This is a genomic window from Muricoccus roseus (genome assembly GCF_900141905.1).
GTDB lineage: Bacteria > Pseudomonadota > Alphaproteobacteria > Acetobacterales > Acetobacteraceae > Roseomonas > Roseomonas rosea.
This window is the reverse complement of record NZ_FQZF01000003.1, coordinates 225,946-280,870: the sequence shown is the minus strand read 5'-3', so window position 1 is coordinate 280,870 and position 54,925 is coordinate 225,946. Positions and strand designations below refer to the sequence as shown.

At 72.1% G+C, this 54,925-nt stretch carries 53 protein-coding genes and 2 riboswitches (2 of these 55 running past the window's edge); of the genes, 35 read left to right on the top strand and 18 right to left on the bottom strand.

Features of this window, described 5'->3' with window-relative positions; genetic code table 11:
• The 3 genes from BUB97_RS03680 to BUB97_RS03670 form a co-directional block, all read left to right on the top strand.
• On the top strand, positions 1-99 hold the final stretch of the coding sequence (locus BUB97_RS03680; RefSeq protein WP_175562547.1) for an amidohydrolase family protein. It extends 696 nt beyond the left edge of the window; only the last 99 of its 795 coding nucleotides appear in the window; its start codon lies beyond the left edge, outside the window; the stop codon is at positions 97-99.
• A complete protein-coding gene (locus BUB97_RS03675) occupies positions 96-1,067 on the top strand; it encodes a LysR family transcriptional regulator (protein ID WP_073131545.1) in 972 nt (323 codons plus the stop codon). The genes BUB97_RS03680 and BUB97_RS03675 overlap by 4 nt, the downstream gene beginning before the upstream one ends.
• Before the next feature lie 117 nt (positions 1,068-1,184).
• A complete protein-coding gene (locus tag BUB97_RS03670) occupies positions 1,185-1,706 on the top strand; it encodes a hypothetical protein (protein ID WP_073131542.1) in 522 nt (173 codons plus the stop codon).
• 19 nt (positions 1,707-1,725) lie between these two features.
• On the opposite strand, the gene BUB97_RS03665 is transcribed toward BUB97_RS03670, so the two are convergent.
• A complete protein-coding gene (locus BUB97_RS03665) occupies positions 1,726-2,445 on the bottom strand; it encodes a haloacid dehalogenase type II (protein WP_073131540.1) in 720 nt (239 codons plus the stop codon).
• Positions 2,446-2,464: 19 nt separating this feature from the next.
• The gene (gene htpX / locus BUB97_RS03660) at positions 2,465-3,427 is read right to left on the bottom strand and encodes a zinc metalloprotease HtpX (protein WP_086061864.1); all 963 of its coding nucleotides are present in this window, start codon (positions 3,425-3,427) and stop codon (positions 2,465-2,467) included.
• Positions 3,428-3,470: 43 nt separating this feature from the next.
• Between htpX and BUB97_RS03655 the strand changes: the two genes are divergently transcribed.
• Positions 3,471-3,629: a DUF1674 domain-containing protein gene (locus tag BUB97_RS03655; RefSeq protein WP_073131538.1), complete on the top strand. Its 159-nt coding sequence runs from the start codon at positions 3,471-3,473 to the stop codon at positions 3,627-3,629.
• A gap of 61 nt (positions 3,630-3,690) precedes the next feature.
• A complete protein-coding gene (locus tag BUB97_RS03650; protein WP_073131535.1) occupies positions 3,691-4,395 on the top strand; it encodes a GDSL-type esterase/lipase family protein in 705 nt (234 codons plus the stop codon).
• A 7-nt stretch (positions 4,396-4,402) separates the two neighbouring features.
• On the opposite strand, the gene BUB97_RS03645 is transcribed toward BUB97_RS03650, so the two are convergent.
• From BUB97_RS03645 to BUB97_RS03625, 5 genes are all read right to left on the bottom strand, one after another.
• Entirely contained in the window at positions 4,403-5,512 is a 1,110-nt protein-coding gene (locus BUB97_RS03645; protein ID WP_073131533.1) for a glycosyltransferase family 4 protein, read from the bottom strand.
• Between the two features lie 446 nt (positions 5,513-5,958).
• Positions 5,959-7,206 carry an RsmB/NOP family class I SAM-dependent RNA methyltransferase gene (locus BUB97_RS03640; RefSeq protein ID WP_073131531.1) on the bottom strand — a complete coding sequence of 416 codons (1,248 nt, stop codon included), beginning with the start codon at positions 7,204-7,206 and terminating at the stop codon, positions 5,959-5,961.
• Positions 7,207-7,562: 356 nt separating this feature from the next.
• Positions 7,563-8,375, bottom strand: coding sequence for a pyrroline-5-carboxylate reductase (gene proC / locus BUB97_RS03635; RefSeq protein WP_073131529.1), 813 nt, complete (start codon positions 8,373-8,375; stop codon positions 7,563-7,565).
• Positions 8,376-8,430: 55 nt separating this feature from the next.
• Positions 8,431-8,934: a type III secretion system chaperone family protein gene (locus tag BUB97_RS03630; protein WP_073131527.1), complete on the bottom strand. Its 504-nt coding sequence runs from the start codon at positions 8,932-8,934 to the stop codon at positions 8,431-8,433.
• Positions 8,935-9,072: 138 nt separating this feature from the next.
• Positions 9,073-9,486: an accessory factor UbiK family protein gene (locus BUB97_RS03625; protein WP_086061863.1), complete on the bottom strand. Its 414-nt coding sequence runs from the start codon at positions 9,484-9,486 to the stop codon at positions 9,073-9,075.
• A 424-nt stretch (positions 9,487-9,910) separates the two neighbouring features.
• On the opposite strand from BUB97_RS03625, the gene rfaD reads away from it, so the two are divergent.
• The 7 genes from rfaD (at position 9,911) to BUB97_RS03590 (ending at position 16,792) form a co-directional block, all read left to right on the top strand.
• A complete protein-coding gene (gene rfaD, locus BUB97_RS03620) occupies positions 9,911-10,888 on the top strand; it encodes an ADP-glyceromanno-heptose 6-epimerase (protein WP_073131525.1) in 978 nt (325 codons plus the stop codon).
• Positions 10,885-11,694 (top strand): prolipoprotein diacylglyceryl transferase, encoded by an 810-nt coding sequence (lgt, locus tag BUB97_RS03615; RefSeq protein ID WP_073131523.1) that lies wholly within the window; start codon positions 10,885-10,887, stop codon positions 11,692-11,694. Before rfaD ends, lgt begins: the two co-directional genes overlap by 4 nt.
• Before the next feature lie 56 nt (positions 11,695-11,750).
• Positions 11,751-12,731, top strand: a complete 981-nt coding sequence (locus BUB97_RS03610) for a class I SAM-dependent methyltransferase (RefSeq protein ID WP_073131641.1) — start codon at positions 11,751-11,753, stop codon at positions 12,729-12,731.
• Positions 12,728-13,510: a peptidoglycan editing factor PgeF gene (gene pgeF / locus BUB97_RS03605; protein WP_073131521.1), complete on the top strand. Its 783-nt coding sequence runs from the start codon at positions 12,728-12,730 to the stop codon at positions 13,508-13,510. Before BUB97_RS03610 ends, pgeF begins: the two co-directional genes overlap by 4 nt.
• 142 nt (positions 13,511-13,652) lie before the next feature.
• Entirely contained in the window at positions 13,653-14,579 is a 927-nt protein-coding gene (locus BUB97_RS03600; RefSeq protein ID WP_073131519.1) for a hypothetical protein, read from the top strand.
• A 173-nt stretch (positions 14,580-14,752) separates the two neighbouring features.
• Positions 14,753-15,685, top strand: coding sequence for a ribose-phosphate pyrophosphokinase (locus BUB97_RS03595; protein ID WP_073131516.1), 933 nt, complete (start codon positions 14,753-14,755; stop codon positions 15,683-15,685).
• Between the two features lie 159 nt (positions 15,686-15,844).
• Positions 15,845-16,792, top strand: a complete 948-nt coding sequence (locus BUB97_RS03590; protein ID WP_073131513.1) for a hypothetical protein — start codon at positions 15,845-15,847, stop codon at positions 16,790-16,792.
• 25 nt (positions 16,793-16,817) lie between these two features.
• Here the strand turns inward: BUB97_RS03590 and rnhA are convergent, their stop codons facing one another.
• The 3 genes from rnhA to ispH form a co-directional block, all read right to left on the bottom strand.
• Positions 16,818-17,285, bottom strand: coding sequence for a ribonuclease HI (gene rnhA / locus BUB97_RS03585; protein ID WP_073131510.1), 468 nt, complete (start codon positions 17,283-17,285; stop codon positions 16,818-16,820).
• Positions 17,275-18,249 carry a homoserine kinase gene (locus BUB97_RS03580; RefSeq protein WP_073131506.1) on the bottom strand — a complete coding sequence of 325 codons (975 nt, stop codon included), beginning with the start codon at positions 18,247-18,249 and terminating at the stop codon, positions 17,275-17,277. The genes rnhA and BUB97_RS03580 overlap by 11 nt, the downstream gene beginning before the upstream one ends.
• 69 nt (positions 18,250-18,318) lie before the next feature.
• Entirely contained in the window at positions 18,319-19,320 is a 1,002-nt protein-coding gene (ispH, locus tag BUB97_RS03575; RefSeq protein ID WP_073131504.1) for a 4-hydroxy-3-methylbut-2-enyl diphosphate reductase, read from the bottom strand.
• A gap of 144 nt (positions 19,321-19,464) precedes the next feature.
• On the opposite strand from ispH, the gene BUB97_RS03570 reads away from it, so the two are divergent.
• Positions 19,465-20,028, top strand: a complete 564-nt coding sequence (locus tag BUB97_RS03570) for a hypothetical protein (protein ID WP_139281292.1) — start codon at positions 19,465-19,467, stop codon at positions 20,026-20,028.
• Between the two features lie 16 nt (positions 20,029-20,044).
• Here the strand turns inward: BUB97_RS03570 and BUB97_RS03565 are convergent, their stop codons facing one another.
• Positions 20,045-21,133: a M20/M25/M40 family metallo-hydrolase gene (locus tag BUB97_RS03565; RefSeq protein ID WP_217659556.1), complete on the bottom strand. Its 1,089-nt coding sequence runs from the start codon at positions 21,131-21,133 to the stop codon at positions 20,045-20,047.
• A 216-nt stretch (positions 21,134-21,349) separates the two neighbouring features.
• Positions 21,350-21,453: riboswitch (glycine riboswitch) on the top strand.
• Positions 21,454-21,456: 3 nt separating this feature from the next.
• Positions 21,457-21,547, top strand: a riboswitch (glycine riboswitch).
• 45 nt (positions 21,548-21,592) lie between these two features.
• On the opposite strand from BUB97_RS03565, the gene gcvT reads away from it, so the two are divergent.
• From gcvT to BUB97_RS03520, 9 genes are all read left to right on the top strand, one after another.
• Positions 21,593-22,714, top strand: a complete 1,122-nt coding sequence (gene gcvT, locus BUB97_RS03560; protein ID WP_073131500.1) for a glycine cleavage system aminomethyltransferase GcvT — start codon at positions 21,593-21,595, stop codon at positions 22,712-22,714.
• Positions 22,711-23,088: a glycine cleavage system protein GcvH gene (gcvH, locus tag BUB97_RS03555; protein WP_073131497.1), complete on the top strand. Its 378-nt coding sequence runs from the start codon at positions 22,711-22,713 to the stop codon at positions 23,086-23,088. Before gcvT ends, gcvH begins: the two co-directional genes overlap by 4 nt.
• A complete protein-coding gene (gene gcvP / locus BUB97_RS03550; RefSeq protein WP_073131495.1) occupies positions 23,085-25,988 on the top strand; it encodes an aminomethyl-transferring glycine dehydrogenase in 2,904 nt (967 codons plus the stop codon). Before gcvH ends, gcvP begins: the two co-directional genes overlap by 4 nt.
• A 67-nt stretch (positions 25,989-26,055) precedes the next feature.
• On the top strand, positions 26,056-26,664 hold the full coding sequence (locus BUB97_RS03545) for an NUDIX hydrolase (protein ID WP_073131492.1): 609 nt from the start codon (positions 26,056-26,058) through the stop codon (positions 26,662-26,664).
• Complete coding sequence (locus BUB97_RS03540; protein ID WP_073131490.1) at positions 26,661-27,110, top strand: GNAT family N-acetyltransferase; 450 nt, start codon at positions 26,661-26,663, stop codon at positions 27,108-27,110. Before BUB97_RS03545 ends, BUB97_RS03540 begins: the two co-directional genes overlap by 4 nt.
• A gap of 119 nt (positions 27,111-27,229) precedes the next feature.
• Entirely contained in the window at positions 27,230-28,087 is an 858-nt protein-coding gene (locus BUB97_RS03535; RefSeq protein WP_245818176.1) for an alpha/beta hydrolase family protein, read from the top strand.
• A gap of 332 nt (positions 28,088-28,419) precedes the next feature.
• On the top strand, positions 28,420-29,178 hold the full coding sequence (locus tag BUB97_RS03530; RefSeq protein WP_073131487.1) for an SDR family NAD(P)-dependent oxidoreductase: 759 nt from the start codon (positions 28,420-28,422) through the stop codon (positions 29,176-29,178).
• 9 nt (positions 29,179-29,187) lie between these two features.
• Entirely contained in the window at positions 29,188-29,838 is a 651-nt protein-coding gene (locus BUB97_RS03525; RefSeq protein WP_073131485.1) for a ribonuclease HII, read from the top strand.
• A 113-nt stretch (positions 29,839-29,951) separates the two neighbouring features.
• Positions 29,952-31,040, top strand: a complete 1,089-nt coding sequence (locus tag BUB97_RS03520; protein ID WP_073131483.1) for a site-specific DNA-methyltransferase — start codon at positions 29,952-29,954, stop codon at positions 31,038-31,040.
• 11 nt (positions 31,041-31,051) lie between these two features.
• Here BUB97_RS03520 and BUB97_RS03515 read toward each other — a convergent pair whose 3' ends face one another.
• Positions 31,052-31,954, bottom strand: a complete 903-nt coding sequence (locus BUB97_RS03515; RefSeq protein ID WP_073131480.1) for a LysR family transcriptional regulator — start codon at positions 31,952-31,954, stop codon at positions 31,052-31,054.
• 124 nt (positions 31,955-32,078) lie between these two features.
• On the opposite strand from BUB97_RS03515, the gene BUB97_RS03510 reads away from it, so the two are divergent.
• Both BUB97_RS03510 and BUB97_RS03505 read left to right on the top strand, forming a co-directional pair.
• Positions 32,079-33,056 carry a Bug family tripartite tricarboxylate transporter substrate binding protein gene (locus tag BUB97_RS03510; RefSeq protein WP_073131478.1) on the top strand — a complete coding sequence of 326 codons (978 nt, stop codon included), beginning with the start codon at positions 32,079-32,081 and terminating at the stop codon, positions 33,054-33,056.
• A 114-nt stretch (positions 33,057-33,170) separates the two neighbouring features.
• Positions 33,171-34,235 carry an Ldh family oxidoreductase gene (locus BUB97_RS03505; RefSeq protein WP_073131477.1) on the top strand — a complete coding sequence of 355 codons (1,065 nt, stop codon included), beginning with the start codon at positions 33,171-33,173 and terminating at the stop codon, positions 34,233-34,235.
• Between the two features lie 21 nt (positions 34,236-34,256).
• Here BUB97_RS03505 and BUB97_RS03500 read toward each other — a convergent pair whose 3' ends face one another.
• The 3 genes from BUB97_RS03500 to BUB97_RS03490 form a co-directional block, all read right to left on the bottom strand.
• A complete protein-coding gene (locus tag BUB97_RS03500) occupies positions 34,257-36,437 on the bottom strand; it encodes a sensor domain-containing phosphodiesterase (protein WP_073131475.1) in 2,181 nt (726 codons plus the stop codon).
• A 261-nt stretch (positions 36,438-36,698) separates the two neighbouring features.
• Positions 36,699-37,220: a biotin transporter BioY gene (locus BUB97_RS03495; protein WP_073131473.1), complete on the bottom strand. Its 522-nt coding sequence runs from the start codon at positions 37,218-37,220 to the stop codon at positions 36,699-36,701.
• Entirely contained in the window at positions 37,217-38,374 is a 1,158-nt protein-coding gene (locus tag BUB97_RS03490) for an A/G-specific adenine glycosylase (protein WP_245818174.1), read from the bottom strand. The genes BUB97_RS03495 and BUB97_RS03490 overlap by 4 nt, the downstream gene beginning before the upstream one ends.
• 52 nt (positions 38,375-38,426) lie before the next feature.
• On the opposite strand from BUB97_RS03490, the gene BUB97_RS03485 reads away from it, so the two are divergent.
• The 3 genes from BUB97_RS03485 to BUB97_RS03475 are packed head-to-tail and all read left to right on the top strand — an operon-like array spanning position 38,427 to position 43,884.
• Positions 38,427-39,047 (top strand): DUF721 domain-containing protein, encoded by a 621-nt coding sequence (locus BUB97_RS03485; RefSeq protein ID WP_245818172.1) that lies wholly within the window; start codon positions 38,427-38,429, stop codon positions 39,045-39,047.
• The gene (locus tag BUB97_RS03480) at positions 39,044-39,661 is read left to right on the top strand and encodes a DsbA family protein (protein WP_073131468.1); all 618 of its coding nucleotides are present in this window, start codon (positions 39,044-39,046) and stop codon (positions 39,659-39,661) included. The genes BUB97_RS03485 and BUB97_RS03480 overlap by 4 nt, the downstream gene beginning before the upstream one ends.
• Positions 39,661-43,884 carry a chromosome segregation SMC family protein gene (locus BUB97_RS03475; protein ID WP_245818170.1) on the top strand — a complete coding sequence of 1,408 codons (4,224 nt, stop codon included), beginning with the start codon at positions 39,661-39,663 and terminating at the stop codon, positions 43,882-43,884. Before BUB97_RS03480 ends, BUB97_RS03475 begins: the two co-directional genes overlap by 1 nt.
• A 292-nt stretch (positions 43,885-44,176) precedes the next feature.
• On the opposite strand, the gene BUB97_RS03470 is transcribed toward BUB97_RS03475, so the two are convergent.
• Positions 44,177-45,172 carry a KpsF/GutQ family sugar-phosphate isomerase gene (locus tag BUB97_RS03470; protein WP_073131466.1) on the bottom strand — a complete coding sequence of 332 codons (996 nt, stop codon included), beginning with the start codon at positions 45,170-45,172 and terminating at the stop codon, positions 44,177-44,179.
• Positions 45,173-45,419: 247 nt separating this feature from the next.
• On the opposite strand from BUB97_RS03470, the gene upp reads away from it, so the two are divergent.
• Positions 45,420-46,064 (top strand): uracil phosphoribosyltransferase, encoded by a 645-nt coding sequence (gene upp, locus BUB97_RS03465; RefSeq protein ID WP_073131463.1) that lies wholly within the window; start codon positions 45,420-45,422, stop codon positions 46,062-46,064.
• A gap of 110 nt (positions 46,065-46,174) precedes the next feature.
• The gene (locus tag BUB97_RS03460) at positions 46,175-47,233 is read left to right on the top strand and encodes a YeiH family protein (protein WP_073131460.1); all 1,059 of its coding nucleotides are present in this window, start codon (positions 46,175-46,177) and stop codon (positions 47,231-47,233) included.
• On the opposite strand, the gene BUB97_RS03455 is transcribed toward BUB97_RS03460, so the two are convergent.
• Positions 47,196-48,122, bottom strand: a complete 927-nt coding sequence (locus tag BUB97_RS03455) for a LysR family transcriptional regulator (RefSeq protein ID WP_073131631.1) — start codon at positions 48,120-48,122, stop codon at positions 47,196-47,198. The two genes, BUB97_RS03460 and BUB97_RS03455, sit on opposite strands and share 38 nt — an antisense overlap.
• A gap of 13 nt (positions 48,123-48,135) precedes the next feature.
• On the bottom strand, positions 48,136-48,750 hold the full coding sequence (locus BUB97_RS03450) for a flavin reductase family protein (protein WP_073131458.1): 615 nt from the start codon (positions 48,748-48,750) through the stop codon (positions 48,136-48,138).
• A gap of 174 nt (positions 48,751-48,924) precedes the next feature.
• Here BUB97_RS03450 and BUB97_RS03445 point away from each other — a divergent pair, with 174 nt between their 5' ends.
• The 6 genes in view from BUB97_RS03445 to BUB97_RS03420 are tightly spaced (at most 59 nt apart) and all read left to right on the top strand, a layout consistent with a single transcriptional unit that may run on beyond the window.
• A complete protein-coding gene (locus tag BUB97_RS03445; protein ID WP_073131456.1) occupies positions 48,925-49,977 on the top strand; it encodes a 2,5-dihydroxypyridine 5,6-dioxygenase NicX family protein in 1,053 nt (350 codons plus the stop codon).
• 59 nt (positions 49,978-50,036) lie between these two features.
• A complete protein-coding gene (locus tag BUB97_RS03440; protein WP_073131454.1) occupies positions 50,037-51,248 on the top strand; it encodes an ABC transporter substrate-binding protein in 1,212 nt (403 codons plus the stop codon).
• Between the two features lie 20 nt (positions 51,249-51,268).
• Positions 51,269-53,110 carry an ABC transporter permease gene (locus BUB97_RS03435; RefSeq protein ID WP_073131452.1) on the top strand — a complete coding sequence of 614 codons (1,842 nt, stop codon included), beginning with the start codon at positions 51,269-51,271 and terminating at the stop codon, positions 53,108-53,110.
• On the top strand, positions 53,107-53,865 hold the full coding sequence (locus BUB97_RS03430; protein ID WP_073131450.1) for an ABC transporter ATP-binding protein: 759 nt from the start codon (positions 53,107-53,109) through the stop codon (positions 53,863-53,865). Before BUB97_RS03435 ends, BUB97_RS03430 begins: the two co-directional genes overlap by 4 nt.
• Before the next feature lies 1 nt (position 53,866).
• On the top strand, positions 53,867-54,568 hold the full coding sequence (locus BUB97_RS03425; protein WP_073131448.1) for an ABC transporter ATP-binding protein: 702 nt from the start codon (positions 53,867-53,869) through the stop codon (positions 54,566-54,568).
• Positions 54,568-54,925, top strand: the 5' portion of a protein-coding gene (locus tag BUB97_RS03420; RefSeq protein WP_073131446.1) for a (2Fe-2S)-binding protein. Its footprint extends 119 nt past the window's final position; only the first 358 of its 477 coding nucleotides appear in the window; the start codon lies at positions 54,568-54,570; the stop codon falls past the right edge of the window. Before BUB97_RS03425 ends, BUB97_RS03420 begins: the two co-directional genes overlap by 1 nt.

Here is a 54,925-nt window from a genome sequence, read left to right as displayed (position 1 = left end):
GCCGCGCTGCGCGAGGCGGCCCTCGCGCCGCTGACCGCCCCCCAGCGTGCCGCCGCGTTGTGGGCGAATCCCGCCCGGCTCTACGGGTTCGCGGCGTGAAGGACCTCTCCGGCTTCGACCTGAACCTGCTGCGCGTCTTCGACGCCGTGGCGCGGGAGCGGCATGTCACGCGCGCCGCCGCCCGGCTGAACCTCTCCCAGCCCGCGGTCTCCAACGCGCTGAACCGGCTGCGCGCGGCGCTGGGGGACGAGCTTTTCCTTCGTGCCCCGCAAGGCGTGGAGCCCACCAGCCTCGCTCTCGCCCTGATGCACCCGGTGGAGGAGATGCTGGACCGGCTGCAGGAAACCCTGGCCGCCACCGCGCCCTTCGACCCCGCGACGAGCGACCGCGTCTTCACCCTGGCCTTCTCCGAATATGCCGAGGCCATCCTGGCGCCGCCCCTTTTTGCGCGGCTGGCGGAGGAGGCGCCGAACATCCTCGTCGCGATCCGCCATGCGGACCGGACCAATGCGGGCGCGCTGCTGGAGAACAACGAGGCGCAGCTCGCCATCGCCATGCTGGGCGAGCCGACCGCGCTCTACACCCGCCTGCGGCTCCTGCCCGAAGCCTTCATGGTCCTCGCCCGCCCCGGTCATCCGCTGCTGGAGGGGGAGATGACCGCGGAACGCTACACGGGCTTCCCGCATCTGCTGCATTCGCCCAATGGCTCGCGGGACGGTGCGATCGACCGGGTGCTGCGCGAACTAGGCCATTCGCGTCGCCTCGGGGCTGTGGTGGCGCATCTCTCCGCCGTGCCGGGGATCCTGCTGCACACGGACATGGTGATGACGCTGTCGGGGCGCCTCGCGCGGCAGCTCTCGGCCGCCCATGGGCTGGTGCTGCTCCCGCTGCCCGAGGCGGTGGCGGCCGCGACGAAGCACACGCGCCTGTCGATGATCTTCCACCGCCGCTTCGAGGCGGACCAGGGCCATGCCTGGCTGCGCCGCCTGCTGCTGGCCCTGGCGCGGGAGGTGGTGGCGGACTGCCCGGCGGATGGAAAAAGGGCGAGCCGGGAGGCGGCGGACTAGCGCGCCGCTTCCTGTGCGTGCCGCCCCTCGCAACGGCGTGGCGTGGGGGGCGTTGGGACGGTTCTGCTCCTGAACGTGGCGTGAATGCCCGCCACGGACCGATCACGGAGGAATCCGATGCCCGCGCCCTTCCGCCTGCTGGCCGCCGTGCCGGCGATGAGCCTCGTCCTCCTCTCCGGCGTCCAGGCCCAGACCACCCAGCCGGAGACGGCCCGCCGCAACCAGGCGGTCTCGCCCACGGCGCCCAGCGTCGCCAACCCCAACCCGGACACGCCCGCGCCGCGCGCGCCGGACATGCAGACCTATCTCGGCATGCTCCAGAAGGCCGAGCAGGACCTGCGGCAGGAGATCTCGCGGGTGGAGGGCTCCAACCAGACCACGCAGCGCGGCGCGACCTCGCCGGATACCATCCACCTGATGCAGACCGCGCGGAATTCCTGGCAGATCGCCGAGCGCGCGCCGCAGGGCTTCGCCGGCAGCCAGGCCCATACGGCGGCCATGCAGGACATGCGTCACCGCTTCGCCGACATCGCCCATAACCGGCCCGCGCATACCCCGGCCGAGGCGCTGGATTCCGCGCGCGGCGTGCTGCAGTCCCTGCAGTCGCTTCGCCAGGCAGCGGCCTCCCAGCCCTCCTGAAGCCGGGTGGGCCCGGCGGCTAAAGCCCGAGCCGCGCCGCCAGCTCCACGAAATCCGTCGCGACCAGATCCCATTCCTGGTCGGGCGACAGGTCGGTCCGCTGCTCCGGCCCATGCTCCGTCGGGCGCGGCACGAAGGCGGTGCGAAGCCCGCAGCGCCGCGCCGCCGCCAGGTCTCCGTTATGGGCCGCGACGAGGCAGACCTCCTCCGGCCGCATGGCCAGGATCTCGGCGGTGCGGAGATACGCCTCCGGCGCGGGCTTGTAGGCCCGCGCCACCTCCGCCCCCAGGATCGCGTCCCAGGGCAGGCCGGCGCGCTTGGCCATGTCGGTCATCAGGATGATGTTGCCGTTCGACAGCGGGGCGATGATGTAGCGGGCCTTCAGCCGCGTGAGCCCCGCCACCGCATCCGGCCAGGGATCCAGCCGGTGCCAGGCCAGGTTCAGCGCGTCCAGCTCCGCCGGCGGCACCCGCGCGGGGTCGATGCCGGCATCCGGCAGCACCGCCTCCAGATTCTCCCGGTGCAGCACGTCCAGCCGCGTGAAGGGGCGGCGGCCGCTCCGCACTTCCTCCATGGCGGGCTGGTACCGGCGCCGCCAGGCATCGGCGAAGGCGGCCGGATCGGCGGCCGATCCGTGGCGCGCCAGGAAGGGCGCGGCCTCCCGCGCCACGCCGCTGCGCCAGTCCACCACCGTGCCGAAAACGTCGAAAACCAGGGCGCGCACGCCTTCCAGGGACATGGATCATTCCTCTTCGAAGCTAGGCCCAGGGGCCGGAGCGCCGCCCGACCGGACGTTCCCAGGGACGCCCGGGCGTGCCGCGGACGCTGCCGCCGCTCCAGGGCCCCCGGGGCGCGCCGGGCGCTGGTCCGTTCCGCGGGCCGCCCAGCGGCATGCCTCCGGCCATTTCCATCAGGGCGCGCACGCGGTTCGCCGTGCTCGGATGGGTCGAAAACAGGTTGTCCATCCGCGCGCCGGAGAGGGGGTTCACGATGAACAGATGCGCCGTGGCGGGATTCGCCTCGGCTGCCTGGTTCACGAAGCCATGCCGCGCCGCCTCCAGCCGCTGCAGCGCATTGGCCAGGCCGCGCGGATGGCCCGCGATCTCGGCGCCGAGCCGGTCCGCCTCGTATTCGCGGGAGCGGCTGATCGCCATCTGCACGAGCATGGCCGCCAGCGGCGCGACGATGATCGCGATCAGGATGCCGATGCCGCCCAGCGGGTTGTTCCGGTCCCGATGGCCGAACTGCGCCAGCATGCCAATGGCGCCGGCGACGCTGGCCGTCATGGTCATGATCAGGGTGTCGCGGTTGCGGATATGCGCCAGCTCATGCGCCACCACCCCCGCCACCTCCTCCTCCGGCATCATGGCCAGGAGGCCGGAGGTCACCGCGACCGCCGAATGCTCGGGCGAGCGGCCGGTCGCAAAGGCGTTCGGCTGGTCCTCGTGGATGAGGTAGAGCGCGGGCATGGGCAGCCCCGCCCGGGCGGCGAGATTCGCCACCAGCGAATGCAGCCGCGGGTTCTCCGCCGGCCCAATCGGTTCGGCATGGTGCATCCGCAGCACCATCCGGTCCGAATTCCACCAGGTGAAGACATTCATCCCCAGGCCGAAGAGGAAGGCGATCACCATCCCCTGCCGCCCGCCCAGCAGGAACCCCACCCCCGCGAAGAGGGCGACCAGACCCGCCATGAGGATGGCGGTGCGCGCATAACCGGACACGGACCCTGTTCCTCCTCTGCCGTTCCAACCCTATCTGGGGCGCATGACCGAGACCAACGAGACCAAGACCCCGCCCGCCCCGCCGGTTTCGCCGCCGCAGCCGGAAACGCCGCCCAGGCCCGCCGAGATCGGCGGCCCCAAGGGGCCGGAGCCGACCCGTTACGGCGACTGGGAGCGGAAGGGACGGGTCAGCGATTTCTGAGAGCCCGCCCGGGGGAACCGCTCGGGGTGACCGCTCGGCGCAGCGGGCGTTAGCCTGCCGCATGACCCGCCTCCCGCTCTTCGCCCTCCTCGCGGCCCAGGCCTTTCTGGCCCTGCCCGTGGCGGCCGCCCCGTGCGGCCCCCTGCCGCCGGGCACCCCCGCCATCACCCCCGCCCCGCAGGAGCGGGAGCGGGCCCAGCGCGTGACGGAGCGCAAGCTGGCCGAGCTGCGGGCCCATCCGGCGGAAACCCTCCTGGTCGGCGATTCCATCATCGCCGGCTGGCGCTCGGCCGCCGAGGATCTGGGCCGGCCGGTGACCAATTTCGGCGTCTCGGCCGACCGTACCGAGAACGTCCTCGCCCGGCTCGACCGGGCCGACTGGGCCGGCGCTCCGTTCCGGCGGGTGGTGGTGCTGATCGGCACCAACAACACCGCGCGGGACGATGCCTGCGCCATCCTGGCCGGCATCACCGCCATCGTCGGGCGCCTGCAGGAGAAGCTGCCGCAGGCGCGGATCCACGTCGTCTCCATCCTGCCGCGCGGGCCGCGCCTGGCCGCGCGGCGGCGCTTGATCGAGGCGGTGAACGCCGAACTGGCGCGGGAGCAGGGGCAGCTGCGGATCACCTTCGTGGACGCCTTCACCCCCTTCGCCCAGTCCTGCGGTGAGCAGGAGGAATGCCCCCTCCTTTCCGACCGTCTGCATCCAAGCCCGGCGGGTTATGCGGTGCTGGCGCGCACGCTGCGGGATGCGCTCGGCACGCCCTGAGGGCGGCTCAGAGCCCGAGAAGGTCCAGCGTCCGCTCCACCACCACCCGCTCGTCATAGAGGGCAAGGGCACGCGCCCGGCCCGCCTCGCCCATGCGAAGGCGCAGGGCGGGGTCCTCCGCCAGGCGGTTCAACGCGGCGGCCAGCGGCTCCACTGTGCCGGGGGGAACGAGAAGGCCGGTCTCGCTGGGCACCACCTGCTCCCTGGGCCCGCCGATATCCGTGGCGACGACGGGCAGCCCCGTCAGCATCGCCTCGATGACCGACATGGGCAGCCCTTCGAAATGGCTGGGCAGGCAGAAGATGTCGGAGGCCGCCAGCACCCGCTCCGTGTCATGGCGGTAGCCGAGGCGGCGCAGGCGGGGGCCCAGCGCGGCCGCGGCGCGGGCGAATTCCGGCTCCAGATCGGCACCATGGTCACTGGAGAGCCGTTCGCCCACCACCCAAAGGGTCGCGCCCGGGACGGCTTCCATCGCCCGCAACAGCTCCGGGTAGCCCTTGTGCCGGACGAGGCGGGAGATCGTGGTCACCACCACCTCCTCCGGCGCAGTGCCCAGCTCCGCGCGAAGGGCGGCGCGCGCCTCGGGGTCGGGATGGAAACGCTGGGGGTCACGGCCATTCCGCACGGCGAAGGGCGCGGGATGGATGCGCAGCCGCTTCGCGTCCTCCGCCTCCTCCTCGCTGACCGTGAGGAAGATGTCGGTCATCCGCCCGCCCAGCCATTCCAGCACGAGGGAGAGCGCGCGCCGCCAGGGGCGGCCGGGCTGGTTGAAGAGGAAGCCGTGCACCGTATAGGCCGTGCGCGGCACGCCCTCGACCCGGGCCGCCAGCCGGGCCAGCAAGCCGGAAATGGGAAAATGCCCATGCACCAGATCCGGCCTGCTCTCCCGGATCACGCCGCGCAGGGCCTGGAAGGCGCGCCAGTTCGCCCGGGGCGAGAGGCTGCGGGCCATGGGCAGGGGGATCACGGTGAAGCCCTCGGCGCGCGGCAGATCCAGCAGCGGGCCGTTAGCGGAAACCGCCACCACCTCATGCCCCCGCGCGCGAGCCCCGCGCATCAGCGGCAGGATGAAGTGGCGCAGCGCGAAATCGATATTGGCGACGAAAAGAACCCGCATGCGCCCGCCTCAGCCCCGCGCCGGAGGAGCGCAGGACGTGGCAAGGGAGAGGGAGCAGCTTGGTTCGGGCGGCATGGCGCGCCGGATTGACGCATTTCGCGCGGGCTGTGCAGCCCCCTCCCTGCAAGGAGGGAATGCCAAAATGCACCACCGGTGCGGCCTGGAGGGGTTGCCCTGTTGAGGGCTCCGCCCTCGCCCGCCAAGGGCCTGAGGCCCTTGGAACCCTGTCTGACTGCCGTGGATACCCCGGATCAAAGGGGTCTCTGGCTGAAGGTGCTGTCCCTGCCGTTGCAGTCGCCTCGGGGCATCGACCCGAGGCGCACCGTCAGCCCCGTGATCCCAAACTCCTAGAAAAGGATGATGGTGAGGGGGCCGGGGAGAGGAAGAATTCCTTCTTCCTCTCCCCGGGACAGACCCACAGCCCAGAACGAACGCGCGGCGCGCGATCAGTCCCGGGTGAAGCGTGCGATGAAGAACCCGTCCATCCCGCCCTTCTCTCCCCAGAGATCCGGCCGGGTGCGGAGAGCGCCTTCCGGGGTGAGGGCCATTTCGAGTCCGGGGACTTCTTCAGCCCGCACGGGCTCGGCGCGCAGGCCGAGGCTGGCGGCGCGGGCGAGATGCGCCTCGCCTTCCTCGGGCTGGAGCGAGCAGGTGGCGAAGACCAGCCGGCCGCCCGGGGCGAGCAGCCCGGCCGCGGCTTCCAGCAGCGCCGCCTGGGTGGCCGCGAGCTTGGCCACGTCCCGGACGCGGCGCAGATGCGGCACCTCGGGATGGCGGCGGATGGTGCCGGTCGCGGTGCAGGGTGCGTCCAGCAGAACCGAATCGAAGCCGCCTCGCCGCTCGGCCGCCCAGGGCATGACATCGGCCACCACCACCTCGGCCTCCATCTTCAGCCGGGCCAGGTTCTCGCGCAGGCGGTTCGCGCGGGCGGCCTCCTTTTCCACGGCGGTGACGGCAGCCCCCATGCCGACGAGCTGCGCCGTCTTGCCGCCCGGCGCGGCGCAGAGATCGGCCACGCGCTGGCCTGGCCGGGGTGCGAGCAGCCGCGCGGGCAGGCTGGCCGCCGCGTCCTGCGCCCAGAAGCCGCCGTCGGCGAAGCCGGGGATTTCGGTGATGCGGGTGCCGGCGGGCAGGCGCGCCGTGCCGTTCGGAAGAAGCTCCGCCCCTTCCGGGGCCGCCGCGCCGGGCGCCAGGGAGAGGTCGAGCGGCGCCGGCCGCGTATGCGCCTCCGCGATGGCTCGCACCTTCGGCCCATAGGCGGCGTGCCAGGCGGACCAGAGCCAGGGCGGGGTGTCCAGCCGGGCCGCATCCAGCCCTTCCAGCGCTGCGGGGCCCTCCGTCGCCACCTTGCGGAGCACGGCGTTCACCAGCCCGGCGAAGGGCTTGGGGGCCAGGGCCACCGCATTCCCCACCGCCGCATGGGGCGGGGTGCCGAGCAGCAGCAGCTCGGCCGCGCCGATGCGCAGCGCCTGCAAGGCGGGCGGGGAGGGCTCGCGGCGCAGATACGGCTCCAGCACCGCGTCGATGCTGCCCAGCCGCCGCAGCACGGCGGCGGCGATGCGATGGGCGGCGGCGCGGTCGCGCGGCTCGATGCGGGCGGGCAGGGCGTCCAGCGCCTCGTCCAGGGCGCGGTGGCGCTCCAGCACGGCGGAGACGAGGGCGAAGGCGGCGGACCGGGTGGGATTCAGCGGCATGGAGGGGCGACTTGGCGCATTTCACGCCGGATGTGCAGCCCCAAACGCATGGGGGCTGCCCGGCGTTCCCCTTTCGTCAACGGGTTTGGGGTCTGGGCTGTCGGTCTGTCCCGGGGAGAGGAAGAAGGAATTCTTCCTCTCCCCGGACCCGTCGAACGCAATACCTTCGACCCATCATCTCTTTCTTCGAGTTGGAACCATGGCGCTGACGGTGCGCCTGAGGTCTAGGACCTTAGGCGACTGCAAGGGCAGCAAGGAGCCCCTCACCAGAGACCCCTTCGATCATCGTATCCACGGCAGTCAGACGGGGTTCCAAGGGCCTCAGGCCCTTGGCGGGTGGAGCGCGGAGCCCTCCTCTACTTCGCCAGTTCCCGAGACCGCTTCGTGGCCGCGTCGACGGCGCGGGAGACCAGTTCCGGCCAGGCTGGCTCGGCCATCAGCACGGCCAGGGCCTGTTCCGTGGTGCCTTTGGGGGAGGTGACGTTCTTGCGCAGCACCGCCGCGTCCTCGGCGCTGCGGCCGAGCAGGGCGCCCGAGCCGGTGATGGTCGCGCGCGCCATGCGGCGGGCGAGGTCGGGCGGGACGCCTTGTTCGATGCCGGCCTTTTCCAGCAGTTCGGCCAGGAGGAAGACATAGGCCGGGCCGCCGCCCGAGATGGCCGTGACGGGGTCGATCAGGCTTTCGGCCTCCACCCAGTCCACTTCGCCGGTGGCGACGAGGAGGCGGTGGGCGAGGTCTTTCTGAGTGGAGGAGACGCGGCGGCCGGCGCAGGCCACGGTGAAGCCCTGGCCGATGGCAGCGGGGGTGTTGGGCATGGCGCGCACCACCGCGGCGCCCTCCAGCATGGCGTCCAGGCGGGAGATGGTCTTGCCGGCCATAATGGAGACGAAGAGCGCGCCGCCGCGGGCGAAGGGGCGGTAGTCCGGCAGGGCGTCGTCGGCCTGCTGGGGCTTGGTGGCGAGCACCACGGCCTCGGGCACGAAGCCGGAGGGGATGGAATGAACGTCCGGCACCACCTCCACCCGGTGGGCGAAGGCCTCGGTGGAGGGCTTGTGCGGCTCCACCACCACGGCGCGGGAGAGGCCGCGCTCCAACCAGCCGGCGAGCAGGGCGCCCCCCATCTTGCCGCAGCCGACCAGGAGGACGGGGGGCAAAACCTCAGCGGACATCAGGCGAATCCTCGAAACCAGAACGGCCCCTCAAGCGGAGGGGCCGCGGAAGGTTTCAGGCTTCGCCCACGCAGTCCAGCATGGCCGCCGCCAGGGCCTCGGCGGGTGGCTTGCCGCCCCAGAGGACGAACTGGAAGGCGGGGAAGAAGCGCTCGCATTCCGTGATGGCGATATCCACCATGTCCTCGAGGCTCTCGACGCTCGCGGCGCGGGCGCCACGGAGCAGGACGGCGTGGCGGAAGACGGGCACGCCTTCCTCGCCCTCCAGGCCGAAATGGCCGATCCAGAGCTTCTCATTGGCCAGGGCCAGAAGCTCGTGGAGCCGGGCGCGGGCCTGGGCGGGCACCTTCATGTCGAAGGCGCAGGTGAAGTGCATGGCGCTGATTTCGGTGGACCAGGCGAAATGCAGGCCGTAGTCGCACCACTTGCCGGGAGCCTCGGCGGCCATCTCTCCATCGGAGCGACGGTCGAAGGCCCATTCGTTGGCCGACACGATCTGCTCGACCACGTCGAGCGGATTGGCGGCCCTGTCCCGGTCGGCAGCGAGGGTGGCTGACATCGAGTCACCTCCTATCCCGAGACGGGCAGACCCCCCGAGTCTGGTAGCGAATCGGTCGGGTCAGCCCCAACAGGTTGATACTGCGATGGCGAACGCAGCGGCAAGACCGAAGGCTTCACGCCCCCGGCCGGGCCCGCGCTATTCCCCTTCGCTGGTGCCGTCCTGCCCGCCGCCGCCGCCGGCGCCGGTCTCGAAGGGCGTCGCCGCCGGCACGGGGGCGGCCGGCATGGCATCCAGCCGCGCCTCCAGCGCCGCGACGCGGGCGGAGAGGCCCTCGGCCTCCTCGCGGGCGCGGCGGGCCACCTCCAGCGCGGCGTCCAGCTCCTCGCGCTTCACCAGGTTCAGGCGGGCGGTCAGCGCCTCTACCTGGGCCTGCACCGCGGCCTCGATCTCGGCCCGGGCGCCGGCGAGGACGGAGAAGGCGCCGCCCGCGACACCCGCCAGATCATCGAAGAACTTGCCGCGGCCGCCGCCGAAGGGACCGCCGCCGAAGCCCTTGCCGAAGCCGCCGGCTCCGAAGGGCCCCGAAGATCCCTGACCACCCTCAGACATGCGTGCCTCCAGTCAAATCGCTCCACCAACATGGCCCCGGAGAGGCGCCCGGCGTAGCCCCCAGGTGTGGATTTCCTTGGGGAAGTGCTTTCCGTCGAGGGCCCTGCCCTCGACCCGCCAAGGGCCTGAGGCCCTTGGAACCCCGTTTGACTGCCGTGGATACGATGATCGAAGGGGCCTCTGGTTTGCAGGGTGCATATCCTGCCCTTGCAGTCGCCTGAGGTCGTGAACCTCAGGCGCACCGTCCGCCGAGTGATTCCAGACTTGAAGAAAAAGATGATGGTGGGGGTTGGGGGAGAGGAAGAATTCCTTCTCCCTCTCCCCGGGGACAGACCGACAACCGGGTGACCCTGCCCACCATTTCCCGGCACGCGGGATCGGGCCTATACCCCCGGCGCCCCGAAACCTCCGCGATAGGCCGCGCATGTTCCTCGTCACCGGCGGCGCCGGCTTCATCGGTTCGAATCTCGTCACCGCCCTGTCCGCCCGCGGCGCGGAGGTGACGATCAGCGACCGGCTGCGGGACGGGCCGAAGTGGCGGAACATCCGGGACGCCGTGATCGCCGGCATCGTGCCGCCGGAGGATCTGCCGCGCTGGCTAGAGGGGGCGCCGAAGCTGGAGGCGGTGTTCCATCTTGGCGCCGTCTCCGCCACCACCGTGACGGATGGCGACCTGGTGGCCGGGAGCAACCTGAATCTCACGCTCCGCCTGTGGGAGTGGTGCGCGCGGCACCGCGTGCCGCTGATCTACGCCTCCTCCGCCGCCACCTATGGCGGCGGCGCGGAGGGTTTCGACGACGATGCCGATCCGCGCGCGCTGGCGCGCCTCAGGCCGCTGAACCTCTATGGCTGGTCCAAGCATGCGACGGACCAGCGCATCGTGCAGATGCTGGCGTTGGGCCAGCCGGCGCCGCCGCAATGGGCGGGGCTGAAGTTCTTCAACGTCTATGGCCCGAACGAGGCCCATAAGGGGCGCATGGCGAGCGTGGTGTTGCACAAGTGGCGCCAGATTGCAGCGGGGGAGCCCGCGACGCTCTTCGCCTCCGACCGGCCGGAATTCCCCGATGGCGGCCAGCTGCGCGACTTCGTGCATGTGGATGACTGCGTGGCGGCGATGCTGTGGCTGGCCGCGCATCCGCGCGTGAGCGGGCTGTTCAACATCGGCACCGGCCGGGCGCGCAGCTTCGCGGATCTCGCCCGCGCCATCTATGCCGCGCGCCAGCAGCCGCCCGACATCCGCTACGTGCCGATGCCCGAGGACCTGCGCGGCAAGTACCAGTATTTCACCGAGGCGCGCATGGACCGGCTGCGGGAAGCCGGGTTCGATCACCCGCCCACCTCCCTGGAGGAGGGCGTGACGCGCTATGTCCGCCAGCTCGACGCCGCCGAGGTGCCCGCATGATCCCCGCCATCCTCTTCCCCGCCTTCGATCCGGTGGCCTTCGCCATCGGGCCCTTCGTCGTGCGCTGGTACGCGCTGGCCTATATCGCGGGCATCGTCATCGGCTGGCAGGTGGCGCGGCGGCTGGTCGGGCTGGTGCCGGTGGCGGGCACGCGGGAGCAGGTGGACGACTTCGTCACCTGGGCGACGCTCGGCGTCATCCTCGGTGGGCGGATCGGCTATGTGCTGTTCTATCGGCCCGACATCATCCTGAACGCCCCCTGGGAGATCGCCTATCTCTGGCATGGCGGCATGTCCTTCCATGGCGGCGCGGCGGGGGTGATCGTCGCGCTGGCCTGGTTCTGCCACCGCCAGCGCATCCCGTTCCTCCTGTTCTCGGACCGCATCACCAGCGTGGTGCCGATCGGCCTTGGGCTCGGCCGCATCGCGAACTTCATCAACGGGGAGCTGTGGGGGCGCACGACGGACGTGCCTTGGGGCATGATCTTCCCGCATGCGGGGCCGGAGCCGCGGCATCCCTCGCAGCTCTACCAGGCGGCGATGGAGGGGCTGATCCTTCTGGTGGTGCTGCAGGTCATCGTGCGCACGCCGCGCCTGCGGGCACGGCCCGGCTTCACCGCCGGCGCCTTCCTCACGGGCTATGGCATGGCGCGCATCATCGGCGAGTTCTTCCGCCAGCCCGACCCGCAGCTCGGCTTCCTCTTCGCCGGCGCGACGATGGGGCAGCTCCTGTCCATCCCCATGGTGCTGTTTGGCATCTGGCTGATGTGGCGCAGCAAGCCGGTGGCGGAGGCGCCCGCCGCGTGAGCGGCCCGGAGGTGAAGCCGGGGCGGTCAGGCCGGGTGGAGCGGCTGGACGCCTTCATGGCGCGCGCCAATGCTGTCTATTACGCCGCGCGCGACCCCTTCGGCGCGGCGGGCGACTTCACCACGGCGCCCGAGATCACCCAGGCCTTCGGCGAGTGCCTCGGCCTCTGGGCGGCCGTGACCTGGACGCTGATGGGGCGGCCGGACCCGGTGATCCTGGCGGAGGCTGGGCCGGGGCGCGGCACGATGATGGCCGATGCCCTGCGTGCCGTGGGCCAGATGATGCCGGACTTCGCCCGGGCCGCGCGGCTGCACCTGGTGGAAACCTCGCCGCTGTTGCGGGAGGCCCAGCGCGCCCGCCTGCCCGAGGCGGCTTGGCATGAGACGGTGGAGGCGCTGCCGGAGGGGCCGATGATCTTCCTGGCCAATGAATTTCTCGATGCCCTGCCGATCCGGCAATTCGTGCGCCGCGGCGGGGCCTGGATGGAGCGCCATGTGGCGGAGGGCGCCTTCCTCGAGCGGCCGGCCCCGGATGCGCCCCTGCCCGATGCGCCCCTGCCCGATAGGGGCGAGGAGGGCGAGATCCGGGAGGTGAACGAGCCTGCCCGCGCCATCGCCGCCGCCCTGGGCGCACGGCTGGCGGGGCAGGGGGGCGCGGCACTCTTCATCGATTACGGGCCCGAGCGGAGCGGGCCGGGCGACAGCCTGCAGGCCATCCGGAACCGCGCGCCGGCCGACCCGCTGGCCGATCCAGGCTCGGCGGACCTTACCGCGCATGTGGATTTCGCCGCGCTGGCCGCGGCGGCGCGCGCGGCCGGGGCAGGGGTGCATGGGCCCATCCCGCAGGGCGTGTTCCTCGCCCGGCTCGGCTTGCACAGCCGGGCGGCGGCGCTGGCCGCTTCGGACCCTGGCCGTGGCGCCCGGCATGTGGAGGCCGCCATGCGCCTGACCGCACCGGAGGCGATGGGGCGCCTGTTCAAGGCGCTGGTCCTGTGCCACCCCGGTCTCTCCACCCCGCCCGGCTTCGAACCCGCATGAGCGCTGATCTCCTCTCCGCCGAGTATCTGACGGCGCCGGGCCTGGCCGGGCTGCCGCATGGCTTCTTCACCCGGCGCGGCGGGGTCTCCACGGGGCGCTTCGCCAGCCTCAACTGCTCCCTCTCCAGCCCGGACGACCCGGAGGCGGTGCGGGAGAACCGGGCCCGCGCCATGCGCGCCATCGGCCGCGCGCCGGAGAGCCTGTCCGGCCTGTATCAGGTGCATGGGATCGACGTGGCGGTCGCCGAGGCACCGATCGGACATGAGGAGCGCCCCCGGGCGGATGGGGTGGCGACCAACCGGCCCGGTGTCACCCTTGGCATCATCACCGCCGATTGTGGGCCCGTGCTCTTCGCCGACGCGCGCGCCGGGGTGGTGGGGGCCTGCCATGCGGGCTGGCGCGGGGCGCTGGCGGGGGTGCTGGAGGCGACGATTGCCGCGATGGAGGGGCTGGGCGCCCGACGCGCGGATATCGCCGCGGCGCTGGGCCCCTGCATCCGCCAGCCGAGCTACGAGGTGGGCGCCGACCTCCGCGCCGAGCTGCTGGCGAGCGACCCGGAGGGGGAGCGGTTCCTTGCCCCTGGGCGCCGGCCGGAGCACTGGCAGTTCGACATGGCCGGGCTGATCCTCGCCCGGCTGCGGGCCGCCGGGGTGATGGCGGAGGCGCTGCCGAACGACACGCTGGCGGAGGAGGCGCTCTTCTTCTCCCACCGCCGCCGCACGCTGGAAGGCGGCGGGCCCATCGGGCACCAGCTCTCGGCCATCGGGCTTCCGGGCTGACCCTGCCCGGCGCCCCGGGGGCGGCGTCCCCCTGGCGCCGGGAGCGGCGTCCGTGGATAAGGGCGGCCCCATGCCCTACGTCCCCCTTTCCGTGGTGCCGATGGCTTTTCCCCTTGTCGCCTCCTGCGTGATCGGCTGAGCCATGCGCCCCTTCCTCGCCCTGCTCCTGCCGCTGGCGCTGCTGGCGGCCTGCGGGCCGCTGCCCCAGCCCTTCCGGGGCAATCCGGGCGCGGAGGCCCGCCGCCTGGCGGCGCCGCCGGCCTATCGCATCGCCGTGCCCCGCCCGGGGGCGGCGCTGCTGCCGGATGTCGCCTCCTCCGATTTCGCGGTGGCGGTGGCGGAGGCGCTGGAGGCGGCCGAGGTGCCCGCCGTGGCGGGGCCGCCCGCGCCGCTGGACTGGCGCCTGGATATCACCGCCGAGCAGGACGGGCGCGGGGTGACCCCCGCCTATGCGGTGGTGGATGCGGATGGGAAGGTGCTGGGCGAGGCGCGCGGTGCCGCCGTGCCCGTGCGGGAATGGAGCGAGGCGGGCAGCGCCATGCTGCGCCAGGTGGCCACCCGCGACGCGCCGGTCGTGGCCGGGCTGCTCACGCGTGGGGAAGCCGCGCGCCGCGCCTCGGAGACGGTGGCGTTCAACGGCTCCGGCGGTCCGCCGCGCGTGCGCTTCCGCGGGGTGACCGGCGCGCCGGGGGACGGGAACCAGGCCCTTTCGGCGCGCATGCGCGACTTCCTGGCCACCAAGGGCTTTGTCGTGCAGGAGGGCTCGGACGGGGCCGCCTTCGCCCTGACCGGCGAGGTGACGGTGACGCCGGTGGCGGACCGGAAGCAGCGCGTGGAGATCCAGTGGAGGGTCTCGCGCCGGGACGGGCACGACCTCGGCCTCGCGGCCCAGATCAACGAGGTGCCGGCGGGCACGCTGAACGGTCTCTGGGGCGACGTGGCCTATGTGGTGGCCGAGGAAGCGGCGGTCGCGGTGCGGGACATCATCGCCAATGCCGGTGGGCTCGGTGAGGAAATGGCCCGCCGCAACGCCGCGCCGCCGCCGCCGGAAGGTGCCCCGGCGCGGTAACAACGCCGTGGGGGTGCCCCGGTCTGGCATGCGTCCTGCGTAGACCGGCCCTGCCACCCGCCCGGCATGGACTTGGCGGCGCACGGTTGCTATCCCCCGGCCGCCCTCACGCTGCCAGAGCCGGACTCGCCCGCCGGTGAAGACTGGGCGGCGCGCCCGGAGATTCCACGCGGATGAAGATCCTCGCCTGCAACAGCAACCGCCCGCTCGCCGAGGCGGTGGCCGCGGCCCTCAACCTGCCGCTCACCCAGGCCTCGGTCCGGCGCTTCGCCGACCTCGAGATCTTCGTGGAGATCCAGGAGAACATCCGCGGCGAGGATGTGTTCGTCATCCAGTCCACCAGCTTCCCGGCGAATGACAACCTGATGGAGCTGCTGATCACGCTGGATGCGCTGCGCCGTTCCTCGGCCCGCCGCATCACCGCCGTGGTCCCGTATTTCGGCTATGCCCGGCAGGACCGGAAGTCCGGCCCCCGCACCCCGATCTCGGCGAAGCTGGTGGCGAACCTCATCACCCAGGCCGGCGCGGACCGCGTGCTGACGCTGGACCTCCATGCCGGGCAGATCCAGGGCTTCTTCGACATCCCCGTGGACAACCTCTTCGCCGCGCCGCTTTTCGCGCGCGACATCCAGGAGCGCTTCAAGGGGCGTGACCTCATGGTCGTCTCCCCCGATGTCGGCGGCGTGGTGCGGGCGCGGGCCATCGCCACACGCCTGCATACGGACCTCGCCATCATCGACAAGCGCCGCCCGCGCGCGGGCGTGTCGGAGGTGATGAACGTGATCGGCGATGTCGAGGGGCGCGACTGCATCCTGATCGACGACATCGTGGATTCCGGCGGCACGCTCTGCAACGCGGCCGAGGCGCTGCTGAAGAACGGCGCGCGCTCCGCCTCGGTCTATGTCACCCATGGCGTGTTCTCGGGCGGGGCGGTCGCGCGCATCGGCGCGGCGCCCATCGAGCACATGATCACCACGGACAGCATCCAGGCCACCGAAGCCGTGCGCGTCTCCTCGAACATCAAGCAGCTGACCATCGCGCCCCTGCTCGCCGAGGCGATGCGCCGCATTTCCGAGGAATCCTCGGTCTCCACCCTGTTCAACTAGGCCTACCCCGGCCGGGGCGGCCGTTCCGTCCCGGTTCTTTCACCGTTCTGTCATCCGCCTGAAACCCAGCTGTCGCGGTGCTGCCCTAGCTCTGGCCCAGCCAGCGGAGAGCGGATCGGCATGACAGATCGTGGCCAGACCAGTCGCATCGCCTGTTTGATGCGGACCCATCTTCGGGATTCGCCGAAGGCCCGGGAACTGGCGGATGCCCTGGCCCGGGTTTCCGGCTGGGACTTCTACGTCCTGGCCGATGAGACGGGCGGCCCGGTTTCCGCCCAGGGCCATGCGAAGCTGGCCCATAGCGTGGCCGATTGCACGCGGCTGGGCCTGAACACCGATGTCCAGCGCTGCTTCTGGTATTTCGGCGACTACTCGATGTACTGCGCCTATCACCAGATCCCGCATTACGACTTCTACCTGATGTGGGACTACGACATCTCCATCAGCCCGGAATCGCCCACCTACCTGCAGGACCTGGCGGACATCCTTTCCGCGCAGGTCGGGCAGCTCGACATGCTCGGCACGACGACGGGGCCGATCGACGGTCCGCGCGCCGGCCGGCCGCATCGCTTCGCGCAGCCCTACAAGGCGATGTTCGCGATTATCGGCCTGTCCCGCCGCGCCCTCATCACCCTCTATGAGGGGCGGCTGCGGGAGCGGCTGGGCGAGCCCGTCGCCAATGGCGGCGTGCATTGCGAATACTACGTGCCGTCGCTGCTGGTGGAGCGCGGAAGCTTCCTGATGGCGAACATAAACGACCTGATCCCCGGCAGCACGGATCGCGTCAGCTTCAATTCGAACCAGGCGCGCCCCTTCGGCTTCGACATGCAGATGCCGGCCACGGCGCATCTGATCCATCCGGTGGTGGATCTGCCCACCTTCCTCCGCAAGTCCTTCGGCCGCCTGGCCAAGCAGGAGCGGACCGAGGTGTTTCTGGAGCAGCTGGAGCGGCTGGAGGCCCAGGGCGCCGACCCGGTGACGCTGCAGGACTTCCGGGAGCAGGCGCTGCAGCATCAGGAGCGCGTTCGGCGCTTCGCCCGGGCGGAGGCGATCGCGGCCGCGGCCCGGTCCGCCGAGGAGGCGCGGCAGGAGGTCCGGCTTTCCTGACCGCCCGCCCCCGGGGGGGGCGGAGCTACCGCTCCAGCGTCATCCGGGCGGCGGTCGCCAGCTTATCCGCGCGCTCGTTCATCGCGTTGCCGGCATGGCCGCGCACCCACTTCCATTCCACCTGATGCGGCTTGGCGGCGGCCAGCAGGCGCTGCCACAGCTCATAATTCGCCACCGGGTCCTTGGCCGCGTTGCGCCAGTTGTTGCGCACCCAGCCATGGACCCAGCGGGTGACGCCGTTCTTCACGTATTCGCTGTCCGTATGCAGCACCACGCGGCAGGGCTTCCTCAGCGCCTCCAGCGCGGCCGCGGCGGCGGTCAGCTCCATGCGGTTGTTGGTGGTGGCGGGCTCGGCGCCCGTCATCTCCTTCTCATACGCGCCGAAGCGCAGGATGGCCGCCCAGCCGCCGGGGCCGGGGTTGGGCTTGCAGCCGCCATCGGTCCAGATCTCGACGACCGCCTCGGCGGGTGCCTCCGTCGCGTCAGACGCCATAGGCCGAGACCCCCTTGGCCTGGGCGTGGAAGCGGAGGCGGCGCAGGTATTCGAGCGGGTCCTTGCGGGTCACGAGGGCTCCGGGCGGGGTGTTGGTCCAGTCGTAGAGGCGAGTCAGCAGGAAGCGCAGCGCGGCGCCGCGGCACAGCACGGGCAGCGCCTCCATCTCCGCCGCCGACATAGGGCGGGCGGCGTTATAGCCGGCCAGCAGGGCGCGGGCCTTGGTCACGTTGAAGGACAGGTCCGGCTCGAAGCACCAGGCGTTGAGGCAGATGGCCACGTCATAGGCGAGGATATCCGTGCAGGCGAAGTAGAAGTCGATCAGGCCGGAGACGCGCGGCTTCCCGCGCGCCTCCTCCAGGAAGAAGACGTTGTCGGGGAAGAGGTCCGCATGGATCTGACCGCGCGGCAGGCCGGCGGGCCATGCGGCGAGGATGGATTCCAGATGCCCGTCCAGCTCGGCGCAGAGGCCGGGCTGCACCGTGTCCCCGTTCGGGCGGCAGCGCCCGAGCAGCGGGGCCCAGCCCTGGGGCCCGAGCGCGTTCGGGCGCTCGGCCGAGAAGCCCTCGCCGGCGGCGTGCAGGGCGGCCAGCGCCGTGCCGAGCGGGCCGCAATGCGCCACCGAGGGGCGGCGCGGCCAGACGCCGGGGAGGAAGGTGCAGATGGCGGCGGGGCGGCCGGCCAGCTCCCGCAGGGCCTCGCCATCGCGCCCGGCCACGGGTTCGGGGCAGGCCAGGCCGCGCGCGGCGAGGTGGCGCATCAGCCCGAGGAACCAGGGGAGCTCGGTGGGGTCCACCCGCTTCTCGTAGAGGGTGAGGATGAAGTCCCCGGCAGTGGTCTTCAGGGCGTAGTTGCTGTTCTCCACCCCTTCCGCGATGCCGCGGAAGGCGACCAGCTCGCCCAGCTCATAGCCCGCGAGGAAGGCACGCAAGGCCTCGTCGGACACCTCGGTATAGACAGCCATCGGAACCCCCTGGCCGGGGGATGCCCCAGGCGGGGCGGGGTGGCAAGCGGCCCCGCCCAGCCCGGCGGGCTACTCCGCGGGGGTGGGGGCGGGCCGGGGCGCGCGCAGCGGGCGGGGGAGGTTGAAGACGATCCGCTCCTCCGCGACCGTCACATCCTCCGTGGTCACGTCGAAACGCTCGCGCAGGCGGGCGATCACCTCCTCCACCAGCACCTCGGGCGCGCTGGCGCCGGCTGTGATGCCGATGGTGGAGAGGCCATCGGCCTCGGCGGGGTCGAAATCCCGGCCGCGCGGCACCAGCACGGCGCGCGGGCAGCCGGCCTTCTCGGCCACCTCGCGCAGGCGGACCGAGTTGGAGGAGTTGGCGGCGCCCACCACCACGATCAGCTCGCAACGCTCGGCGATCGCCTTCACGGCGGCCTGGCGGTTGGTGGTGGCGTAGCAGATGTCCTCCTTCACCGGGGCCGAAAGGCCCGGGAAGCGGGCGCGCAGCACGTCCAGCACCTCGGCCGTGTCGTCGACGGAGAGGGTGGTCTGGGTGGCATAGGCGAGGGGGCCGGGCGGCGGCTCCACCGTCGCGGCCTGCTCCGCATCCTCCACCAGCGTTACGGCCCCCGGGGGGAGCTGGCCCATGGTACCCACGACCTCCGGATGGCCGGCATGGCCGATCAGCAGGATATGGCTGCCATTGGTGTGGTGGCGCTCCGCCTCGCGGTGGACCTTGCTGACCAGGGGGCAGGTGGCGTCGAGATAGAGCATCTGCCGGGCATCGGCCGCGGCGGGCACGGATTTCGGCACGCCATGGGCGGAGAAGATGACGGGCTGGCCGTCATCGGGAATCTCGTCCAGCTCCTCGACGAAGACGGCGCCCTTGGCCTGGAGCCCTTCCACGACGAAGCGGTTATGCACGATCTCGTGGCGCACATAGACGGGCGCGCCATAGCGCTCGATCGCCAGCTCGACGATCTTGATGGCGCGGTCCACCCCCGCGCAGAAGCCGCGCGGGCCGGCCAGCAGAACCTTCAGCGGCGGCTTGGGCGCACCCGGGAGGTGGTTTGCGATCTGGTCCATGGCGTGCGACTTGGTCCTTCGGCGCCGGCGCGAACAGCCCCCGGCCGGACCGTGGGCGCGCCTTATCTAGCGGTCCCCGGCCCCGCCGCCCAGGGCCGAGACGCGCCCGCGCCCGGCCGGCGGCCGAAAAGGAGGGTTTTCCGCGTGATCCGATCCACTCTCCCGGCCCTTGCGGCCCTGGCCTTGCTCGCGGGGTGTGGCGGGGGCACCACGCCGGCGGCGGGGACTGCCCCCAACGCCGCGGCTGCCGCTGCTCCGCCCGCCTGCCCGCGCGTCGCCGTGCTGGCCGAGGGGGCGGAGATGACGCGCTACCGCCCCGGCGCGCGGCCCGGACCGCGCGCGGTGGAGGTGCAGGCCCGCCTGACGGGCGTGCAGTCCCGTTGCGACCTGGCGCCCAGGAATGCCGGGCTCGACCTGACCCTGGTGGTGCAGGCAGAGGCGGAACGCGGGCCGGCCCTGACCGGCGGGATGGTGGAGCTGCCCTATTTCATCGCCGTGACCGACGGGGCCGAGGGCCGGGTGCTGAACCGCGGCTCGGACGTGCTGAGCCTCAGCTTCAGCGGCGCGGAACGCCGCGCGGCGGCCGGGGGGGAGGAGATGATGGTCCGCATCCCCGGGGATGTCCGGCGGGCGGCGGAGCGGGTGGTCCTGGTCAGCTTCCAGCTGACGCCGGAGCAGCTGGAAGCCAACCGGCGCGGCGGGCGGTAGAGGCTCCGCCGCGGCGCTACCAGGGCGTGAAATCCGTCTCCGGCGTGACGCGGCGGCAATAGGCCGCCAGCAGCCGGGCGGCATTCTCCAGGTCGGTCAGGCTCAGCACCTCGCAGGGCGTGTGCATGTAGCGCAGGGGGATGCCGACCAGCGCCGTGGCCATGCCGGGGCCGTTGATCTGCATGGCATTCGCGTCCGTGGGCGTGCTGCCCGGTGCGACGCGGATCTGGTAGGGGATGCCGTCCTCCTCCGCCGCGCGGCGGAGCAGGTCGAAGACGACCGGGTTCGTATTGGCCCCCCGTAGGATGCTGGGCCCCTTCCCCGTGTCGAGCCGGCCGTATTGCGCGGGGCTGACGCCGGGATAGTCGATGGCGTGCTCCATATCGACCGCGATGCCCGTGCGCGGGCCGATGCCCGTGGCGGAGGTCTGCGCGCCGCGCGACCCGATCTCCTCCTGCACGGTGCCCAGGCCATAGACGCCGACGCCCGGCGAGAGCCCGCCCTCCTGCCGCAGCAGGCGCAGGGCCTCCGCCACGATGAACAGGCCGGCCTTGTTGTCGAAGGCACGGGCCACCGCGCGGTCCCCCAGCAAGGGCTGGAAGCCGTGCTGGAAGGTGGCGACATCGCCCAGGGCGACGACTTCCACCGCCTCCGCATGGGTGGTGGCGCCGATATCGATCCACATCTCGCTTATCTTCGGCTTGGCCTTGATCTCCTCGGGGCCGAGGAGATGGATGGCCTTCCGCCCGATCGCGCCCGGGATGCGCCGGCGCCCGTGCACCCAGACCGTCTGGCCCGCGGGAATGGCGCTGTCATGCCCGCCGATGGTGCTGAAATGGAGGAGACCTTCCTCGCTGATGTGGTGGATGATGAAGCCGATCTCATCCATGTGCCCGGCCAGCATGATCCGCATCTCCGCCCCGGGATGGAGGATGGCCGAGACATTGCCGTGCACGTCCGTGGTGATGTCGTCCACATGCTCCCTGACATAGTCGCGATAGAGCCTCGCGACCTCGTGCTCGAAGCCGCTCGGGGAGGGCGCTTCGATCAGCGCTTCCAGGAAGGCCAGGGACTGTTCCCGCATGGTCTGAGCGTTCTCCCGCATCGCGCCGGCAGGTTCCGGCGGCGATCCTGATCCCTGGCGGAAAGACGATTCCGGGCTTCGAATCAGGCATGCGTGTTCCCCTTAACGAAACCGGCGGCGGAGGGTTCGTCACGGGACCGAAGCCTTCGGGCGGCAGGGGCGGGGAGGGGACCTGCCGGGCGGCGCGCGATCGCGGTTGCGCGCGTCGGCGCAATCGGGCACCACTGTCCCACCCGCTGATCCCGCGCGGGAGAGAGGGGCGCCCGCCTGGGCGGCGCCGCCCCCGCCGAAGGCGCAACCGGCCCCCGGAAACGCTCAGGCAGAAGGACCGCGTGGGGAAGGGGCCTCTGGAAAGCCCAGCGCCTGCGAAGGAACTGGCACCGACGGAGTAAGGAAGGCCCCGCTTTCCGAATCTCTCAGGTCTCGGGACAGAGGGGGGCCACGATCTGAACCGGCCGCATCCGCGGCCCTGGGGGATGCGTGGCCGATACCCAATCCTTGCTTGAAACGCCGTTGGCCGGCCTGCACCGCGAATTGGGCGGGCGCATGGTGGGCTTCGCGGGCTATTCCATGCCTGTTCAGTACCCGGCCGGGATCATGGCCGAGCACCAGGCCTGCCGCACGGGCGCGGCGCTGTTCGATGTCTCCCATATGGGCCAGGCGGAGCTGCGCGGCGAAGGCGCGGCCGCCGCGCTGGAGCGCGTGACGCCCGCCGAGGTCCAGGCGCTGAAGCCCGGCCGCCAGCGCTATGCCCTGCTGATGAACGAGAGCGGCGGCATCATCGACGACTTCATGGTGGCCCATCTGGGCGACCGGCTGTTCCTCGTCCTCAACGCCTCCCGCAAGGCCGTGGACGTGGAGGCGATCGGCGCGGTGCTGCCGGCGGGCGTGTCCCTCGTGCCGCGCCCCGATCGCGCGCTGCTGGCCCTGCAGGGGCCGGGGGCGGAGGCGATCCTGGCGCCGCTCGCCGAGGGCGACGTGGCGGCCATGCCCTTCATGGGCGTGCTGGAGAGCCCGGTGGCCGGGGTTCCGGCCCTCATCACCCGCTCCGGCTATACCGGGGAGGACGGGTTCGAGATCGGCATCCCCGCCGAGGGCGCGGAGAAGGTCGCCCGGGCCCTGCTGGCGGCGGGCGCCGCCCCGGCCGGGCTGGGCGCGCGGGACAGCCTGCGGCTGGAGGCCGGGCTGCCGCTCTATGGCCAGGATATCGACGAGACGACCTCCCCGGTGGAGGCCGCGCTGACCTTCAGCCTGGGCAAGCGCCGCCGGATGGAGTGGAACTTCGCGGGCGCCGAGCGCGTGCGGGAGGAGCTGGACAGCGGGCCGAAGCGCCTGCGCGTCGGGATCCTGCCCGATGGACGCCAGCCCGCCCGGGCCCATACCGAAATCGCGATCAACGGCCTGCCGGTCGGCGAGGTGACGTCGGGCGGCTTCGGCCCCTCGCTGAACGCGCCGGTCGCCATGGGCTATGTCGCCCGCGCCCATGCCGGCGATGGCACGGCGCTTGAACTGGTGGTGCGCGGGCGGGCCATTCCCGCGCGCATCGCCCCCACCCCCTTCGTTCCCCATCGCTACAAGCGCGTCGCAGGAGTTGTCGCATGAGCCAGACCCGTTTCGCCGAGAGCCATGAATGGGTCCGCCTGGATGGCGACGTGGCCACCGTCGGGATTTCCGACCATGCGCAGAACGCGCTGGGCGACGTCGTCTTCGTGGACCTGCCCGAGGCCGGGCGGGCGGTGGAGGCCGGTGAGGCGGTCGCGGTGGTGGAGAGCGTGAAGGCGGCTTCCGACATCTACGCGCCCATCGCCGGCACCATCGCGGCGGTGAACAGCGCGCTGGTGGACAATCCGGCCCTGGTGAACAGCGCGCCGATGGGCGAGGGCTGGTTCTTCACCATCACCCCGCGCGACGCCTCCGAAATCGACAAGCTGATGGATGCCGATGCCTATGCCCGGCACGCGGAGGAAGGGCATTGAGCGCGCTCGACCAGCTCGCGGCGCTGGAGGAGAGCGCCGCCTTCGCCAGCCGGCATATCGGGCCGAGCGAGGCGCAGGTCACGGCGATGCTGCGTGCCGTCGGCGCGGAGAGCCTGGAAGCCCTGGCCGCGCGCACGGTGCCCGCGGGCATTCGCGGCAGCCATCTGGACGCGCTGCCGCCGCCGGTGGGCGAGGCCACGGCCATCGCCGAGCTGCGCGCCATCTCCGAGAAGAACCTGCGGGTGAAGTCGCTGATCGGCTGCGGCTATCACGGCACCCACACGCCGCCGGTGATCCTGCGCAACGTGCTGGAGAACCCGGGCTGGTACACGGCCTACACGCCCTACCAGGCGGAGCTGGCCCAGGGGCGGCTGGAAGCGCTGCTGAACTTCCAGACGATGGTGAGCGACCTGACCGGCCTGCCGGTCGCCAACGCCTCGCTTCTCGACGAGGCGACGGCGGCGGCCGAGGCGATGGCGCTGGCCCTGGCCTCGCACCGGGGCAAGTCCACCACGCTGGCGGTGGCGCCGGACCTGCACCCGCAGACCCTGGCCGTGCTGCGCACGCGCGCCGAGCCGCTGGGCATCGGGATCCATGTCACGGATCACGCGGCGGATTATGCCGGGCTGAAGCCCTTCGCCGTCGTGCTCTCCTATCCCGGCACCACGGGCGAGGTGCGCGACATCGCCCCGGCCATCGCCGCCGCGCAGGCGGCCGGGGCGCTGGCGATCGTGGCGGCCGATATTCTCGCGCTGACGGTCCTCACCCCGCCGGGCGAGATGGGCGCGGATGTGGTGGTGGGCAGCACGCAGCGCTTTGGCGTGCCCATGGGCTATGGCGGCCCGCACGCGGCGTACATGGCGGTGAAGGACGGGTTGAAGCGGCTGATGCCGGGCCGCCTGGTCGGCGTCTCCGTGGATGCCGCCGGGCGCCCGGCCATGCGCCTGGCGCTGCAGACGCGCGAACAGCATATCCGCCGCGAGAAGGCGACGAGCAACATCTGCACGGCGCAGGTGCTGCTGGCGGTGATGGCGAGCATGTATGCCGTGTGGCACGGGCCGGAGGGGCTGACCCGCATCGCCCGCCGCACGCATCTGCTGGCGAGCCTTCTGGCCGATGCCGCGACCCGTGCCGGCTTCACGCTGCGCCACGGGAGCTTCTTCGACACGGTGGCGATCGAGGCGGGCACGAAGGCGGATGCGCTGATGGCGGCCGCCCTCGAGGCCGGCTTCAACCTGCGCCGCGTGGATGCGGGCTGCGTCGCCATCGCGCTGGATGAGACGGTGACGCGGCAGGACCTGATCGCGCTCGGCGCCGCGCTTTGCGAGGCGGCGGGCCGTGAGCGCGTGGGGCTGGGCGAGCTTGCGGCGGCGGAGCGGCTTCCCGCCGCGCTGGCGCGCCGCACGCCCTTCCTCGCCGCCGCCGTGTTCCGCGCGCATCGTTCCGAGCATGCGATGCTGCGCTACCTCAAGCGGCTCGAGGACAAGGATGTCGCGCTGAACCGCAGCATGATCCCGCTGGGGTCCTGCACGATGAAGCTGAACGCGACGGCGGAGATGATCCCCGTCACCTTCCCCGGCTTCTCCGACCTCCATCCCTTCGCGCCGGCGGACCAGGCGCACGGCTATATCGAGATGATCAAGCGTCTCGAATCCTGGCTCTGCGCCTGCACCGGCTTTGCGGCGGTCTCGCTGCAGCCGAATGCGGGCAGCCAGGGCGAGTATGCCGGGCTGCTGGCCATCCGCGCCTACCACAAGGCGCGGGGCGAGGGGCATCGGGACATCTGCCTCATCCCCTCCTCCGCCCATGGCACCAACCCGGCCTCGGCCGTGATGGCGGGCATGCGCGTGGTGGTGGTGGGCTGCGACCGCCAGGGCAATGTCGATCTCGAGGACCTGCGCGCGAAGATCGAGGGGCACGCGGCGAACCTTTCCGCGCTGATGATCACCTATCCCAGCACGCATGGCGTGTTCGAGGAGGCGATCCGCGAGATCTGCGCCGCCGTGCATGCGGCGGGCGGGCAGGTCTACATGGATGGCGCCAACATGAACGCGCAGCTGGGCCTGACCAGCCCGGCCGCGATCGGCGCCGATGTGTGCCACCTGAACTTGCACAAGACCTTCTGCATCCCGCATGGCGGCGGCGGGCCGGGGGTGGGGCCGATCGGCGTGGCCGCGCATCTGGCGCCGCATCTGCCCAACCACCCGATGCTGGCCGAGGCCGGGCCGGAGACGGGCTTCGGCCCCGTTTCCGCCGCGCCCTTCGGCAGCGCCAGCATCCTGCCCATCTCCTACGCCTATATCCGCATGATGGGCGCGGCCGGGCTGACGCGGGCGACGCAGGTGGCGATCCTCAACGCCAACTACGTGGCGAAGCGCCTGGATGGCCATTTCCCCGTGCTCTATCGCGGCAAGGAGGGGATGGTGGCGCATGAGTGCATCCTCGACTGCCGTGGCTTCCAGCAGGGGGGCGGCGTGCTGGTGGAGGACATCGCCAAGCGCCTGCAGGATTACGGCTTCCACGCCCCGACCATGTCTTGGCCGGTGGCGGGCACGCTGATGGTGGAGCCCACCGAGAGCGAGCCGCAGGAGGAGCTGGACCGCTTCATCGACGCCATGATCGCCATCCGCGCCGAGATCCGCGCGGTGGAGCAGGGCAGGGCGGACAAGGCCGACAACCCGCTGAAGAACGCCCCGCACACCGCGGAGGAGGTGACGGCGGAGAGTTGGACCCACCCGTATTCGCGCCAGGAAGCCGCCTTCCCGCTGCCCTGGGTGGCGGCCCAGAAGTACTGGCCGCCGGTGAAGCGCGTGGACAATGTCTATGGCGACCGCAACCTTGCCTGCACCTGCGCGCCGCTGGAGGCGTATCAGGACGCGCCGAAGGTGGCGGCGGAATAGCCGGGTCGAGGCTTCCGCCAGGGTTCGCTAGAGCCCTGGCGGAGTTCTTCCGGCATGCTCCCGCGCCATGAGCGATTCGCCGCCGCCGCCGGGGCCGCCCCTCGGGCCGCCCCTCTGGGAGGTTCTCTCCTCCCGCACCGTGCTCCAGGACCGCTGGATCCATGTCACGGCCGATGCCGTGCGGGATTCCAAGGGCAATGTGCTCGATCCCTTTTACAGCCTGTCTTATCCGGACTGGGTGCATGTGGTCGCGGTGACGCCGGCGGATGAGCTGGTGCTGGTGCGCCAGTACCGCCACGGCGCCCAGGCCTGGACGCTGGAACTGCCGGCGGGCGCCGTGGACAAGGCGGATGCCGACCCCACCGTGGCCGCCGCGCGCGAATTGCGGGAGGAGACGGGCTATTCCGCGCCCGAATTCCGTCTCCTCCATTCCCTCAGCCCCAACACCGCCACGCATCGCAACCGCGCGCATACCGTGCTGGCGCTCGGCGCCACGCTCACCCACCCCACCGCGCATGAGGTGGGGGAGGACATCACGGTGGAGCTCTGGCCCCTCGCGCGCGTGCTCGCCCAACTCGGGGCGGGGCTGCTGCCCCAGGCGATGCACACCGCCTCCCTCCTGCTGGCGCTGAACGCCGCCGGCCGGATCGACTTCACGCTGAAGGATGCGCCATGAGCGACGTGCGGATCGTCCCGCTGCAGGAGCGACACCGGGAGGACTGGAACCGCCTCTATGCCGGCTATGCGGAATTCTACCGCGTAACCCAGACCCAGGAGATGCGCGACCGCGTCTGGTCCTGGATCCATGACCCGGCGCATGGGACCGAGGCCTTCGTGGCCGAGGATGCGGAAGGGCACGCGGTCGGGCTGGCGCATTTCAGGCCCTTCGCCCGGCCGCTTTCCGCCAGCACCGGTGGCTATCTGGACGATCTGTTCGTGGATCCCCAGATGAGGGGCAAGCGCGTGGCCGATGCGCTGCTCGAAGCCCTTGCCCAGGAAGGCCGCCGTCGCGGCTGGAGCGTCATCCGTTGGATCACAGCCGAGGACAACAGCCGCGCCCGCGCGGTGTACGACCGCGTGGCGAAGCTGACGCCCTGGCGGACCTACGACATCCCCCTCTGAAGCGGGTCTCTCTGAATGGGGCCGCTCTGAACCGGCGTGCCCTGCTCGCGGCGCCGGCCCTGCTGCCTTTCCTGGCGGCACCGGGCTGCGCCGCCGCACCATCGGCCGGTTCCCGGCCGATGGAGGCCCGCATCACCGAATCCCGCACCGAATGGCGCGATGCCGCCCGCGCACGCGCCATTCCCGTTCTCATCCGTGAGCCCGCGGGCAGTGCTCCTGCGCCCACGGTCATCCTTTCCCACGGCCTCGGCGGCTCGCGCGAGGGCCTCGCCTATCTCGGCCGCGCGCTGGCGGAGAACGGCTATCTCGCCATCCATCTCCAGCATCCCGGCTCCGACGACAGCCTTTGGCGCGGGGGCGGGGACCGGATGGTGGGGCTCGCCGCCGGCGCACTGAACGTGCAGGCGGCGCTGGACCGGCTGCTGGACGTGACGTTCACGCTCGACAACCTGCCGCGCCGCGCCGATCCGCAGCGTCTCGCCATCGCCGGCCACTCTTTCGGCGCCTGGACCGTGCAGCACATGCTGGGCGAGCGCCTGCCCGGCGGCGACCGTGGCCTGGGCCTGCCCGATGACAGGCTGAAGGCCGGGGTGGCGCTCTCGCCCATCCCCGCCATCGGCATGCCGCCGCGCCTGGCCTATGGCGGCTACGTCGTGCCCATGCTGCACATCACTGGCACCGAGGATCACGGCTACATCGAGGGCATCCGCGCCCCGGCCCGGCGCGTGCCCTTCGAGCAATCGCGCAATCCCGGCGCGTTGGCCGTGCTCGCCGGCGCGGCCCATGCCTCCTTTGCCGATGAAGCCGAGGCGGGCGGGCGCTACGCCGAAAGCACCTATCACGCGCGCGCCGCCGCCCTGACCGTCGCCTTCCTCGACGCCATGCTGCGGGGGGATGCGGAGGACCGGGCGATGCTCCGGGGCGGTGCCACGGGGCTGCTTGGCCCGGGGGATGAGTTCATCGCGCGCGGGCTTTGATGCGTTTGGGGCCCCTGGGAGGCTTTGCCTCCCAGACCCTCCACCGGGGCCCCCGCGGGGGCCCCGGACTCCGCGTCAAGCCTGCCGGGGATGCCCTGATCGCTGTCGCGCCGCAGGCATTTTGATTTGAGGGCACCACCGGCGCTGTCAGTCGCCTGAGGTCATCGACCTCAGGCGCACCTCCAGCCCCGCATTCCACGGCAGTCCTGACGAAAAAGATGAGGGAGGGTCCGGGAGGGAGAATTCCTTCTCCCTTCCGGGGGCAACCGAGCGCCCCCTCTTCCCCATCCCGCCAACCCCGGCGATTCTGGAGGCCAAGGGAGGACCAAGCCATGCCACGTTATGACCTTGCCGGCCGGGCCGCGCTGGTGACCGGTGCCGCCTCCGGCATCGGCCTCGCCACCGCGCGGGAGCTGGCCGCGAATGGCTGCGCGGTGGCGCTGAATTTCCTGCCGGGCGATCCGCGCGGCGCCGAGGCGGCGGCTTCCTTGCGCGCCACGGGCGCGACGGTGGTGGAGGCCCCCGGCTTCATCGGGGGTGGGGAGGAGGCGGCCATGGTGGGGGCCGCCATCGCGGGCCTCGGCCGGCTGGACCTGCTGGTGAACAATGCGGGCACCCCCGGTGTCTCCCGCACCATTCCCGGGCATGCGCTGGACGAGTTCACCGACGAGCTCTGGGACACCATCCTGGACACGAACCTCGTCGGGTTGTTCCGCACCACCCGGGCCGCGGTTCCGGCGCTGAGGGAGATGCGCGGAGCGGTGGTGAACATCGCCTCGGTCGCCGGGCTTTCCGGGCGCGGCTCCTCCATGGCCTATGCCGCCAGCAAGGCGGGGGTGGTCGCGCTCACCAAGCACCTGGCGCGGGGACTGGGGCCGGAGGTGCGGGTGAACGCGGTGGCGCCCGGCGCGGTGGACAGCACCTGGCAGATCGAGTGGACGGAGGCGCAGCGGGCGCAATCCATCCAGAACTGCCCGATGGGCCGCCGCTGCGTGCCGGAGGATATCGCGGAGGCAATCCTCTTCCTGGGCTGCGCGGGCGCCATGATCACGGGGCAAACCCTGGTGGTGGACGGAGGGCTGATCCTTTAGGTTCCGCGCGTGCCCGTTTCGCGAAAAGGCGCCGCGCGCCCGGATTTCTCCCTGGAATCGGCCCATCCCGGCCCGGTGGCGGGGGTGGACGAGGCCGGGCGTGGCCCGCTGGCCGGGCCGGTGATGGCCGCCGCCGTGATCTTCCCCGCGCCGCCGCCAGCAGCCCTGGCGGCGCTGCTGGATGACAGCAAGCGGCTGGACGCGGCGAAGCGGGAGGCGGCCTATGCCGCCCTGCTGGAGGCCCGGGCCGCCGGCACCGCGCTGATCGGCGTGGGCGCGGCCAGCGCGGGCGAGATCGGGCGGCTGAACATCCTGCGCGCCACCCATCTGGCCATGCTCCGCGCCGTGTCGCGCCTGCCCGTGGCACCTTCCCTGGCGCTGGTGGACGGCAATGCCCCGCCACGCCTGACCTGCGCGGTGCGCTGCGTGGTGGGCGGCGACGGGCTGTCCCTGTCGATCGCTGCCGCCTCCATCATGGCGAAGGTGCTGCGGGACCGGGCGATGGCGCGGCTCGGCACGCGCTGGCCGGAATATGGCTTCGCCCAGCATGTCGGCTACCCCACCCCGGCGCATCGGGAAGCCCTGGCGCGGCTGGGGCCGACGCCGCATCACCGGCGCGGATTCAGCCCGGTCGATCAAGCCGTTCTGGCGCTTTCTTGACCCGAAACTTGACCGGGCGACTCGGGCATGGGCATGTTGCCGAGGGGGCACGGCCCGGCGCGACGCGGGGGCGGAGCGCCACGGCCGGCGATTTACCGGGGGATGTGGCGCGCGTGGGAACGACGGGTCTGGACCTGCCGCTGGACAGCGTGCTGCGTGGCGACTGCATCGAGAGCCTGAGGCGCCTGCCGCCCGCCTCGGTGCACGCGATCTTCGCCGATCCGCCCTACAACCTTCAGCTCAAGGGCTCGCTGCGGCGGCCGGATGACAGCCTCGTCGATGCGGTGGACGACGACTGGGATCGGTTCGACGACCTAGCGGCCTATGACCGCTTCACGCGCGAATGGCTGACCGAATGCCGCCGCGTGCTGCGGCGGGACGGCACCATCTGGGTGATGGGCTCCTACCACAACGTCTTCCGCCTCGGCGTCGCGCTGCAGGATCTCGGCTTCTGGATCCTGAACGACGTGGTGTGGCGGAAGTCCAACCCCATGCCGAACTTCCGCGGCCGCCGCTTCACCAACGCGCATGAGACCCTGATCTGGGCCGCGCGCGGGGAGGAGAGCCGCTACCGCTTCAACTACGCCGCCATGAAGGCGATGAACGACGACAAGCAGATGCGGAGCGACTGGCTCATCCCGCTCTGCACCGGCCATGAGCGGCTGCGCGGCGAGGACGGCGCCAAGCTGCACCCGACGCAGAAGCCCGAGGCGCTGCTGCACCGCGTGATCCTCTCCTGCACCGCGCCGGGGGAGGTGGTGCTGGACCCCTTCCTTGGCACCGGCACCACCGCCGCCGTCGCGAAGCGCCTGGGCCGCCGCTATATCGGGCTGGAGCGGGACGACGGCTATGCCGATGCCGCCGAGGCCCGGCTCAAGGCCGTCGAGCCGCTTTCGGAGAGCATCGCGCTGACCCTGCCGGCCAAGCGCGAGCAGCCCCGCATTCCGTTCGGCGCGCTGGTGGAGCGCGGGCTGGTGCCGCCCGGCACCAAGCTCTGGGACCGTCACCGCCGCTGGCAGGCCGAGGTCGGCGCGGATGCGACTCTGCGCTGCGGCCGCATCACGGGCAGCATCCACCAGGTGGGCGCGGCCGTGCAGGAGGCCCCTTCCTGCAATGGCTGGACCTTCTGGCACCTGGAGCGCCGCGACGGCACGCTCCGGGTGATCGACGAGCTCCGGGCGGAGCTGGCGCCGGGCTCCTGAGCGCCGGCCCGCTACGCGATCTGGCCCAGGCCGAGCCATTCCCGCCGAACCACCGCCAGCACCGCGTCCCGCGCCGGGTTCCCGGCCTCGGTCCAGGCCAGCAGCAGGTCCGCGGTCAGTGGCGGCGTGCCGCGTAAGGGACGCAGCACCACATCCATGGGCCGCAGCCGCTCGGCGGCCTGGGGCACGAGCGCGAAGCCGATGCCGGCGCCCACCAGCGCGAGGATGGAATGGGTCTGGCTGACATGCTGCACCCGCCCGGGCGTCACTCCGCCGAGCCGCAGCACCGAATGGACGAGGTCATGCAGGTAGCGGCCCTCGACCGGCGGGTAGGTGATCAGCGGCTGGCCATCCAGCGCGGCGGGCTCCACCCCTTCCTCCTCCGCCAGCGGGTGGCCGAGCGGCAGGGCGACCCGCAGCGGCTCACGCTCCAGCCGCGCCGCGCGCAGGTCCGGGCCAGCCAGGGGAGGGCGCAGCAGCCCCGCATCGATGCCCCCCGCGCGCAACGCCGCGATCTGGTCCTGCGTCACCAGCTCCCGCAGGTTCAGCTCGATCCCCGGCGCGCCCTTGCGGATCATCGCCACCAGGCGCGGCAGCACGGCGTAGCTGGACGCCGCGGTGAAGCCGAGGGTGACGCTACCCGTCTCGCCTCGCGCCACCCGCAGGGCCTCCTGCGCCGCGCCCTCCGCCATGCGGAGCATCCGCCGCGACTGGTCCAGGAAGACCCGCCCGGCCGGGGTGAGCTGCACGGCACGGCTGCTGCGCAGGAAGAGGGGAAAGCCCAGCTCGTGCTCGAGCATCTGGATCTGCCGGCTCAGCGGCGGCTGGGTCATGTTCAGCCGAGCGGCGGCGCGGCGGAAATGCAGCTCCTCCGCCACGGCGACAAAGCAGCGGAGCTGACCCAGTTCGAACATTGATCCAGTTTGCGCATCGAACGATCCGCATTCAAGCTTGGACAAGCATCGGTGGGGGCCGTTACGCCATCCGATGCCAAGGCTCCTCGAAGGGCCGCCACAACGCTTGAGGGAAACGATCGAGATGCAGCGCCGCGACCTTCTCCGCACCAGCCTTGCCGCCAGCGCCTTCTCCACGCTCGCGGCGCCCGCGGTCCGAGCCCAGAATTTCGACCACACGCTCCGCATCATCGTGCCCAACGCGCCGGGCGGGACGAGCGACATCCTCGCGCGGCTGATCGCGCCGGAGCTGACCCGCGTGCTCGGCCAGAACGTGGTGGTCGAGAACCGCGCCGGTGCCGGCGGCAATATCGGCGCCGATGTCGTCGCCAAGAGCCCGCCGGACGGCCACACGCTGCTGCTGATGGACGTGACGACCATCGCGACCAACCCCGCGCTCTTCCCGCGCCTGCCCTTCGACAATGCGAAAGACCTCGCGCCGGTCACCATGCTGATCTACGCGCCCTACATCCTCGGCGTGGCGAATGCGCTGCCCGTGCAGGATGCGCGCGCGCTCGCGGCCTATGCGAAATCCGCCCCGCGGCCGCTGAACGGCGGAAATTCGGGCGTCGGCACCGCCTCTCACCTCACCCTGATCGAGCTGGCCGATGCCTGGGGCAAGGAGATGACGCATGTGCCCTATCGCGGCGGCGCCCCGGCGCTGACCGCCGTGGTCTCGGGCGAGGCCGACCTGACCATCGCCGGCGCCACCCAGGCGCAGCCCTATGCGGTGAACAACCAGATGCGCGCGGTCGCCGTCACCGGCCAGCACCGCCTCGCCTCCCTGCCGAACGTGCCGACCTTCCGGGAAATCGGCTGGCCGGCGGCGGATGCGGGCACCTGGCAGGGCATCATGGTGCAGGGCAACACACCCCGCCCGATGATCGAGCGCCTGCACAGGGAGCTGAACGCGATCGTCGCGCTGCCCGCCATCGCCGCCCGGCTGAAGGACCTGGGCGCCGAGCCGCGCACCGAGGGGCCGGATGCCTTCCGCAGCTGGCTGACCTCGACCACCGAGACCTATACGCGGCTGATCCGCGCCAACAACGTGCGGCTCGACTAGCGCCGCCCGGGCGGCTCCGCCGGGGCCGCCCCGTTCGCTCCACATGACACGCGTGTTCCGCGGGCGCCCGCCGCCCGTGGCGGCGCCCCATGGCCCCTCGCCGGAACCATTCCGATGACCACTCCCGCTTCGCTGCATCCGCATGACGGGTTGGCCCGCCTCGCCGCTGGCCTCTTCGCCGCCGCCGGGCTGGATGAGGGCAAGGCGGAGGCGATGGGGCGGCTGCTGGTGCTGACGGACATGATGGGCCGCCACACCCATGGCCTCGCCCAGGTCGGCCCCTATCTCGAGCAGATCGAGCGGGGGTTGATGGAGGGGAAGGGAGAGCCGGAGACGCTGCGCGACGCGGGCGGCACCATCGTCTGGGATGGCGGCTACCGGCCGGGCCTGTGGCTGATGGAACGCGCCCTGCACCTCGGCTTCGAGCGCCTGCCGCGGCACGGCACCGTCACCTTCGCCATCCGGCGGAGCCATCACATCGGCTGCCTCGCGGCGCTCGCGAAGCAGGCGACGGATCGCGGCTACCTCGCGATCATCGCTTCCTCCGGGCCGCATACAAAAATAGTCGCGCCCTTCGGCGGCAAGGCGGGGCTGTTCAGCCCCAACCCCTTCGCCATCGGTTTCCCCACCAGCGATTCTCCCGTGCTGGTCGATATCTGCGCCTCGGTCACCACGCTGTCCCTGACGCGGGAGAAGACGGCGGCGGGCGAGCTGTTCGAGCATCCCTGGGTGCTGGACCATGAGGGGCGGCCGAGCCGCGACCCCTCCGTGGTCGAGAAGGGGGAGAAACGGGGAAGCCTCATGCTGCTGGGCGGCGTGGAATCGGGCCATAAGGGCTTCGGCCTGGCGTTGATGGTCGAGGCGCTGACGGGCGGGCTGGCGGGCCACGGGCGGCGCGAGGCGCCGACGCGTTGGGGCGCCAATGTCTTCCTCCAGCTCCTCGACCCCGAGGCTTTCGCGGGGCGCGACGCCTTCCTGGCCCAGATGGATTTCCTGGCCGGGCAGGTCCATGCCAACCCGCCGATCGACCCCGCCGCGCCCGTGCGCCTGCCGGGCGAGAAGGCCGCCCGGCTGATCGCCAGGGCCGAGGCGGAGGGGGTGCGGGTTTCCGCGGCACTTGCAGAGTCTCTCCGCGCCCACGCGGCTCGGCTGGGCGTGGATGCCTCGGCGCTGGGCTAGCCTTGGCCGCGCCGCTGCGCGTCAGGCCGCGTGGCGCGCCTGGGCGAGGGCCAGCAGCTCATCGGGCGGCATCGGCTGGCCGTAGAGGTAACCCTGCCCGGCCTCGCATCCGCGGCCGCGCAGCGCGGCCTCCTGCTCCACGGTCTCGATTCCCTCGGCGATGACCTCCAGCCCCAGGTTCCGGCCGAGGGAGAGCAGCGCCTCCACGATGGCGCCGTCATGCCGGTCGGTCGCGATCTCGGTGACGAAGCTGCGGTCGATCTTCAGCCGGGTGAGGGGGAAGCGCTTGAGTGTGGAGAGCGAGGCGTAGCCGGTGCCGAAATCGTCGAGGGCGATGCCGGTGCCCATGGCGTGCAACCGGCGCAGCGGCTCCAGCTGCGAATCGGCCTTCCGCAGCACGATCGTCTCGGTCAGCTCCAGTTCCAGCGCCGTGGGGGGCAGCCCGTGCCGCCGCAGCGCGGCCTCCACCTTTCCGTCCAGGCCGCTGAGGCGGAGCTGTTCGGCGAAGAGATTGACGCCAATCCGAAGCGGAAGCCCCGCGCCGCGCCAGGCAGCGCCCTGGCGGCAGGCCTGGTCGAGCGCCCAGTCGCCGACGCGGCCCGCCAGGGGGCTCGCCTCCAGCACATGCAGGAAGGCGCCGGGGGCGAGCAGGCCACGGCTGGGATGGTGCCAGCGCAGCAGCGCCTCCGCCCCTGTCATCCGGCCATCTGCCAGGCGGATCTGCGGCTGGTAGAACAGGGTAAATTCCCCGTTCTCCACCGCGCGCTCCAGCTCTTCCTCGAGCGTGCGCCGCGCCTGGTATTCGGCCCGCATCGCCGGCTGGTAGGCCAGGCCGGTGCCACTGCCCTGGGCCTTGGCGCGATGCAGGGCGAGGTCGGCATTGGCGAGCAGCGTATCGGCCTGCAGCCCGGGCGCGGTGGCGTAGCCGGTATTGGCGAGGAGGCGGAAGTTGCGGTCCCGCAGCCGGAAGGACTCGGTGGCGAGGGTTTCGCGCAGCTCGGCTTCGATGGCGGCGGCCATGGCTGCGTCGCCCCGCAGCAGCACCGCGAACTCATCCCCGCCCAGCCGCGCGAGGAGCCCGCGCCGGTCGAGGCAGCGCTCCATCAGCGTGGCGGCTTCCTGGAGCAGCGCATCGCCCACCTCATGGCCGAAGGCGTCGTTCACATGCTTCAGCCCGTCCAGGTCCAGCAGGATCAGGGAGCAGGGGCTGGAACGCGGCGAGCGCTGGAGCGCCTCAGAGAGCAGCACGCGGTTGGCGAGGCCGGTCAGGGGGTCGTGATGTGCCAGGTGGCGCAGGCGGCGCTCGGCCTGGCGCCGCTGGGTCACGTCCCTCAGGATGGCGGCCGAGGCCATGTGCCCGTTACCCTCCCGCCAGCAGGCCAGCGTCATCTCCGCCAGGAAGACGCCGCCGTCGCGGCGCTGCACGGTGACCTCGATCGGCGCATGGTTCGGCGAGCCGCCGGTTTCGGACAGGCGCAGCAGGCGCGCGGCGTGGGAGGCGCGGTCCGACGCGGGGAGGATGCGGTCGGCCGGCCCGCCGACGGCCTCCTCGGCCGTCCAGCCGAAGAGGCGTTCCGCCGCCTCGTTCCAATGGGTCACGCGGCCGGCGTCGTCGGCGCAGATCACCGCGCTCGGCAGAGCCGCCGTCACGCGGGAGAAGCGCGCGAGCCCGTCGCGGCGTGCGCCGTCCAGCCGGCGCATCTCCATGCGGTCCATCACCATCGCGGCGAGGCTCTGCAGCAGGTTCCGCTGCCGCTCGTCCAGCGGCGGGCGGGGCTTCGTGTCGAGGATGCAGACCGTGCCGATCCGGTGCCCGCCCAGAGGGCTGACGAGCGGCGCACCGGCATAGAAGCGGATGGTGGGCCCCTCGGTCACCAGCGGGTTGCGCGCGAAGCGGATGTCGCTCGCCGTGTCGGGCACGACGAGCACGGCATCGTGCTGGATCGTGTGCGTGCAGAAGGAGATCTGTCGGGGCACGCTCTGGAACGAGCAGCCATGGCGCGCGACGACGAGAAGCTCATTCGCCGTGAGCAGGTTGATCAGCGCCATCGGCGCCTCGAAGATGTTCGCCGCCATCTCGGCGATCTGGTCCAGATCCGCGCCCGGCTCGACGCCTGAGGCCTGGTAGGCCGCCACGGCCAGTTGGCGCGCCGCCTCTTCGCCTGTCCTGCCCGGTGTGTCGTTCTCGCCGGCGGGCTGCATGGCGGTGATCGTCCTGCTCCTTCGCTTCTGCGCGGGAGGATATTCTCCGGCAGGGATCGTAGGGGGTCAAACCTGGTGGCGGCGCAACTATGCACGCCGCCCCCCACTGAGTCTGCCTTCGAATCGATAAGCATCCTGTGAAGATGATGCTCGTCATGGCCGGCCATGCCGATGGCGGCCGGGGCGCGAGGCCCGAAACGGAAGCCGCCCGCCCCGGGAAGCCGGGGCGGGCGGTTCAACCGCGCTTCGATGGTGCCGGGATCAGCCCCGGCGCAGCGCCCGCAGCGTGGCGAAGGCGAGGGCCGTCTTCACCGCCGTGCCCGGCACGAAGAGGAGGAAGCCGGCCATCCAGGCCTTCTCCAGCCCGGTGAAGGTGGAGAGCCAGAGCACGCCCGGCACGAAGACGGCGAGATGGGCGGCGGTCAGCACCAGGCCCTGGCGCAGCGCGCCGCGCCCGGCCAGGCCCGCGATCCAGGCCGAGGCGACGAAGCCGAGCAGGAAGCCGGCGGTCGGGCCCATCAGCACGGCGGGGCCGGCGGTGCCATGGGCGAAGACCGGCAGGCCCAGCGCGCCCTCGGCCAGGTAGAGCAGCACGGCTGCGGCGCCCATGCGCGAGCCGCCCAGCGCGCCGAGCAGCAGCACGGCCAGGGTCTGCAGCGTGGCGGGCACCGGCCACATGGGCAGGCTCACCTGCGCCGAGGCCGCCAGCACGGCGGAGCCCATCAGGGCCATCGACCAGAAGCGGAGTGCCGGCCGCGCGGCGAATCCCTGGATGGCGTTCATGCTCGAATTCCCTTCTTCCGGGCGCCTCGCGCTCCGGAAGGGCGGCTTGCCATGGGCTCCGGCCCTTCGGCAAGCGGGGGATCGGCCAGGGGAAGCAGGCGGCGAATGGCGGTGGGCAGGGCGGCCAGGGCCACCGCGGGTTCCATCCAGCCCATGCCCGGCGGGGCGGGCCCGGCCGGCGCGGATGCTTCGGCCAGGCGCATGTCGAGGTCCATATGGGTGAAGCCATGATGCGCCAGGCCCGGCCGCAGGGCCCAGGCCAGGCCGGGCAGGGGGGCGTGGGGCAGGGCTTCCTCCAGGCTCCAGGGCGCCTCCCGCCAGGGCGCGCCGGGAATTTCCAGCATCCCGCCCAGCAGCCCCTCGGGCGGCCGGTGGCGCAACAGCAGGCGCCCGGCGGGGTCCCGGGCGAGGAAGTGCAGCCCGTGGCGCTGCTTTCGCGCCGCCTTGGGCGTCTTCGCCGGCAGGCTCTCCTGGATCCCCTGCCGCTGGGCCTCGCAGTCCCCCCGCCAGGGGCAGAGGGCGCAGGCCGGGCGCCGGGGGGTGCAGAGGGTGGCGCCGAGGTCGAACAGCGCCTGCACGAAGTCGCCGGGGCGGGCGCGCGGCTCGGCCTGCTCCATGAATCGGGCCGCGATGGGGGCGATCAGCCGCCGCGCGCCGGGCAGGGGCTCGCGGATGGCCAGGAGCCGCGCCACCACCCGTTCCACATTGCCATCCACCGGCACGGTCGGGCGGCCGAAGGCGATGGCGGCGATGGCGGCAGCGGTATAGGCGCCGATGCCCGGCAACTCGCGAAGGCCGGCCTCCGTATCCGGGAAGCCGCCGCGCCCGGCGACGGCCTTGGCGGCGGCGTGCAGGTTCCTGGCCCGGGCATAGTAGCCCAGCCCGGCCCATTCGGCCGCCACATCCTCCCAGGGTGCCTCGGCCAGTGCCTGGACATCCGGGAAGCGGGCGAGGAAGCGGGCGTAGCGCGGGCCCACCGCGGCCACGGTGGTCTGCTGAAGCATCACCTCCGAGAGCCAGATGCGGTATGGATCGGGCTCGCCTGGCATCGCGCCCGTGGCCGGGCCGGCGCGCCAGGGCAGGGTGCGGCGGTGGCGGTCATACCAGGCCAGGAGCGGGCCGGCGGGCGGGGGAGTGGGAATGGCGGCTGGCAAAACGGGAGCAAGGGAGGGCGGGACGGGGGCGGAGGCAAGCCCCCCGACCGCCATGCGCGCGCGCGCGCGCCGCGCGGTTCCCGCCAAGGCGTCGGCGGAAGGCCCGGCGGCGAAGCCCCCGGCATCGAACGCTGGAGGGGCCGAGGCCGGCGCGGCTTCCGCCCGCCCGGCGGCGATGCTGGATCCGCGCCGGCCCGATCTGGGCCTGCGGCCGCTGGGGGGCTTCATCCCGCGCCTGACCCGCCCCGCCTTCAAGAAGCGCAGCCCGGCGGGCGCCCTGCTGATGGCCGACTGGGCGGGGGTGGTCGGCCCCGCCATCGCCGCCGTGACGGTGCCGAAGCGGCTGACCGCGGGCACGCTGACCATCGGCTGCTCCGGCCCGGTGGCGATGGAGCTGCAGCATCTGGCGCCTCAGCTCATCAGCCGGGTGAATGCGGCGCTGGGCTCCGTGACGGTGCAGACGCTCCGATTCGTCCAGCAGGCGCCCGCCGTGCCGGCCGCCGTTCGGCGCCTGGCGGCCGCGCCGCTTCCCGAAACCGTTCGTGGCGCGCTGGATACGGTCGGTAGCCCCGAACTGCGGGATGCGCTGGCAAGATTGGCGCGCGGGGTCTATCGAGCCCCCGAGACGCGACACCCCGACAGCCGAAACAGGACGGAATTCCCGGACCGATGAGCATCGCCCGCCGCCACCTCTTCCTGGCCACTCCCATGCTCGCCCTTGCCCCCGGCCTGGCGCTGGCGCAGGGAAGCAACGCGGCCGACCCCCGCCTGGGCGAGCGCTCGGCGGGCCGGGCGGACGCGCCTGTGACGGTGATCGAGTATTTCTCCCTCACCTGCTCCCATTGCGCGGCCTTCCACAACCAGACCTGGCCTCAGGTGAAATCTCGGCTGGTGGAGGCGGGCAAGCTGCGCCTGGTATGGCGCGACTTCCCGCTGGACCAGCTGGCCCTGGCCGCCGCCGTCGTCGCCCGCTCCCTTCCGGCGGAGCGCTATGAGGGCTTCGTGAGCGCCCTCTTCACCTCGCAGGATCGCTGGGCCTTCGCGCGCGGCGCCGACAATATCGGCGAGATCGCCAAGGTGGCGGCGCTGGCCGGGATGAGCCGCGCGCAGGTGGACGCGGCGCTGGCCGACCAGGCCCTGCAGCGCGGCATCCTGGAGATGCGCATGAAGGGGCAGCAGGAGCATCAGGTGAGCTCCACCCCGACCTTCGTGTTCAACGGCCGCCCGAGCCCCGGCAGCCTGACCTATGAGCGCTTCGCCGAGCTGGCGGGCGTCTCCGGCAGCTGATGGACAACAACCCCGTCGAGATGGCCGGGGCCGAGGCCCTGGAAAGCCCGGCGGGGGAGGCGGCGGCCGACCCCGCGGCGAAGGGGGCCGCGCCTGCCGCCGAGGGCGGGGCGCCCGGGTCCCCCGCCGCCGAAGCCGCCGCTGCCGAAGCCGCGGCTTCCGAAGCGGTGGCCGGGGCGGATGGGGAGGGGGCTCCGGAGGAGGAGGACGGTCCGCGCAAGCCGCGCACCGCCACCCTCTCCCGCCTTCGGATCGCCGGTTTCAAGTCCTTCGCCGAGGCCACCACGGTGGAGGTGCTCCCGGGGCTGACGGGCATCGTGGGCCCCAATGGCTGCGGCAAGTCGAATGTCGTGGAGGCCCTGCGCTGGGCCATGGGCGAATCCAACGCCCGCCACATGCGCGGCGGCGAGATGGACGACGTCATCTTCGCCGGAACCTCCACCCGCGCCGGCCGCAACCAAGCCGAGGTGACCCTGAGCCTGGAGGAGGCCGCAGGCCTCGCCCCGCCCCCGAATGCCGAGGCGGCGGAGCTGGAGATCACCCGCCGGATCGAGCGTGGCGCCGGCACGGGCTACCGGATCAACGGCAAGGAAGCGCGCGGGCGCGATGTGGCGACGCTCTTCGCCGATATCGGCTCCGGCGCCCGGGCCTCGGGCATGGTCAGCCAGGGGCGCGTCGCCGCGCTGATCGGCGCCAAGCCGGAGGAGCGGCGGGGCGTGCTTGAGGAGGCGGCGGGCACCGCCGGCCTCCGCGCGCGGCGGCACGAGGCGGAGCTGAAGCTGCGCCAGGCCGAGAACAACCTCACCCGCGCCGACGACCTGCGGACCCAGCTGGAGACGCAGCGGGAAAACCTGCGGAAGCAGGCCCGCCAGGCCGCCCGCTACCGTAACCTCTCCGGCCTGACCCGCGCGGCCGAGGCGGAGTGGATGGCCTTGCTGGCCGCCCGCGCCGAGGGGCAGCTGCTTTCGGCCCGCCATGCGCTGGACGCCGCGCGTGCCGCCACCAAGGCCGCCGAGGCCGCCGCCGAGGCCGCCACCCGCCGCGCCCATGCGGCCGAGATGGCGCTTCCCGGCCCCCGCGCCGCCGAGGCCCATGCCCGCACCGCGCTGGAGCGCCGCCGGGTGGAGGGCGAGGGGCTGGCCGCCGCCGAGGCCCGCGCCCGCGCCGCGCTGGACGCCGCCGCGGGGCGCCTGGCCCAGATCCAGGCCGACCACGCCCATGCCAGCACGGTGGTGCATGATGCCGAGACCGCCGAGGCCCGGCTGACGGCTGAGGCGCAGGAGATCGCGGCCACGCTGGCCGGGCTGCCGGCCCGCGCCGAGGCGGTGGCCGAGCGCCTCGCCCTGGCGGAGGATGCCGCCCGCGGGGCGGAGGCCGAGGCGGAGCGCGCGGCCGAGGCCGCCGCCGAGGCCGCGCTGGCCTTCGAGCGGTTCCAGGATGCGCGCCGCGCCGCCGAGGCGAATCTGCGCCGGCTGGAGGCCGAATCGGCCCGGCTGGAGGAGGAGCGCGCCAAGGCGCGAGCGGCCAATGTCTCGCCCGAGGCGCTTTCCAGCGCCGCGGCGGAGGCCGGGAATGCCGATGCCGCGCTGGCGACCGCCCGCGGCGACTTCGAGCGAGCCGAGGCGGCGCGTGCCGCCGCGGCCGCCGCGGAGGCCGATGCCCGTCGCGCCGCCGCCGCCGCCGAGGCCGACGAAGCGGCCGCCCGCGAGGCCGCACGGGCCGCCGCAGAGCGCGCCCGCCGCGCGACCGAGGGCCATGAGCGGCTGAAGCGGGAGCATGAGCAGGCCCTGGCCGCCTGCATCCCGGCTGAGCGCCAGGAGGCCGCCCGCCGCGAGGAGGCCGAGGCCGCCCGGGCCGCCGAGGCCGCGGCGGAGGCGCTGACCGATGCCGAACTGGCCCGTTCCGCCGCCGCCTCGGCCCTTTCCCGCGCGCGGTCCGCTGAATCCGAGGCGGGCGCCACCCGTGCCCGCGCCGCTGCCGAGGCCCAGGGCCTCGCCGCCCTCTTGCGGGCCGGAGATAGCGGGACGGCCGCGCCGATTCTCGATTCCGTGGCCGTGCCGCCGGGGCTGGAAGCCGCGCTGGGCGCGGCCTTCGGGGAGGCGCTGGAATCCCCGGCCGACCCCAAGGCGCCGCGCCATTGGCGCAGCCTGCCGCCGCTGGATGGGCCGCGCCCCCTGCCGGAAGGGGCCACGCCGCTCGCCGATCTCGTCCAGGCGCCGCCGGAGCTGGCGAGGGCGCTATCGCAGATCGGGTTGATCGAGGATGAGGCGCGCGGGCCGGCGATGCAGGCCACGCTCGCGCCCGGCCAGGCGCTGGTCGCCCGTAGCGGCGGCTTCTGGCGCTGGGACGGGCATGGGGCGAATCCGGGCGCGCCGAGCGCCGGGGCCGAGCGCCTGCGCCAGCGCAACCGCCTGCGCGCGCGGGAAGCCGCCCGGGATGCGGCCGAGGCCGCCCTCGCCACGGCCCGCGCCGGGGCCGAGGCCGCCAGGACCGCCGAGGCCGCGGCATCGGCCGCCGAGCAGGCCGCCCGCAACGCCCGGCGCGAGGCGGAGGCGCGGTTGGGGCGTGCGCGGCAGGAGGCCTCCCGCCTCGCCGCCAGCGCGGCGCTGGCCGATAGCCGGCTGACCGCCCTGGCGCCCGCGCTGGAGCGGGCCGCGGCCGAGCGTGCCGAGGCCGAGACGCTGCTGGACGCCGCGAAGGCCGCCCAGGCTGCCGTGCCGGATGCCGCGGCCGCCCGTGCCGCGCGGGATGCGGCCGTGGCGGCGCTGCGGAATGCTACGGCGGCCGAGGAAGCGGCCCGCCAGGCCCGTCGCGCGGCGGAGAACCGGCTGGATGCGGCGCGCAGCGCCCAATCCGCCCTCGCGGCCCGCGCGGCGGCGGCGGAGGGCCGGCTGGCTGCGCTGGAGCCGCAGATCGCCCGCCTGGCGGAGCAGCGCGCCGAGGCCGAGGCCACCCGCGCCGCCGTCGAGGAGGCCGGGGCGGGGAACGCCGATCCCGAACAGGCGCGCGCGCTGGCCCTGGCGGCCCGCACGGCCCTGGCCGAGGCCCGGCGCGAGGAGGCCGAGGCCCGCGCCGCCCGGCTGGCGCTGGAGGCCGAGGCCGAGCGGCTTTCCGAACGGCGCGCGGCGCTGGAGGAAGAAGCGGCCTCTTGGGCCGGCCGGCGGGCCGATGCCGCCGCCCGGCTGATCGAGCTGAGTGCGCGCCAGGAGGCCGCGGCCATCGAGGCCGCTGCCGCCGCCGAGGCGCCGGAGGAAGCCGCGGCGCTGCTGGCGAGCGCCGCCCGGATGCTGGCGGAGGTGGAGGCCGCCCATGCCGAGGCCGCCCAGGCCCTGGCCGCCGCCGAGACGGAAGCCCGCGAATCGGCCGAGGCCCGCCGCCTGGCCGATGCCGCCTTCGCCGCCGCCCGCGAGGCCCAGGCCCGCGCCGACGGCGCCGCGGCCCGTGCCGAGGATGAGGGACGCTCGGTCGCGACCCGCATCCTGGAGCGGCTGGGTCCGGATACCGAGCTGCCCGAGCCGCCCGAGGACCTGTCCGACGCCGCCGAGGAGAAGGCCCGCCGCAAGGCGGAGCGCCTGGCCCGCGAGCGCGAGGAGATGGGCCCCGTCAACCTCCGCGCCGAGGTGGAGATGGCGGAGGTGGAGGAGCGCCTGGCCAACCTGGAGAAGGAACGCGAGGAGATCGGCCACGCCATCGCCAAGCTGCGCGGCTCCATCGGGCATCTGAACCGCGAGGGGCGGGAGCGGCTGCGCGCCGTGTTCGAGCGGGTGGACGGCGAGTTCCGCGCGCTGTTCACGCGCCTGTTCGGCGGCGGCCGGGCGCATCTGGCGCTGGTCGGCTCCGACGATATCCTCGATGCCGGGCTGGAGATCTATGCCGAGCCGCCGGGCAAGAAGCTCTCCTCGCTCTCGCTGCTGTCAGGCGGGGAGCAGGCGCTGACGGCGCTTTCGCTCATTTTCGCCGTGTTCAAGTGCCAGCCGGCGCCGGTCTGCGTGCTCGACGAGGTGGACGCGCCGCTGGACGACGCGAATGTCGAGCGGCTGTGCAACCTGCTGGAGGCGATGACGGAAGGCGGCACGCGCTTCCTCGTTGTCACCCACCATCCGCTGACCATGGCGAAGATGCACCGGCTCTACGGCGTGACGATGCAGGAACGCGGGGTCTCACGGCTGCTCAGCGTCGATCTGGGACGCGCGGTGGAGCTGGCGGAGGCGGGGGCGGTCTAGACGCGGCCGGGGGAAGCGCCGCTTCCCCCAGACCCCCTTCGCCGGGGTGGCCGCGGCCACCCCGGACCCCGCGATCGGACTGCCGTGGATGCCCCGGATTAGTGGGGTCTCTGGTTGTAGGGTGCTGATTCTGGCTTTGCAGTCGCCTGAGGTCCAAGACCTCAGGCGCACCGGCAACCGAGTGATTTCAACTCAAAGAAAAAGATGATGGTGAGGGGTCCGGGGAGAGGAAGAATTCCTTCGTCCTCTCCCCGGGATAGACCGTCAGTTCAGAACACAGAGTGCGCCGAGCTCAGGCCACCCCGATCCGCAGCAGGTCGTGCAGGTGCAGGATCCCGGCCGGCCGGCCGTTCTCCAGCACGAAAAGGCTGGTGATGCGGCGCTCGTTCATCAGGGACAGCGCCTCCTCGGCCAGTGCGTCGGGCCCGATGGTGCGGGGCTGGCGGGACATGGCCTCGCGCACCGGCCCGTCCTTGAAGCCGGCCTGGAAGGCGCGGCGGAGGTCGCCGTCCGTCACCACGCCCACGAGCTGGCCTTGGTCGTCCACTACGGCGGTGGTGCCGAAGCGCTTGCCGGTCATTTCCATGATGGCGCGGGAGAGAGTGGCGTTCTCCGCCACCGTCGGCACGGCGTCGCCCGTGTGCATCACCTCCCGCACCTTGCGGAGCTGGGAGCCGAGCTTGCCGCCGGGGTGGAAGCGCCGGAAGTCCTGGGCCGAGAAGCCGCGGCGGGAGAGGAGGGCGACGGCGAGCGCGTCGCCGATGGCCATCTGCATGGTGGTGGAGGTGGTGGGCGCTAGGCCGTTCGGGCACGCCTCCGGCATGATCGGCAGGATCAGGGGGATATCGGCCGCCGCGCCGAGCGCGCCGGTGGCGCGGGAGGTGATGGCGATGAGGGTGATTCCCCAGCGCCGGGCATAGGCGATGGTATCCGCCAGTTCCGGCGCCTCCCCGGACCAGGAGAGGGCGAGGACGACGTCGTCGTCGCCGATCATGCCAAGGTCGCCGTGGCTGGCCTCGGCCGGGTGGACGAAATAGGCGGGGGTGCCCGTGGAGGCGAAGGTCGCCGCGATCTTGCGGCCGACATGGCCGGACTTGCCCATTCCGGTGACGATCACGCGGCCGCCGGCCTGGCCGATGGCGGTGACGGCCTCCTCGAAGCGGGCGCCCAGCGGGCCGTCCAGGGCGTCGCACAGCGCCTCCAGCCCTTCCGCCTCCAGGCCCAGGGTCTTGCGGGCGTCGTCGAGGGCTGAGGGCAGCGCGTCGGTGGTCTGGGGCTGCTGGTCCATCGAGGGCGGGTCCTTCGTGGCGCGGGGCCGGCGGGCGGGCCGTGGGCGCGGTGCGCCGGCGCGGGTGGAGGGCCCGGCGCATGGGCGGCCCCTATAGACCCCATCGGGCCGTGCTGGCGACACCCGGGCGCGCATGGAGGGCCGGCGGTTTCGCCGGGCGGGCCCCTGGCTTGGCGCCACGTCGGCGCGCTATGGGGGCGGCGCGGCGCCGAGCCAGGGGCCGCGGGCGAGAGGGAGCCGCGCGACCATGGACCAGACCTTTCATCCCAGGCTGACCGTGCTCACCCACCCGTTGGTGCAGCACAAGCTGACCATCATGCGGCGGCGGGAGACCTCCACGGGCGAGTTCCGCTCGCTGGCGCGCGAGGTCAGCCTGTTGATGGCCTATGAGCTGACGCGGGACCTGCCGATCGAGCGCGTGCCGATCGACACTCCGCTGGAGCCGATGATGGCGCCCTCCATCGCCGGCAAGAAGCTGTGCATCGTCTCCATCCTGCGGGCGGGGGACGGGATCGCCTCGGGGATGCTGGACCTCGTGCCCTCCGCGCGCGTGGGGCATGTGGGGCTCTACCGGGACCCGGCGACACAGCGGCCGGTCGAGTACTATCTGAAGCTGCCCGAGGACGTGGCGGAGCGGCTGGTGATCGTGGTGGACCCGATGCTGGCGACGGGCCATTCGGCCTCGGCCGCGCTGGGCCGGCTGAAGGCCGCGGGCTGCAACAACCTGCGCTTCGCCTGCCTGCTGGCGGTGCCGGAGGGGCTTTCGGTGCTGGCGGCGGCGCATCCGGACGTGCCGGTTTTCGCCTGCGCGGTGGACCGGGCGCTTGATGAGCATGCCTATATCCGCCCGGGGCTCGGGGATGCGGGCGACCGGCTGTTCGGGACGAAGTAGCCGCACGGCCCTGAGAATTCATCAGTATTACAGTTTGGTTTCATCGATCCCATCTGTTTGATGAATGGCTCCCGGCAGCTCAGCTTCCCGGCCGCCCAAGGAAGCCCCTGATGCCGCTCACCAAATCCTTTTCGCGCCTGATGCCCGGAATCCTGCTCTGTGCCGGGGTGACGCTGGCCGCCCTGGGGCTGGCGCGGGTGGAGGAGGCGTTGTTCGGCCGCGCTTGGCTGGAGGCGCTCGTGCTGGCCATCCTGCTGGGCACGGTGGTGCGGACCGCCTGGAAGCCGGGGCCTCGCTGGAAGCCCGGGATCGATTTCTCGGCCAAGATGCTGCTGGAGGTGGCGGTGGTGCTGCTCGGTGCCTCGCTGAGTGCGGCGACGATCCTCACGGTCGGGCCGTGGCTGCTGCTGGGCATCGCGGTGGTGGTCGCGGTGGCGATCACCGTCAGCTACGGGCTGTGCCGGCTGTTCGGCCTGCCCCGGCGGATGGCGGTGCTGGTGGCCTGCGGCAATTCCATCTGCGGCAATTCGGCCATCGCGGCGGTGGCGCCGGTGGTCGGGGCGGACGGGGAGGACGTGGCCTCCTCCATTGCCTTCACGGCGGTGCTGGGCGTGGTGGTGGTGCTCAGCCTGCCGCTGCTGGTGCCGGTGCTGGGTCTGAGCCTGGAGCAGTATGGCGTCCTGGCGGGACTGACCGTCTATGCCGTGCCGCAGGTTCTGGCGGCCACGGCGCCGGTGGGCGCGTTGAGCGTGCAGGTGGGCACGCTGGTGAAGCTGGTGCGCGTGCTGATGCTCGGGCCGGTGGTGCTGGTCCTTTCCCTGCTGGCCCCGCGCCTGCGGGAGGAGCCGGCGGCCCCCGGCGAGGTGACGGCCGGGGACCGCCCGGCGCCGGGCCGCCCGCCCCTGCACCGGCTGGTGCCCTGGTTCATCATCGGCTTCCTCGGCCTGGCAGCCCTTCGCTCCCTCGGGCTGGTGCCAGGCTTCCTGCTGGGCCCGATGGCGTTGCTGGCCACGGCGCTGACCATCCTCTCCATGGCGGCGCTGGGACTTGGGGTGGATGTGCGGACGGTGGCGCGCTCGGGCGGGCGGGTGACGGCCTCGGCCGTGGCCTCGCTGCTGGTGCTGGGCGTGATCAGCCTGGGGCTGATCCGGCTGCTTGGCGTGGCCTAGGCTCCGCCTCCGCGGGCAGCAGAGCGAGCAGGGCCTGGGCCGCGCGGCTGGGGGGGCGGTCGCGGTGCCACACCACCTGGAAGGCGCGCTCGGGCAGGGCGATGGGCACGCGGTGGAGCAGCCCGGCTTCGATGCTGGGCGCGGCGACCGAGGCGGAGATCGCGGTGGCGCCGAGCCCGGCCTCCACCGCGCCGCGCACGGATTCGTTGGAGGGCAGTTCCAGCGTGACCTTCAGCGCCTGCGGTTCCAGCCCACTGGCGCGAAGGGAATCCTCGAAGGCGGAGCGCGTGCCGGAGCCCTTTTCGCGCAGCACCCATTCGCCGTCCCGCGCCAGCGCGGCGAGGTCGGCCGGCGGGTGCGTGGCCCAGGGATGGGCGGGCGCGACGACCACGACAAGCTGGTCCATGGCCACGGTGCGGGCGAGGAGGAGCGGCTCGTCCAGCGCGCCTTCCACGAAGCCGAGTTCCGCCGTGCCCGCGCTGACCGCCGCCGCGACCTGGGCCGTGTTGCCGATGGAAAGTGGCACGGCGATGCCGGGATGGGCGCGGCGGAAGGCGACGAGGTGGCGGGGCAGCCAGTAGCTGGCGATGGTCTGGCTGGCATGGACCGGCAGGATGCCGCGCCCGAGGCCGGCCAGTTCCGCCAGTACCGCCTCCGCCGCCTCCGCGCGGGCGAGGACGGCGCGCGCTTCCGGCAGGAAGGCGCGGCCGGCGCCGGTGAGCTCGATGCCGCGGCCGACGCGGTCGAATAGCCGCACGCCGCTGCGGACCTCCAGCGCCGCGATCGCGGCGCTGGCGGCGGACTGGGTGAGGTGCAGCGCTTCCGCCGCGCGGGTGACGTGCTGGCGTTCCGCCACGGCGACGAAGACGCGGAGCTGTTCGAGCGTCATCCGCATCGGCGCATCACGGCAGGGTGGGGCGGATCATCTCGAACATCTCGCCCACTTCCGCATAGTCACCGCGATAGCCGCAGCGGCCGATCGGGCGGGCCGCCCGGATGTCGAAGATGCCGTCCTTCAGATAGGTGCGGTCGATATGCACGCCGACCACCTGGCCGAGCACGAGATGCGTGTTCACCTCCGCGCCTTCGAGGTTCTTCAGCGGCACGATCTGCAGCACGCGGCATTCCAGCGCGGCGGGCGTGTTCGCGACGCGAGGCGGTTTCACCAGGCGGGACGGGGCGGCCTCGATCCCCGCGAAGCTCATCTCGGATTCGCCATGGGGCAGGGGGATGCTGCTGCGGTTCACCATCTCGGCCAGCGGCCGCGTGGCGAGGTTGCAGACGAACTCGCCAATGGCCTCCACATTGCGCAGGCTGTCCTTGCGGCCTTCGCTGGCGAAGCCGACGATGGGCGGGTTGGAGTTGAAGGCGTTGAAGAAGCTGTACGGGGCGAGGTTCACCCGGCCTTCCGCATCCACCGTGGTGATCCAGCCGATGGGACGCGGCGCGACGATGGCCTTGAAGGGATCATGGGGCAGGCCATGGCCAAGGCGGGGTTCGTAGAAATGCTGGTCCATGGACTGTCCCTCATCCTGTGCAGGAAATGGTCACCTGTCCTGCCGGATGCATGCAAGATGGGCGGGATCGGAACGGGAAGGCCGAGATCGCCAAGTTGTCAGGCTGTTTTCCGCTTCCCGTTCCGGATTTCATAACTGTACGCTCAGTTAGTTCCAGCGGAAAGGCGCAGCCCCATGCCCATCAGCGATGCGGACATGATCGAGGCCTGGAAGAAGGTCCTCACCCTCTCGCAGCTGAAATCCGGTGAGGTGGTGACGGTGCTCACGGGCCCGACAACGCATCCGCAGACCCTTTCGACCGCCATGGTGGCCGCGCGGGGCATGGGGGCCATCGTCAACCGGCTAGACCTGCCGCCGGTGAATGGCGAGGCTTCCCTGAGCCGCGACGCGCTGGCCTTCGTGGGTGACACGCCGCTGACCGGGAACCCGGCCGGCATGGCGGCGCTGAAGGCGAGCGACCTCGTGCTCGACCTCATGCTGCTGCTCTTCTCCCCGGAACAGGGCGAGATCCTGGAATCCGGCACGCGCATGCTGCTCGCGGTGGAGCCGCCCGAGGTGTTGGCGCGGCTGGTGCCCAGCATGGAGGACAAGATCCGCGTGAAAGCGGCGGCGGAGAAGCTGAAGGCGGCGAAGGAGATGCATGTGACATCGCCCGCCGGCACGGATCTGCGCTGCGCGGTGGGCGAGTATCCGCTGCTCGAGGAATACGGCTTCGTCGATGCGCCCGGGCGCTGGGACCACTGGCCCAGCGGCTTTCTCGCCACCTGGCCGAATGAGGGCAAGTCGAACGGCACCATCGTGATCGACCGCGGCGACATCCTGCTGCCGCAGAAGTCCTATGTGCAGGACAGGATCGTGCTGACGGTGAAGGATGGCTACGCCACGAGCATCGAGGGTGGGCTCGATGCCGACCTGCTGAAGGACTACATGGAGAGCTTCAAGGACCCGGAGGCCTATGCGATCTCGCATATCGGCTGGGGGTTGCAGGACAGGGCGCGCTGGTCCGTTCTTTCCCTGTATGACCGCGAGCAGACGATCGGAATGGATGCGCGTGCCTTCGCGGGCAACTTCCTCTTCTCCCTGGGGCCGAACACCGAGGCGGGCGGCACGCGCAACACGCCCTGCCATATCGACATCCCGCTCCGCCACTGCACCGTGATGCTGGACGGGGTGCCGGTGACCAGGGACGGCAAGGTCCTGGACCAGGTCGCGCTGGCGGCCGAATGACGCATGGCCGGGCGGAAGGCCCGGCCCTTCCGCCGAATCCACACAGCAGGAGTAGCACCATGCCCATGACACGGCGCCTCGTTCTCGGCGCGTCCGGCGCGCTCGCGCTTCCCGGCCTCCTGCGTGCGCAGGGAAGCAACCCGATCCGCATCGGCGAGATCAACAGCTACACCTCGCAGCCCGCCTTCACCCTGCCCTACCGCAACGCGATGCAGCTGGCTGTGGAGCAGATCAATGCCAGGGGCGGCGTGCTCGGGCGCCCGCTGGAGCTGATCACCCGCGACGACGCCGGCCGCCCGCAGGACGCGGTGCGCCTGGCCGGCGAGCTGTACAACGACCAGAAGGTCGATGTGCTGGCGGGCGCCTTCCTCTCCAATGTCGGCCTGGCGCTGAGCGAGTATGCCGCGCAGAACAAGCGGCTCTATATCGGCGGCGAGCCGCTGACGGATGCGATGGTGTGGGAACGCGGCAACCGCTACACCTTCCGCCTTCGTCCCTCCACCTACATGCAGGCCGCGATCCTGGCGGAAGAGGCGGCGAAGCTGCCGGCCAAGCGCTGGGTCACCGTTTCGCCGAACTACGAATACGGCCAGTCCGCCGTGAAGTGGTTCCGCCAGATCCTCTCGGCCAAGCGGCCGGACGTGCAATTCGTGGCCGAGCAGTGGCCGGCGCTGGGCCGGGTGGATGCGGGCGCGACCGTGCAGGCGCTGGAGCAGGCGCGGCCGGAGGCGATCTTCAACGTGCTCTTCGGGCCGGACCTGACGAACTTCGTCCGGCAGGGCAACACGCGCGGGCTGTTCGAGCGCCGCGCCGTGGTCTCCATGCTGACGGGCGAGCCCGAATATCTCGACCCGCTGGGCGACGAGGCGCCGGAGGGCTGGACCGTCACGGGCTATCCGGGGGAGCTGGTCGACACGCCCGCCCACAAGACCTATGCCGCCGCCTACCGCCAGAAGTTCAACGCGAAGCCGATGTGCGGCTCTCTGGTCGGCTACTCGCTCATCAACTCCATCGCGGCCGGCGTCGCCAAGGCGGGCACGACCGAGACGGAGAAGATGGTGGAGGGCTTCCGCGGCGCCAGCTTCGACACGCCGGCGGGCCAGGCGACCTATCGCGCCATCGATCACCAGGGCACGCTCGGCGTCTATGTCGGCAAGACCGCGCTCCGCCGGAACGAGGGCGTGATGGTCGATTGGCGCTACATCGACGGCAAGGACCTGCTGCCGGGCGACGACGTGGTGCGCGGCATGCGCCCCGCCAGCGCGAACTAGGCGAAGGCCCGGCGGGTTCGATGGACAGCCTCATTCCGCAGTTGCTCACCGGGCTCGCCGGGGCCTCTTCGCTCTTTCTCGTCGCATCGGGGCTGACAATCATCTTCGGCGTCACCCGGATCGTGAACTTCTCCCATGGTTCGCTGATGATGCTCGGCGCCTATATCGGCTGGAGCATCCTCACCCGCCTGCCCCGGGACCCCGAGTGGTTCGTGCTGGGCATCCTGCTCACCGTGCTCGCCACCGCGCTGATCGGCGTGGTGCTGGAGGTGGTGGTGCTGCGGCGGGTCTATCGCGCGCCGGAGCTGTTCCAGCTGCTCGCCACCTTCGGCGTGGTGCTGGTGCTGCAGGATGTCACGCTGTGGATCTGGGGTGCGGTGGAGCTTCCCCTGCCGCGTCCGCGCTGGCTGCGGGGCTTCGTCGAGATCGCGGGGAACCGCTTCCCCTTCTATGACCTGATCCTCATCTTCGTCGGGCCTGTCGTGCTCGGGCTGCTCTGGCTGCTGATGAACCGCACGCGCTGGGGCACGCTGGTGCGGGCGGCGACGCTGGACCGCGAGATGGTGGCCGCGCTGGGCGTGAACCAGCGCACGCTCTTCACCTCCGTCTTCGCCCTAGGCGCGGGGCTGGCGGGGCTGGGCGGCGCGCTGTCCCTGCCCAATGCCTCGGCCAATCTGAACATCGACCTCTCCATCATCACCGATGCCTTCGTGGTGGTGGTGGTGGGAGGGCTGGGCAGCCTGCCCGGCGCCTTCCTGGCCAGCCTGCTCATCGGAATCCTCCAGGCCTTCGGGATCGTGTTGGTGCCGAAGATCACGCTGGTGTTGGTGTTCCTGGTGATGGCGGTGGTGCTGGTGTTCCGCCCCAACGGGCTGATGGGGCGCCCGCAGGCCGAGGCGCGCGAGGCGACCGCGGCCGCCCCGGTCATACGCCCGGCCCCGCGGGAGTTGCGGATCCTCGGCCTCGTCGCGCTGGTGCTGGCGGCGGCCGCGCCCCTGGTCGCCGGCGAGTATTACCTGACCGTGCTGACTGATGCCTGCGTGGCCGTCATCTTCGCCACCTCGCTGCATTTCATGATGGGGCCGGGCGGGATGGCGAGCTTCGGCCATGCTGCCTGGTTCGGCATCGGGGCCTATGCGGCGGGGCTGCTGATGCAGTGGCTGGGTGCCCCCATGCCGGTGGGGCTGCTGGCCGCGCCCATCCTGGCCGGCATCGTGGCGGCGCTGTTCGGCTGGTTCGTCGTGCGGCTGTCGGGCGTGTATCTCTCCATGCTGACCCTCGCCTTCGCGCAGATCGTCTGGGCCATCTCCTTCCAATGGGTGGAGGTGACGGGGGGCGACAACGGGCTGCTGGGCCTCTGGCCGCCGGAATGGGCGCGCAACCCCGCCACCTTCTACTGGATCGCGCTGGCGCTGGCGGTTTCCGTGGCGCTGCTGCTCCGGCGCGCGCTCTACGCACCCTATGGCTATGCGCTGCGGGCGGCGCGGGATTCGGCGATGCGCGCGCAATCCATCGGGCTGGACGTGAAGCGGCTGCGGATGGTCGCGCTGGTGATCGCGGGCGCGGCCTGCGGGCTGGCCGGCGCCATCTTCTCCTACAGCAAGGGCGGCATCTTCCCGACCTACATCTCCATCCCGCATTCGGTGGAGGCGCTGCTGATGGTGCTGCTCGGCGGGTTGCAGACGGTGGCGGGGCCGATCATCGGCGCGCTGGTCTATACGGGGCTCGCGGATATCCTCGTCCGCTCCACCGACCTGTGGCGCCTGGTGCTGGGCACGGTGATCGTGCTGCTGGTCGTGGCCTTCCCCGAGGGCATCGCGGGTGCCGCGCGGCGGCTCTGGCTGCGGGGGCGGGAGGCATGAGCGTCCTGGTCGTCCAGGGGCTGAGCAAGTCCTTCGGGGGTGTGCAGGCGGTGGGGGATGTCTCCTTCGCCGTCGCGCCCGGGGAGATGCTGGCGCTGATCGGGCCGAACGGCGCCGGCAAGTCCACCTGCTTCAACATGGTGGGCGGGCAGCTCGTGCCGGATGCGGGTTCCGTGCTGCTGGAGGGGAAGCCCATCACCGGGCTGAGCCCGCGCGCCATCGCGCGCCGGGGGGTGGGGCGGACCTTCCAGATCACGGCCACCTTCGGCTCCATGACGGTGCGGGAGAATGTGCAGATGGCGCTTCTCTCCCACCGCCGGGAGATCTGGCAGTTCTGGCGTCCGGTGGCCGGGCGCCATGCCGAGGAGGCGGATGCGCTGCTGGCGCAGGTGGGGTTGGAGGCGCAGGCGGAGCGCGCGACGGGCGTGCTGGCCTATGGCGACCTGAAGCGGCTGGAGCTGGCCATCGCGCTCGGCAACGCGCCGCGCCTGCTGCTGATGGACGAGCCGACCGCGGGCATGGCGCCGGCCGAGCGCGTGGGGCTGATGCAGCTGACGCGCAGGCTGGCGACCGAGCGCGGCGTGGCGGTGCTGTTCACCGAGCATGACATGGATGTGGTGTTCGATGTCTCGGACCGGATCCTGGTGCTGAACCGCGGCACGCTGATCGCCGAAGGGGACGGGGCGTCGATCCGCGCCAATCCGGCGGTGCGCGAGATCTATCTCGGCACCGGCGCGACGAGCGGGGGGCATTGAGATGCTGCAGGTCGAGGCGCTGAACACGCATTACGGCCGTGCCCATATCCTCCAGGGTATGTCGCTGCAGGTGGGCTCCAGCGAGGTGCGCGTGCTGCTCGGCCGCAACGGCGCGGGCAAGAGCACGACGATGAAGTCCATCATCGGCCTGGTTCGGCCGACCAGCGGGCACATCCGCTTCGATGGGCAGGAGATCGCGGGCGAGGAGCCGCACCGCATCGCCCGGCGCGGCCTGGGCTATGTGCCGGAGGACCGGCGGGTCTTCGCCGACCTGACGGTGATGGAGAACCTCGAGGTCGGGAAGCAGCCGGCCCGGGGCGGCATGCGGCCCTGGACGGCGGAGCGGCTGTTCGAGCTCTTTCCCAATCTCGGCCGGATGCGGGACCGCCCGGGCGGGCGGATGAGCGGTGGCGAGCAGCAGATGCTGACCATCGCGCGCACGCTGATGGGCAACCCGCGGCTGGTGCTGCTGGACGAGCCGAGCGAGGGGCTGGCGCCCGTGATCGTCGAGCAGATGGCGAAGGCCATCCTGGCGCTGAAGGGGGAGGGGCTGACCATCCTCCTGGCCGAGCAGAACCTGCATTTCGCGGGCGGCGTGGCCGATAGCGCGACGGTGGTGGAAAAGGGCCGCGTGGTCTGGTCCGGCACCATGGCCGAGCTGCGGGCGGACGAGGCCGCGCGCACGCAGTATCTGGCGGTGTGATGCCCGCGCCGCGGGAGATCGCGCTGGAGGTGAACGGGCGGCGGCAGGTGCTGCATCTCGATCCCTCGGCGCCGCTCCTGGCGGTGCTGCGGAACGACCTGGCGCTGAACGGCCCGAAATATGGCTGCGGCCTCGGGGAATGCGGGGCCTGCACCGTGCTGCTGGATGGCCGGGCCGTCCGCTCCTGCGTGTTGCCCCTCTCCCGCACGGAGGGGCGGCGGGTGACGACGCTGGAGGGGCTGGGCACGATCGAGGCGCCGCATCCCGTGCAGGCCGCCTTCATCGCTGAGCAGGGCGCGCAATGCGGCTACTGCCTCAACGGCATGATCATGACCACGGTGGCGCTGCTGGAGCGGA

Excerpts from the sequence above, each read along its gene's own strand:
- BUB97_RS03485 (WP_245818172.1), top strand. The coding sequence starts at position 38,427 with ATGCGCGCGCGCGCGCGCCGCGCGGTTCCCGCCAAGGCGTCGGCGGAA.
- BUB97_RS03425 (WP_073131448.1), top strand. The coding sequence starts at position 53,867 with ATGCTGCAGGTCGAGGCGCTGAACACGCATTACGGCCGTGCCCATATC.
- BUB97_RS03510 (WP_073131478.1), top strand. The coding sequence starts at position 32,079 with ATGCAGCGCCGCGACCTTCTCCGCACCAGCCTTGCCGCCAGCGCCTTC.
- BUB97_RS03565 (WP_217659556.1), bottom strand. The coding sequence starts at position 21,133 with ATGCGGGAGAACGCTCAGACCATGCGGGAACAGTCCCTGGCCTTCCTG.
- rfaD (WP_073131525.1), top strand. The coding sequence starts at position 9,911 with ATGTTCCTCGTCACCGGCGGCGCCGGCTTCATCGGTTCGAATCTCGTC.
- BUB97_RS03495 (WP_073131473.1), bottom strand. The coding sequence starts at position 37,220 with ATGAACGCCATCCAGGGATTCGCCGCGCGGCCGGCACTCCGCTTCTGG.
- gcvH (WP_073131497.1), top strand. The coding sequence starts at position 22,711 with ATGAGCCAGACCCGTTTCGCCGAGAGCCATGAATGGGTCCGCCTGGAT.
- rnhA (WP_073131510.1), bottom strand. The coding sequence starts at position 17,285 with ATGGCGTCTGACGCGACGGAGGCACCCGCCGAGGCGGTCGTCGAGATC.
- BUB97_RS03515 (WP_073131480.1), bottom strand. The coding sequence starts at position 31,954 with ATGTTCGAACTGGGTCAGCTCCGCTGCTTTGTCGCCGTGGCGGAGGAG.
- BUB97_RS03580 (WP_073131506.1), bottom strand. The coding sequence starts at position 18,249 with ATGGCTGTCTATACCGAGGTGTCCGACGAGGCCTTGCGTGCCTTCCTC.
- BUB97_RS03545 (WP_073131492.1), top strand. The coding sequence starts at position 26,056 with ATGAGCGATTCGCCGCCGCCGCCGGGGCCGCCCCTCGGGCCGCCCCTC.
- ispH (WP_073131504.1), bottom strand. The coding sequence starts at position 19,320 with ATGGACCAGATCGCAAACCACCTCCCGGGTGCGCCCAAGCCGCCGCTG.
- BUB97_RS03475 (WP_245818170.1), top strand. The coding sequence starts at position 39,661 with ATGGACAACAACCCCGTCGAGATGGCCGGGGCCGAGGCCCTGGAAAGC.
- BUB97_RS03450 (WP_073131458.1), bottom strand. The coding sequence starts at position 48,750 with ATGGACCAGCATTTCTACGAACCCCGCCTTGGCCATGGCCTGCCCCAT.
- BUB97_RS03480 (WP_073131468.1), top strand. The coding sequence starts at position 39,044 with ATGAGCATCGCCCGCCGCCACCTCTTCCTGGCCACTCCCATGCTCGCC.
- BUB97_RS03610 (WP_073131641.1), top strand. The coding sequence starts at position 11,751 with ATGGCGCGCGCCAATGCTGTCTATTACGCCGCGCGCGACCCCTTCGGC.
- BUB97_RS03670 (WP_073131542.1), top strand. The coding sequence starts at position 1,185 with ATGCCCGCGCCCTTCCGCCTGCTGGCCGCCGTGCCGGCGATGAGCCTC.
- BUB97_RS03590 (WP_073131513.1), top strand. The coding sequence starts at position 15,845 with ATGCGGACCCATCTTCGGGATTCGCCGAAGGCCCGGGAACTGGCGGAT.
- BUB97_RS03665 (WP_073131540.1), bottom strand. The coding sequence starts at position 2,445 with ATGTCCCTGGAAGGCGTGCGCGCCCTGGTTTTCGACGTTTTCGGCACG.
- BUB97_RS03640 (WP_073131531.1), bottom strand. The coding sequence starts at position 7,206 with ATGCCGCTGAATCCCACCCGGTCCGCCGCCTTCGCCCTCGTCTCCGCC.
- BUB97_RS03460 (WP_073131460.1), top strand. The coding sequence starts at position 46,175 with ATGCCGCTCACCAAATCCTTTTCGCGCCTGATGCCCGGAATCCTGCTC.
- BUB97_RS03470 (WP_073131466.1), bottom strand. The coding sequence starts at position 45,172 with ATGGACCAGCAGCCCCAGACCACCGACGCGCTGCCCTCAGCCCTCGAC.
- BUB97_RS03540 (WP_073131490.1), top strand. The coding sequence starts at position 26,661 with ATGAGCGACGTGCGGATCGTCCCGCTGCAGGAGCGACACCGGGAGGAC.
- pgeF (WP_073131521.1), top strand. The coding sequence starts at position 12,728 with ATGAGCGCTGATCTCCTCTCCGCCGAGTATCTGACGGCGCCGGGCCTG.
- BUB97_RS03655 (WP_073131538.1), top strand. The coding sequence starts at position 3,471 with ATGACCGAGACCAACGAGACCAAGACCCCGCCCGCCCCGCCGGTTTCG.
- BUB97_RS03535 (WP_245818176.1), top strand. The coding sequence starts at position 27,230 with ATGGAGGCCCGCATCACCGAATCCCGCACCGAATGGCGCGATGCCGCC.
- BUB97_RS03435 (WP_073131452.1), top strand. The coding sequence starts at position 51,269 with ATGGACAGCCTCATTCCGCAGTTGCTCACCGGGCTCGCCGGGGCCTCT.
- BUB97_RS03445 (WP_073131456.1), top strand. The coding sequence starts at position 48,925 with ATGCCCATCAGCGATGCGGACATGATCGAGGCCTGGAAGAAGGTCCTC.
- BUB97_RS03645 (WP_073131533.1), bottom strand. The coding sequence starts at position 5,512 with ATGCGGGTTCTTTTCGTCGCCAATATCGATTTCGCGCTGCGCCACTTC.
- BUB97_RS03440 (WP_073131454.1), top strand. The coding sequence starts at position 50,037 with ATGCCCATGACACGGCGCCTCGTTCTCGGCGCGTCCGGCGCGCTCGCG.
- BUB97_RS03650 (WP_073131535.1), top strand. The coding sequence starts at position 3,691 with ATGACCCGCCTCCCGCTCTTCGCCCTCCTCGCGGCCCAGGCCTTTCTG.
- BUB97_RS03630 (WP_073131527.1), bottom strand. The coding sequence starts at position 8,934 with ATGTCAGCCACCCTCGCTGCCGACCGGGACAGGGCCGCCAATCCGCTC.
- BUB97_RS03595 (WP_073131516.1), top strand. The coding sequence starts at position 14,753 with ATGAAGATCCTCGCCTGCAACAGCAACCGCCCGCTCGCCGAGGCGGTG.
- BUB97_RS03500 (WP_073131475.1), bottom strand. The coding sequence starts at position 36,437 with ATGCAGCCCGCCGGCGAGAACGACACACCGGGCAGGACAGGCGAAGAG.
- BUB97_RS03505 (WP_073131477.1), top strand. The coding sequence starts at position 33,171 with ATGACCACTCCCGCTTCGCTGCATCCGCATGACGGGTTGGCCCGCCTC.
- BUB97_RS03530 (WP_073131487.1), top strand. The coding sequence starts at position 28,420 with ATGCCACGTTATGACCTTGCCGGCCGGGCCGCGCTGGTGACCGGTGCC.
- BUB97_RS03430 (WP_073131450.1), top strand. The coding sequence starts at position 53,107 with ATGAGCGTCCTGGTCGTCCAGGGGCTGAGCAAGTCCTTCGGGGGTGTG.
- BUB97_RS03600 (WP_073131519.1), top strand. The coding sequence starts at position 13,653 with ATGCGCCCCTTCCTCGCCCTGCTCCTGCCGCTGGCGCTGCTGGCGGCC.
- lgt (WP_073131523.1), top strand. The coding sequence starts at position 10,885 with ATGATCCCCGCCATCCTCTTCCCCGCCTTCGATCCGGTGGCCTTCGCC.
- proC (WP_073131529.1), bottom strand. The coding sequence starts at position 8,375 with ATGTCCGCTGAGGTTTTGCCCCCCGTCCTCCTGGTCGGCTGCGGCAAG.
- BUB97_RS03455 (WP_073131631.1), bottom strand. The coding sequence starts at position 48,122 with ATGACGCTCGAACAGCTCCGCGTCTTCGTCGCCGTGGCGGAACGCCAG.
- BUB97_RS03625 (WP_086061863.1), bottom strand. The coding sequence starts at position 9,486 with ATGTCTGAGGGTGGTCAGGGATCTTCGGGGCCCTTCGGAGCCGGCGGC.
- upp (WP_073131463.1), top strand. The coding sequence starts at position 45,420 with ATGGACCAGACCTTTCATCCCAGGCTGACCGTGCTCACCCACCCGTTG.